Consider the following 57671-nt stretch of genomic DNA (forward strand, 5'->3'; position numbering starts at 1 on the left):
ACACAGGAGCAGCTGATGGAAATACTGCGATCCGAAGAGTAAGTGCATTGGAAGATGTACAGTTCGGAAAGGGAGTTATTGATAACGGACCTGGAGTAGTATACTTAGAAGACCCAAGAGGAGGATATAACATCGTAAGGATTGATATCCAACCACAATAAGAAACAATATTTGTTTTGTTCTGTTCTATTTGAATAAATAGAATTAGTTGAAAGTGAGAAAAGCCGGAGGTATTCTCCGGCTTTTTGAAAAAATAATCTTCCACAAAATAATATTCAGAACTCGCTATCCGAAAATATAGAGCAGAAAGTTTTATGAAAAGGAATTAATTATTCTTTTTAAACGAAGGCCGGAACTTATTTTAGTTTCGGCTTTTTTTGTTATTTGCTGAATCTGTGAAGCGTAAAAGTCATTGCGCTTAAAAGGAAGAAGGCACCAACCTGATGGGCAACTCCCAGCCAAACCGGAACTGCGTAAATAATAGTAAGGACTCCCAGTACAAATTGTACAAAAACAAGAGCCAGCAGATAGTTTATTCCCTTCTTCTGAGTGCCGTTTACTTCCATTTTTCTGGACCTGTACCAAATTAACCCTATAAGAAGGACCACAAAATAAGCGAGATAGCGATGTATAAACTGAACCCCGCTCTTTCCTTCAACAAAATTCCTCCAAAGAGGGTTTTGCTCAATAAAAACAGATTCGTGAATGAGCTCACCATCACTCATAAGAGGCCAGTGATTGTGTATAAAACCGGCATCAAGCCCGGCAACAAAAGCTCCCCAGATAATCTGGACAAGAAGAATGATAAGGGCAAAGCGAATAAGGTTCCGCATTGCTTTGTGAACACTTTTTCTTTCTATATAGATCAGATCAAGTGCTACCCAAAGGGTATAGGCAAAGGTTATAAAGGCGGTGGTAAGGTGCATGGCTAATCTGTAATGACTTACATCGGGCCTGTCCACTAATCCGCTTTTGACCATGTACCAGCCTAAAAAGCCCTGAAAACCACCAAGGAATAACAGGATTACCGCTTTTTTTATGGTAGGTCTGCTCAATTGCTTCCTTAAGAGGAAAAACAAAAAAGGAATAATAAAAATAACTCCGATCAAACGACCTATCAAGCGGTGAAGCCATTCCCAGAAATAAATACTTTTAAAATCCTCCAGGGTAAAATCGTAATTGATCTTCTGATACTCCGGATATTGCTTGTAAAGCTCAAAAGCTTCCTGCCATTCTTCCTCTCCGATAGGAGGGATGGTTCCCGTTATCAGTTTGTAATCGGAAATAGATAAACCCGAATGGGTAAGGCGGGTTATTCCCCCGACAACAACCATTACGAATATCAGAAAACACCCGGCAAAAAGCCAGGAAATGACCCATTTATTATCTTTTTTCATCAGACCTGTTTTTTACGGCTTTCAAGCCCATTTTTTCGGCTTTCTTCATCATATATTCTACGGCAGCATCGTATTCATTAGGTATTTCACCCTCCAAAATGGCCTCTTTAATTGCTTCTTTAATAACTCCTATTTCTCTTGAAGGCTTTAGTCCGAAGGTCTCCATGATCTCCTCTCCACTTACAGGAGGCTGGAAATTCCGGATCTGATCCCGGGCTTCCACTTCAACGATCTTCTGCCTTACTATTTGAAAATTATGATGGTAGCGTTTAAATTTTGAAGGGTTCTTGGTAGTGATGTCTGCTTCGCATAAGGTCATAAGATCCTCAACATGTTCCTTTGCATCAAAAACGAGCCTTCTGACCGCAGAATCTGTTACTTCCTCATTAACCAGGGCAATCGGCCGGGAACTCATCAATACCATTTTCTGAACAAACTTCATCTTTTCATTAAGGGGCATCCTCAACCTTTTAAAAAGCTTGTATACCATTTTAGAACCGACGAATTCATGCCCGTGAAAGGTCCACCCGACTTTTTTGCTGAATTTTTTGGTTGGAGCTTTTCCTATATCGTGCAGGAGAGCAGCCCACCTTAACCAGAGATCCTCTGTATTTTTAGAAATATTGTCAACAACTTCCAGGGTGTGATAAAAATTATCCTTATGCTTTTGACCTTCAACTTCTTCAATTCCCTGAAGATCTGTCAATTCGGGCATAATGATATCCAGTAAGCCCGTTTTATAAAGTAGTTTGAAGCCTACCGAGGGTTTTTTACTTAGTAAGATCTTATGAAGTTCATCAACAACCCGTTCGTTAGAAATAATTTCGATACGGTCCTTGTTTTCGGAGATAGCTCTCAAAGAATCGGGTTCGATCTTAAAACCGAGCTGGGTAGCAAAACGAATGGCCCGCATCATTCTAAGCGGATCATCCGAATAAGTAATATCGGCATCCAGGGGTGTGCGTATAACCTTTTTCTCCAGATCACTTACTCCGTTAAACGGATCGAGAAGATCTCCGTATGTGTCTTCAGACAAGGATAAAGCCAGTGCATTGATCGTAAAATCCCTTCTGTTCTGATCGTCTTCCAGGCTTCCGTTCTCTACTACAGGTTTTCTGCTGTCGAAGTGATAGCTTTCTTTTCTGGCCCCGACAAATTCCACTTCAAAATCTTCAGTCCTGATCATTGCGGTACCGTAGTTTTTAAATATCTGTACTTTGGGGTGTCCGGAAAGCTTCTGGGCTACTGCTTTAGCCAGGGAAATACCGCTTCCAACGGCAACAATATCGATATCTTTAGGAGTTTTACGACCTAAAAGGAAGTCTCTAACAAATCCACCGATCACATAACTTTCTACCTGAAGTTCTTTGGCGGCAAGGGAAATGATTTCAAAAATAGGATGTTGTATGGCCTCTTTGTAGTTTTTTTGCATTATTTCACTTACGAATCACTTTAACCACTCCATCATTTGTCAGTTTAATAATAGAAGATGGGTTGCTGTTTTTTTTATCGCGATGCAAATTTACTACATAGTCGACACCTTTTAAAATTTCAGAACTTATTTCTTTAAAATGTGAAGGAGTAGGTTCTCCGCTTATATTAGCCGAGGTCGATACGATTGGCCGTTTAAATTTCCGGATGAGTTTTTGACAGAATTCATCCGATGCGACACGGATAGCAAGCGAATCATCTTCGGCTACCAGGTTGGGTGCTACATTTAAGGGTTTATCGTAGATTATGGTTGTCGGGCGTGTGGCCAGTTCAATAATATCATAAGCAACATCGGGAAGCTCGTAAATGTGTTTTTCCAGCATTCTGATATCCGAAACCAGGCAGATCAGTGCCTTGCTGTCTGCTCTTCTTTTAAGATCGTATACTTTCCGTATAGCATCCGGATTAGTGGCATCGCAACCAATACCCCAAACCGTATCGGTCGGATAGAGTATTAGCCCTCCTTGTTGCAGTGCCTGAAGAGCATTCTCTATTTCATTACCTATCATTTCCAAGCTACTCATTAAAATTAAACGATCTTTTCCGGCAATTGAAGATAATTTCCGATGGTTGTATTGTATTCATCCGGATAAAATTCTTCAATACCATCTCCGGGATAAAAAGTCATCTCCCCGAATATAATTTTTTCTCCGATCGCATAAAAATCAACTCTAACAAAAGGGAAATCTTCAGCCAGGCGTTTTACCAGGTCGAACATCTCATCAAACTTTTCCGGTTTTTCTACCTCTCCCTGATAATGTTTGTACTTTGTCATGGAGAAAGGTAGTTTTTTCCAGTCAATATCATAAAAACACCTGGAATGATCGGTGTGACGGTCAATGTCTATCTGGATAAATTTCGGCACTCCGTTAAAACAGAAGAATTTATAATCATTTATGGATTCCTTCCCGATCTCATTGAGGAATTTTTCGCAAATGATCCTGGGAGTAACATTTTTATAAGCCCATTCCAGTCCTCCGCTGTAATAGTAATTACGCCCCATCCATTTATGCATTTTCCATCTGGCCGTTAGCCTGTTGAGCTTCTTTTTGTCTTTTACGATTATGTTGTAGTTGCTGCCGTGAACAGCTTTCAAAACAAATTTTTCGGGGAGCTCATTAAAGTTCACATCCGATGCCCTCTCGTATACCTTGATAAGATCGTTCAGATACTGATCGCCTATTTTATCTTTAATATATTCCCGCACCGAGTATTTATCCACCAGGATACTCAGAATGGGTTTTTGATAATAGATCTTCATCCATTGGATCTTCTGATTAAACTCGGTAGGATTTTCGAGGTCCAGCTTCTTATCCGTATAATATTGATAGTATATTTTCAGATAGTATTCGGGATTCAAAAATTTGAATTTCTTAACGATACCGTAAGAAAGTTTTTTTAGAGGATGCATTCAGCGTACAGGTAATTAATTGAATAGTTGGTTACAAATAAATTGAAAAGCAAAGATATGTAAATAAACCTTCATATTTTTGCCCGGAGATTGTGAAATAAGTTTTGACAGATTATGGAAAATGTACAGATATCGGTTATAATAAGTACGTATAATGCGGAAGAATGGCTGGAAAAGGTTTTATGGGGATATCACAAACAAGAATTTAAAAACTTTGAAGTGGTCATTGCCGATGACGGATCCGGTCCTAAAACAAAACAACTGATAGATGGGATGAAAAACGAATTATCTTATCCCTTAGTCCATGTCTGGCAGGAGGATGATGGTTTTCAGAAATCCAGAATACTCAACAAAGCTATTGTGGCTTGCAGAGGAGAATACATTGTTATGAGTGATGGCGATTGTATTCCGCGCCCCGACTTTTTATCAGTTCACGATACTTACAGGGAAGAAGGGTATTTTTTATCAGGGGGGTATTTTATGCTTCCTATGGATATATCAAAATTAATCTCGAAAGAAGATATTTTAACCGGCAAGTGCTTTGATATAGACTGGTTAAAGAAAAATGGCCTGAAGTCTACTTTTAAAAATAATAAACTCACCTCCACAGGCAGTAAATCGAAATTTCTCAATTTTATTACACCTACCAATGCAAGTTGGAACGGGCATAATGCTTCCGGCTGGAAAAAGGACATTGTTGCAGTAAACGGAATGGATGAGAGAATGCAGTACGGAGGACAGGACCGGGAGTTGGGAGAGCGCCTGTTCAATTACGGCATAAAATCAAAACAGATACGGTACAGTGCCGTATGCGTGCACCTCGATCATAAAAGAGGATATAAAACTCCTGAATCTATTGCAAAGAACCAGGCAATCCGAAAAAATACACGCGATAATAAAGCAGCGTGGACCGAACACGGCATTGTTAAAGAGAAAAAATAGAGAAATTCGTTTAGTTCAGGTTTCTACGGAGTAACCATATTTTTACATAGCGGATAAAAATGGAATAGGACCGGAGGTAAGCTATAACAAAGCCCGGAAGACCATCCCGAAAACCACTTTGAAGAAAATAGTGTTTAAAAAAGCGCCAGAAAGGCTTGATCACAAAATGATAAGGCGTGAGCTTTCCTGTTTTCTTTTCACATTCTTCAGCCTGCCAGGAAGCATATCTGTTGAGTTTTAAAATATGCCTGTCCAGATTTACATAGGTGTTATGGTAAAGAGGACTGTTTAAAAACCCTACCTGACCATCTGCCTTAATCTCGGCATGGACCATCTTATCTTCATAAATACATTTACTCTTCCTGAAAAGACGGATCACTTTATCGTTTTGCCATCCGCTATAACGGATCCTTTTGCCCATAAAATGATTATTCCGGCCAATCCAGTAAGCCACATTAGGGTCTTCATCCTTTTCGAGAGTGGCAAGAATCTCATTTTTTAGCTCTTCAGAAACTCTTTCATCAGCATCAACAAGAAAGATCCACTCATTATTGGCCTGTGGGATAGCCCAGTTCTTTTGTGAAGCAGAATACCCATACTCTCTCTGTACAATAAAATCTGTGTATTCCCTGGCAATTTGGAGAGTGTTATCGGTACTAAAAGAATCCACTACCATTATTTCATCTGCGAAAGAAATACTTTCAAGAACCTCCCGAATGTTGTGTTCTTCATTCTGAACAGGAACAATGGCTGTAAGTTTTTTTCTAGTGATCAAGTTGTAAAATTTTTGCCAAAGATAGCATGATTTACCATTAATGAAAAGTAAAACGCGTCTTTGGCAAAAAAATTATACCGCAACATCGTACTCTCTGAGAGCATTGTTAAGCGAAGTCTTTTTGTCAGTACTTTCTTTACGTTTTCCGATGATCAACGCACAGGGAACCTGATATTCTCCTGCTGAGAATTTCTTGGTATAACTTCCCGGAATAACCACGGAACGCGCAGGTACATAACCTTTCATTTCTACAGGTTCATCACCTGTTACATCTATAATTTTGGTAGACGCGGTAAGCACCACATTGGCACCCAACACAGCTTCTTTTTCTACTCTAACCCCTTCAACAACGATACATCTGGAACCGATAAAGGCATTGTCTTCAATGATCACCGGAGCTGCCTGTAGTGGCTCTAAAACCCCTCCGATCCCAACACCACCACTAAGGTGAACGTTTTTACCGATCTGTGCACAACTTCCAACGGTTGCCCAGGTATCTACCATAGTACCTTCATCTACATATGCTCCGATATTTACATAACTCGGCATCATGATCACACCAGAGGATACATAAGCTCCATGTCTGGCAACAGCGTGAGGAACTACTCTGATCCCTTTTTCTGCATAATTTCTCTTTAGAGGGATCTTATCGTGAAACTCCAGCGGGCCTGCTTCAATGGTTTCCATTTTCTGAATAGGGAAATACAATACCACTGCTTTCTTTACCCACTCGTTTACCTGCCAGCCATTTTCGGTCGGCTCGGCAACTCTCAATTCACCGCTATCCAGCAGATCGACTACTTTTCTGATTGCATTTATGGTTTCTTCATTCCTCAGGAGTTCTCTGTTATCCCAGGCTTCTTCTATGATTGATTGTATCTGAGTCATCTCTGTTTTTTTGGCAAAGATATGCGCTTCATTTCAATTAAACTTCCCATTTTACAGTTATAACAATTTAAAGCTTATTTTTGCAAAAAAATAAAAGATGGGTCGCATTCTAGCGCTTGATTATGGAGAGAAAAGAACAGGGGTTGCAGTAACCGATGAATTGCAGATAATTGCTTCCGGACTTACCACTGTTCCCACAGCAGATCTGATACCATTTCTGGAAAATTATGTACAGACAGAAACCGTATCATTAATTGTAGTTGGAGAGCCCAAACAAATGAATAATGAGTTTTCGGAAAGCGAAAAATACATCAGGATATTTTTAGAAAAGCTTGCCGAAAAGCTCCCTCAGGTACCCGTAGAGAGGGTGGATGAGCGCTTTACTTCCAAAATGGCTTTCCAGGCCATGATAGACGGAGGTTTAAGTAAAGGAAAAAGAAAAAATAAAGAACTGGTCGATCAAATCAGTGCGACCATTATTTTACAGACATATTTAGAAAACAAACAAAATTAAAAAATGATATTACCCATTATCGCTTACGGAGACCCCGTTTTAAGAAAAGTGGCTAAGGATATAAATAAAGATTATCCGGATCTTAATGTATTGCTGGATAATATGTTCGATACGATGTATAATGCTTCAGGTGTGGGGCTTGCTGCACCTCAGATAGGACTTCCCGTCCGGTTGTTCATTGTCGACGCAACCCCTTTTGCAGGAGATGAAGAACTGACCGAAGAAGAGAGAGAGAAACTCGACGGCCTTAAAAAGGTTTTTATCAATGCGAAGATCCTGAATGAAGAAGGTGATGAATGGGCTTTTAACGAAGGATGTCTTAGTATTCCGGATGTGAGGGAAGATGTGTTTAGAAAAGAATTCATCGAGATAGAGTATTACGATGAGCATTTTAAGAAACACACCGAAAAATTCGATGGCCTGGCTGCCAGGGTTATTCAGCATGAATACGATCATATAGAAGGAATTTTATTCACGGATAAACTGTCCTCCCTGAAGAAGAGACTGATTAAAAGCCGGTTAAACAATATTTCAAAAGGGAATATTAAAGTGGATTACAGAATGCGTTTTCCATCAGCAAAAAAAACGCGTTAATATTCTTGTAAATAACTGAGAAAGGTTCAATCTTTGCTTTCGAAAAACACAAACTATGAGTTTAGATAAAATACTTGCTATATCCGGGAAACCCGGGCTTTACGAATTAAAGACACAAACGAGGAGCGGTTTTGTTGTAGAGTCTCTTTTAAATGGTAAAAAAATTACTATTGGAATGAGAAATAATGTAAGCATGCTCTCTGAAATAGCTATTTACACATTGTCTGAAGAAATTCCTTTAGGTGATGTTTTGGATAAGATCAAGGAAAAGGAAAGCGGAAATAACACCAGTATTAATCATAAGGACAGCAAAGATAAACTGGAAGAGTATTTTTTCGAGGTCCTTCCCGACTACGATGAAGACAGGGTATATGCAAGTGATATTAAAAAAGTGATCCAGTGGTACAATTTGTTGATATCTAAAGGGATTACCGATTTTAAGCAGGAAGAAGAAAGCGAAGAAGCTGAAAAATAAGATATAGCCTATATATTTCATATAAAATGCCTCCTTATTCAGGGAGGCTTTTTTAATTGATCGTAAAACTTAAAAACGATTTTCACTGCTTTCTGAGTAGTTAACAGAAAAAAATACTTCTTTATAATTTGTTTAGAATGTGTATTTTTAACAAAATTTAGAGAAAATAAACGATATTTTGTTATTTGATTAACAACTGTAAAATGTAAGGTTGAGTTAAATAATCGACTTTAAACAAGTATAAATATCAAACCTCATAATTCACTATTAGATGCTAAAACAGGCCACCTATCAAAATTTAGATTATCTCAGAAATGCTTTAGGACAATTATCCGATGAACAATTCTCAAGACCTCTTGAAGTGCTAAGTCAATCTACATTGGGAATGCATGTCAGACATATTTTAGAATTCTATACATGTTTGATCAATGCTGTAGATAAAAAAGAGGTAGACTACGATTCAAGGGTTAGAGACACTTCTCTGGAAGTGAGTACCGATAATTGCCTGAATGAAATAAACAGGATTTCCGGATTTCTGGAAGATGTGGATGGCGATGTTGAAATGAAACTAAAAGTTAATTATGCATTAAACCCTGATGAGGATTGTGAAACGATGACCATCAATACTTCATTATACAGGGAATTACAATACAATATTGAGCATGCCGTACATCATCTGGCTATCATCAAAATAGGGATCAAAGCATTAGAGGATTCCTTCAATCTGGATGATAATTTTGGTATTGCAGCTTCTACGATCAGAAATAAGAATGTATGTGCACAGTAAGTTATATTTCTCATAATAATGGATTTACCCTGACTTCCAACAGGGATGAAGATCCTTTGAGAAAAACACTGGCTCCGCAAAAGCTTACAAATATAGAAGGACAGACCGTTGTAGCTCCCATAGATGAGGAGAATAACGGTACCTGGATCGCGGCATCAGATGGGAGAGTAGCATGCCTCCTGAACGGTGCTTTCGTGAAGCACCAGCGAAACCTGCCTTACAGAAAGAGCCGTGGGCTGATAGTACTGGAAGCATTTGAGCACAGTTCCTTTTCCGATTTTGTCGAGGAAGTGGATCTTCACAATATAGAACCCTTTACACTTGTACTTGCCGAAAAAGGTAAATTACAGGTGTTGATATGGGATGAAACGACTAAACATCATGAGGTTCTCGATCATACAAAATCCCATTTATGGTCGTCCAGTACCCTTTATACAAGGGATGCCCATAAGATAAAATTGAATTTTTTTAATAACTTTATAAGTGAAGGAAATTTAGGATCCGAAAAGATCCTGGATTTACATGGCCTTAATGATGATAATCTGTTTATTCTAAACCGACCTAAAGTGCGGACTGTAAGTATAACTCAGTTTGTTTCGGATTCGGAAGAAATAAACCTGGATTATAATCTGAAAAGAGAAAGCGTTAGCGCCTGATAAGTTCTGAGTACCCAACCTGATTTTAATTGAAAAGATCTTAATGAAAAACGTGTTACATAAAATAAGGCAGCACCCGTTTTATATTAAGTGTTCCAGTTGGGAATACTGGCCTATGCAGTTTTTGTATTTGCCGGTATATATTCAGCACCTATGGCTGAGCCTGAAGGCCCGCCATCCCTTCTTTTTCCTGGTAACCAATCCCGCAATAGACGAAGGTTTTATTCTGAGTGATTCCAAATACAGGACCCTGCAATTGGTTCCAGACCCTCACAGGCCCAAGTCATTTTTGGTCAATAAGAACAGCTCAGGAAAAGAAGTGCTGGCTCAAATGGAAGAATCCGGAATATCTTTCCCGATCATCCTGAAACCAGATATCGGATACAGAGGCCTTTTGGTTCATAAACTGGATGACGTATCAGAACTGGAAGATGTGATCACAACAATTACTGTAGATCATATTGTTCAGGAATACATCGACTTCCCGGTAGAGATCGGAGTGTTTTATTACAGATTACCGAATGAATCCAGAGGGATCATCCCCTCCATAACCATCAAGGAATTCCTTAAGGTAAAAGGAGACGGAAAGCATACACTGGAAGAACTGGTACATCAGAATCCGAGGGCTATACTTCAATTGGAAAAACTCAGAAGGAATTTTAAAGATCAGTGGAATACTGTTCTCCTAAATGGAGAAGAGTTGATCCTGGAACATATAGGGAACCACAACAGAGGAACCAAATTTGTCAATGCCAATGACCTGTACGATGAGGACCTTCAACAGGTTTTTGACGAATTGAACGGCAAGATGAAAGGCTTTTATTTTGGCAGATTTGATATTCGTACTAAATCTATAGAAGATCTCAAAGCGGGACAAAACTTTAAAATACTTGAAGTAAACGGAGTAGGGGCAGAACCTACCCATGTTTACGACCCTAACTACAAGCTGATCCCGGCCTGGAAAGAAATGCTTCATCTGTGGAGGGTGATCTTCAAGATTGCTATTCAGAACAAAAAATCCGGGATAGAATACCCCTCACTGTCTGAAGGAAAGCATCGATGGGATGATTACAGGGATTACAAAAAGGTCTTCCAGTAAAACCTTCACATTTTTTTAACAGTTTTATTAGTATCTTGTTTAGCAATTAAATAACCACAAGATATTCCAAATGAAAATACCTTTACCTTTAAGGCACGGGCTAACCGTCTGCCTTCTCCTTTCTTTTTCCTTAGTATTTGCTCAAGAGGATGAAAAAAAGAAGGATTCCACCAAAAAAGCAACAAAAGAATTACCCTTAGAACCTGAGAGAAAAGTGAGTTTTACCACAAATCAGGGAACCTGGCTGTCATTGGATGTCAGCCCTGATGGGAAAACTGTAATTTTCGATATGATGGGAGATATTTACAGTATTCCGATCACAGGAGGGAAAGCAAAAAAGATCACTGAAGGAATTGCCTATGATGTTCATCCGAAGTACAGCCCGGATGGAAAATCCATTGTTTTTATTTCCGATAAAAGCGGTTCTGATAATATCTGGACAATGGAGCTGGATTCGAAGGAAAAAAAGCAGATCACCAAAGACAATAACCAAAACTATTTCTCTGCAGACTGGAGCCCGGATGGCGATTATATTGTCGGGGCAAGAGGAAGAAGGAATATAAAGCTACACCTTTATCACAAAGATGGCGGTAAGGGCGCGCAGCTGGTAAAGACCCCGGCTAATTTAAAAATGATCGATCCTGCTTTCAGTGCAGACGGAGATCTGATCTATTTCTCGAGAAGAACAGGTGCCTGGAATTATAATGCACAGCTTCCGCAGTATCAGATAGGGACTTATGACCGGGAAGACGGAGATATGGCTGTTGTTACTTCCAGATACGGTTCGGCATTTACGCCAACACTTTCTCCCGACGGGAACTGGATGGTGTACGGTAGCAGATTTGAGACCAAAACAGGTTTGGTACTCCGAAATCTGAAAACAGGAGATGAGAGATGGCTCGCATATCCGGTACAGAGAGATGAGCAGGAATCTATTGCTCCTCTGGGTGTTTTACCGGCTATGTCCTTTACACCCGACAGTAAAAACCTTATTGCTTCCTACGGAGGGAAAATATACTCTATTTCCGTGGCGAATAACCAGGCTAAGGAAATTCCGTTCACAGTTGATGTGACGCTGGAAATGGGGCCGCAACTTTCTTTTAAATACCCCATAGATGATAAAGAAGAAGGTTTTGTTACCCAGATAAGAGGAGGCGTACCTTCTCCTGACGGATCAAAACTGGCATTTACCGCCTTAAACCGTTTGTATGTAATGGATCTTCCGAACGGGAAGCCAAAGAGATTGACCAAACACGATTTTACCGAGGCACAACCTGCCTGGTCTCCCGACGGGAAGTCTATTGTGTTTACCAGCTGGCAACCTACCGGAGGACATTTATATAAAGTGAATGTAAGCGGAAGGGCAAATGTAGAACAACTTACTACCGAACCCGGAATATATACAAGCCCGGCCTGGTCTTATAAATCCAACAGGATAGTTTTTATAAAAGGAGCTTCACAGGCATATAAAAATGCCATAGGACCTTTTGCTGCCGGAGCACAGGAAGACCTGGTCTGGATACCGGCTTCCGGAGGTAAAATAACGCTTATTGATAAATCTAAAGGAAGAGCAGTTCCGCATTTTACAAAGATCAATGACAGGATATACCTGAATCATCCTCAGAAGGGATTGATATCCCTGCGCTGGGATGGAACCGATGAAAAGGAACACCTTAAACTTACGGGAATAACCACCTACGGTTCTTCTTCGGGTATCATAGACAGTCATGACGATCACACGGCTTCTTTATTGCCTTCGAACGAAGAAGCGTGGAGAGAGAATAACAGAGCTTCCAGGCCTTCGGAAATCAGGATCTCACCTGACGGAAAGAGCGCCCTGGCTAAAATTAATAATGATATTTATACGGTAACTATCCCTAAACTGGGACAGACTCCGCAGATATCACTAGCCAAAGCCGAGAATGCAGCATTTCCAGCAAAGAAATTAACCATCCTAGGAGGGGAGTTTCCTTTCTGGGCAGCAGACAGCAAAAAAGTACACTGGTCATTGGGAGCAAGTCATTTTATATATGACCTTGATAAATCCAAAGCATATAGCGACAGCTTAAAACTAGCTGCAAAAAAGGAAAAAGAATTAAAAGAAAAGGAAAAGAAGAAGGACAGTACGGATACAAAAGACAAGTCCAAAAAGGATGAGAAGAAAAAGCCTTCCAAGTTTAAAGCCGAAGAATTAAAGATCAAGGTAGCTTACAAGAGAGCAATACCCAAAGGAAGAGTTTTACTTAAGGGTGGCCGTATCATTACCATGAAAGGGAATGAAGTTATCGAAAATGGCGATATTCTTATTGAGAATAACCGTATTAAAGCTATAGGAGCGTCCGGAAACCTTAATGTTCCGGGAGGAACCACAACGATCGATGTGAGCGGAAAAACCATTACTCCCGGCTTTGTGGATACCCATGCCCATATGTGGCCCAACTGGGGTGTTCATAAAAACCAGGTGTGGATCTATTCGGCTAACCTGGCCTATGGCGTAACGACCACCAGAGACCCTCAAACGGCAACAACAGATGTATTGACCTATGCCGATATGGTGGATGCGGGAATGATTCACGGTCCAAGAGTGTACAGTACAGGTCCCGGAGTTGGTTTCTGGGCGTATAAGGTTACTGATCTTGATCACGCCAAGGATATCTTAAAACAATACAGCGAATACTACAATACCAAAACCATAAAGATGTACCTGGTAGGGAATCGCCAGCAAAGACAATGGATCATTATGGCGGCTAAAGAACTTAAATTAATGCCTACCACAGAGGGAGGGCTGGACTTTAAGCTTAATATGACACAATTGCTGGATGGATATCCGGGACACGAACATTCTTTACCGATCTACCCGATATATAAAGATGTGATTCAGAGTGTTGCACAGTCTAAGATGGCAGTAACTTCTACCTTGCTGGTTTCCTACGGGGGCCCCTGGGCGGAAGAGTATTTTTATGCAACTGAAGAACCTTATAAGGATAAAAAACTGCAGTATTTCACTCCTTACAGAGAACTGGCAGGAAAGTCCAGACGAAGAGGAGCATGGTTTATGGAAGAAGAACATGTATTCCCGAGGCATGCTGAATTTACGAAGGACCTTGTGGAAGCAGGAGGAATGGCAGGTATCGGTAGTCACGGACAATTGCAGGGGCTTGGTTATCACTGGGAGCTGTGGGCAAATGCCAGCGGAGGTATTTCTACCCATGATGCCCTTAGAGTAGCAACTATCATAGGAGCGGAAGCGATCGGTCTTGACGGAGATCTGGGATCCCTGGAGGCCGGAAAACTTGCGGATATACTTATTATGGAGAAAAATCCACTGGATAATATCCGTAACACCAATACGCTAACGCATGTTATTAAGGAAGGTGTTATTTATGATGCGAATACCCTGGATGAGATCCATCCGGTTAAGAAAAAAGCCGATAAGTTTTACTGGCAGACGGTAAAACCTGAGGGCCTTCCCGGAATAAAGGAATAATAAATACAAAAAATAAACCCCGGTCATATGACCGGGGTTTTTATTTTAAACTGTAAAAAGATCAGGCTTTTAATTCTTCGAGCAGCTTTCTGCTTACAACGGTATCGTAAATAATAGTTAACTTCTCTATCTTATTCAGATCGTTAAAGCAGATAATATCAACTACCTTAAAGCGTACTTTTTTGTTGTTTTTTAAGGTCCATTCATAATCAAATAGTAATGATATCCTCCTGGAACCTTCTTCTGTAAAGACCCCATCTAACTTCAGGCTGGAATTTGTGGTGTCGTTATTCAGGTCCCGGTAGAACTCCGATGCAGGCCTTAGCCCGTACAGGGGAGATTCCACTATTCCGTTTTCGGAAAAGAGACTGATCACTCCATCTACATTACCTTCTTCCAGATATGTGAGGTATTTTTCGGCTATCTCATTGTATTTCATGTGCAAAAGTTAGGTTCTAAAAATACGGCTATATGTGAAATTAAAGAAAAATATTTGTTGCTCCCCTCACAGGAAGATCGCATTTATTTATTCTCCCAAAAAATAATTTTTCAAAATAGTCCTGTTCGTTATCTTTGAGGAAAAGTTAAAAGCAATGCAACCCTACGTGATATTTGATATGGATGGTGTTCTGGTAGACAGCGAACCTTTTCACAAACAGGTTCTGGCCAGAGCGCTTAGAGAATTAGGAGTGGAACTCACATCCGAATATCACAACAGCCTGATCGGAATGGCCGGAATGCCTATCTACAAAAAAATGATCAGCGATTTTGAGTTGAGTATTCATCCTCAGGAGCTGATGAGTTTTCATAAAGGCCTTTTTTACAAAGAACTGGAGAACTGTGAAGTTCCTGCTGTTGATGATGTATTGAACTTGCTTGAAACGCTTAAGCGAGAAAATTTTTCACTTTCCCTTGGATCTTCATCACCTAAAAAACTCATCGATATATTTGTAAACAGACTGGAAATAGGAGATTATTTTGATCATCTGGTGAGCAGTGAGGACGTGGAAAGAGGAAAACCATCTCCGGATATCTTCCTTGAAATAGCCAGAAAGTACGATAAGAATGCAGAAGAATTTGTGGTGATCGAGGATAGCAGGAATGGTGTAATTGCTGCCAAGACGGCCCGGATGAAGTGTATTGGTTTTAAAAACCCGAATTCGGGAAATCAGGACCTTTCCAGGGCCGATTTAATTATTGAAAGTTTCTCGGACTTATCCGGACAAAGAATAAAAGATTTATAAGGTATTGGAAAAAGTTAAACTTATAGAATGTCCAAGAGATGCCATGCAAGGCATTAAGGATTTTATTCCCACTGAAAAAAAAGTACAATATATTCAGTCTTTACTTAGAGTAGGATTTGATACCATCGATTTCGGAAGTTTTGTTTCACCAAAAGCAATTCCTCAGATGGTAGATACCGCTGAGGTGCTTTCTCAACTAGACCTGTCTCAGACCGATAGTAAATTACTGGCCATTATAGCCAATGTAAGAGGTGCACAGGATGCAAGTACACATCCCGAGATCGATTACTTGGGATATCCTTTCTCTATTTCTGAGAACTTTCAGATGCGTAATACGCATAAGACCATTGCACAAAGTATAGAGATCCTTAAGGAGATCCTGGATATTGCAGATAGATCAAACAAAGAAGTGGTAGCCTATTTGTCTATGGGCTTCGGAAATCCTTATGGAGACCCGTGGAATGTTGAGATCGTGGGAGAGTGGACGGAAAAACTTTCCAATATGGGCGTGAGTATCCTGTCTTTATCCGATACCATAGGAAGTTCCACCCCGGAGATCATTGATTATTTATTCTCTAACCTGATCCCGAAATATCCGGATATTGAATTCGGGGCTCACCTGCATACCACTCCTACCAGTTGGCATGAAAAAGTAGATTCGGCTTACAAGGCAGGGTGCAGGCGTTTTGACGGGGCAATTCAAGGCTTTGGAGGATGCCCGATGGCCAAGGATGAACTCACTGGAAATATGCCTACCGAGAAAATGTTCTCTTATTTTACAGCAGCCAAGGCTCAGACCAATGTAAATGCAATGAGTTTTGAAAGTTCGTATAATGAAGCGAGCAAGATCTTTACGGCCTACCATTAAAAAATACCCGGAATAAGACGGGAAGTTCTCTTTTTATAATTCCCGAACTGCTCCCCGAACTTTTGTGAAAGAAAATGCTCTTCTCTGTATATTTTTAACAGTAAGATTATTATCAGGCTTATATAAAGTCCCCATTTTATCAGCTGAGGTTGACTTATTACTGTTGGTATATAAAAAAGAAGGATGCCCAGGTACATGGGATTCCTGATCCATTTGTAAATTCCTCTTTCAACAAGGAAGTCCGATTTAACTTCAGGCTGGATATTATAGTTGCCATTTCCCATACTGGCAGCGCCCCATAACATGATCCCTATTCCCAATAGCTGAAATACCATCCATAGATTGATGAAAATAACAGGGCCTCTTGATAACAGAAGCGCCATAGAGAGAAACTGCAAGGTTACGAGAATGAGTGACTTAGCTGACATAAGGTAAAAATACCGAAAACAAAGGGAGTTTGCCAGATAAATTTTATTTATCGAAGCCTAAATAGTCATAGCAAAATATTATTTAAAATTAATCTAAATAAAGTTTGTGTATTTATAAATGCGGTCTATATTTGCCCCCGTAATAAATACTAATTAATAATCAGTCTAAATAAAAGTAATGAAAAAATCACTATTCTTTTTGATAGGATTAGCCAGCACAATAAGTGTGGCACAAACAGTTCAGGATTCCATCACCTTCGACCCGCAGAAGCAGCAGAACGCGGCTCAGAGGATACTTTCGGGGAACTATGGTAAATCTGTAGTAGTCGGGGCCTATGGAGAGGTAACTTACAATCAGCCTGAAGGAGATAACGGAGAACTGGATGTACAGAGATTGGTATTACTTTTCGGTTATAAATTCAATGAGAAGACCCAGTTTGTTACGGAGGTTGAGTTCGAGCACGTAAATGAAGTTTTTATCGAGCAGGCCTTTGTAAATTATAATGTAGCTCCAAATGTGAGTTTAAGAGGAGGACTTATGCTGGTACCTATGGGAATTATTAACGAATACCATGAACCTACAACCTTTAACGGTACTGAAAGACCCGCAGTAGATAATGTTATTGTACCTACAACCTGGAGAGAGATCGGTGTTGGGGTAACAGGTAGATTTAACAATCTTTCTTTGGGATACCAGGCCTATATCTTTAACGGTTTCAGATCTACCGAATTAAACGGTGAAGGCGGAGTTAATGGTTTCCTTAGAGGATCTAACGGATTAAGAGGTGGTCGTCAGCGTGCTATCCAATCTACGATAGACAGCCCAACTTTTTCTGCTAAACTGGATTACTACGGATTGCCTGGATTACGTCTTGGATTATCAGGATATTTTGGAGATACTCAGGCCGAGGATGATGTAGAAGATCAGGATGGTGCCAATATCGGGATCGCTATGGTAGGTTTGGATGCTCGTTATGCATACCAGAGATTTACAGCCAGAGGACAATTTATCTACGCTTCTCTGTCAGGTACCGAAGACTATAACAACCTTACCGGAAGAGATCTTGGAAGTGCGTTATTAGGATGGTATGCAGAAGCTGCTTTCAATCTTTTACCTCAGACAAATCAACAGAAATTATTTGCTTTTGCAAGATATGAGCAATACGATACCCATGCGGATACTGCCGGAGACCTGGTAAGAAATGACGCTTATAACAGAAACGATCTTACTATGGGATTAAGCTACCATATTTCGCCTGGTGTTGTATTTAAAGGAGATTATCAGTTCAGGGATAATGCACTCTCTGGATCTGATGTAAATAACAGATTAAACTTTGGTTTAGGAGTTTGGTTTTAGAAGAAACAAGTTATCAATTGTACACAGTTTGAAAGTGTTAACTAGCTGGGCCTCAAAAGGGCTCAGCTATTTGACTTTTGTTTAACTAAATAATACCTTTGCGGCATGAAAACAAATATCATTCTTATCCTTTTTGTTTTTGTATTATCGGCTTCTTTCGGTTTACCGAAGGGAATTCAGAAAAGAGTTGATAAGGAACTGAAGAACGTTTTTGAAGTTGAAACCTTTGAAATGAAGGCGATGCAGGTAGATGCAACCATTGAGGAGCAATTACCGCTTAAAATTGGAGAGAACAAACTCTTCAGGGTCAGTAAAGGAGAAAAACTCCTGGGTTATGCATTTGTAGACAGAGCTCCCAGTAAAACAGCTGAGTTCGATTATTTGGTGATCTTCGATGAGAACCTGATCATAAAAAGGGCAAAGGTACTTATCTATCGTGAGGAGTATGGAGGTGAGATAGGGAGTAAACGATGGTTGAAGCAGTTCATCGGGAAATCCCAAACAGACACTCTCGAATATCAGAAAAATGTTTCAGCAATTTCAGGAGCCACCATATCCGTAAGATCAATGACCAATGCAGTTAATAATGTACTGAAATCTATTGGTATATTGCATGAAAATAATGTCCTTTAATGAAATATAACGGCCTGTTACAAACATTTCCCAAAGAACTAAAGCTTTTTATAGGCGCATTTGTCATTGTACTTTCTATTGGGTATTACACAGGCTTGTCTTTTGTGAGGAATACCGAGTCTCATCACCCTCAGGGAATCGAAGAAAATTATCTGGGTAATGAAGAGGAGGCAGAAGCTTTGGTGATGAAGTTTAAAAAAGGGAAAAGGGAAATGCTTACCATTATCCATACCCATATCCTTTCCATGTCTTTTATTTTCTTCCTTCTGGGAGGGATCCTGTACTTTACCAGGCTGAACAGAAGCCTGAAACTTTTCCTGATGATAGAACCTTTTATCTCTCTCCTGCTGACTTTCGGGGGGATCTACCTTTTGTGGACAGGGATCCTTTGGTTTAAATATATTGTCATGATCTCGGGTATACTTATGACCCTTTCCTTTAGCCTTGCCAGCTTAATTATTTTGTTTCAGTTATTTGGCAGGAAAGCCGAAGTTAAATAAACCTTAGAATCTCTTTCCATTCATTAAAAATGTAGTATATTTGCATGCAATTAAATTTTAATTGCGATGAAAGCACACGATGCTAAATTTGTTGGCGAAGGCCTGACATACGATGACGTACTTCTCGTTCCGAATTATTCGGAAGTTCTTCCCAGGGAGGTAGATATCAAAACAAAATTTACCAGAAATATTACGATAAACGTTCCTATCGTTTCCGCTGCTATGGATACGGTTACGGAGAGTCGTATGGCTATTGCCATTGCCCGTGAAGGAGGGATTGGCGTTCTTCATAAGAACATGACCATCGAGGAGCAGGCACTTAAGGTACGTAAAGTAAAAAGGGCGGAAAGCGGAATGATCATAGATCCCGTTACGCTTCCTTTAACTGCCAAGGTACTGGATGCCAAGAACAATATGAGAGAACATAGTATCGGTGGGATCCCCATTGTGGATGACAGCGGATTTCTAAAAGGGATCGTTACCAACCGAGACCTTCGTTTTGAAAAGAACAACAGTCGCCCGATCGTAGAGGTTATGACCAATGAAAATCTCGTTACTACAGGAGAGGGAACTTCTCTGATGGATGCCGAGGAGATCTTACAGGAGAACAAGATCGAAAAACTCCCGGTTGTAGACAAGGATAATAAACTGGTTGGTTTGATCACCTTTAGAGATATTACCAAATTATCTCAAAAACCCATCGCAAATAAAGATAAATACGGAAGATTAAGAGTAGCGGCAGCCATTGGAGTTACCGGAGATGCTGTGGACAGGGCTGAAGCCCTGGTTAATGCCGGTGTGGACGCTGTGGTGATTGATACGGCTCACGGACATACCCGTGGGGTGGTAACCATACTTAAAGAAGTTAAAAAAGCATTCCCCGAACTGGATGTTGTTGTCGGAAATATTGCAACTCCGGAGGCAGCCAAATACCTTGTAGAGAATGGAGCTGATGCCGTAAAAGTAGGTATAGGCCCGGGATCTATCTGTACTACCCGTGTGGTAGCCGGTGTAGGTTTCCCTCAGTTCTCAGCGGTTCTGGAAGTGGCAGCAGCGATCAAAGGAAGCGGAGTTCCGGTAATTGCAGACGGAGGAATACGTTATACGGGAGATATCCCTAAAGCCATTGCAGCAGGAGCCGATTCTGTTATGCTTGGATCTTTGCTGGCAGGTACCAAAGAATCTCCGGGAGAGACCATCATCTACGAAGGAAGAAAGTTCAAGAGTTACCGTGGAATGGGAAGTGTTGAGGCCATGAAAAAGGGAAGTAAGGACAGGTATTTCCAGGATGTGGAAGATGATATCAAAAAGCTGGTTCCGGAAGGAATTGTAGGCCGTGTTCCCTATAAAGGAGAACTTTATGAAAGTATGCACCAGTTTATCGGCGGATTAAGAGCCGGAATGGGATACTCCGGTGCAAAAGATATAGAAAGCCTGAAAGAGAATGGGAAATTTGTAAGGATCACACATTCGGGAATAAACGAAAGTCACCCTCACGATGTGACCATAACCAAAGAAGCTCCTAACTATTCAAGATAAAAAGATTAAATGCCGGTACTGCCGGCATTTATTTTTCATATAACTCTCCTCTGTGAGGTTTTAAAGCATCCCTTACCTTGATCATCTCCTTTTCGGGGATAACCAGATAGGCAATACTGTGCATATCTGAGAAAGACTCAAAGCCTGTATCTATACAATCTACTTTCTCACTCGCAATATACTCTTTGAGGTGTATCTCGTGATGTTCTGCTGTCTTTTGTGCTGCCGGGCCTCTGAAATCCCAGATCATTTTAATATTACGCATCGGCTACTGAAGTTCCATTTTCTGCAAAGTTCTTAAAATCTACCATAAATTTATAGCTCTGCTTCTTAAATGATCCCGGCATCAGGAAAGCCATTGTTTTCATCATAAAGGTACTGAAACGGAATTCTGTTTTGGAAACCCATTTGGTGGTGTTCTCATCTACAACCTCAAAAAAGTTTTCCTGTTTGTTATAGACCCCCTGGGTTTCGAAAGTGCCATGGAATTCCTCGGGAGCCTGGAGTTTCAGGATGGATTCTGTCATTTCTATTTCCCTTTTTCCCATCTTATAACGAAGTTTACTTTTTGCTCCCTCTTTTCCGGGATCGCCGCTTATATGTTCTAACCCCATAAAGCCCTTCTGCCAGTGCTTCATATTGTCCTGATTATTGAACTTTTGAAATACTTCTTCTCTGGGCAGTTTGATTAGGATCTCATTTTGATACTTCATGATCGGTGATATTTAGTTTTACCAATTTACAAAAAAGCAATTGTTTTTGTATAAGGGGATTAAGCTCACCGGAAATTTGCGCGCTGTTCTCTAATTGTTATTTTTGCCAGTAAACGCAATTTCAATGAAATATTTGTGCTTGTCTATTATTATGTTCTGCCTGTTTTTTGGAGTCAGAGCACAATCAGCCGGTGAGGTATTACTCACCATAGACGGCGCACCCTATTATGCGGATGAGTTCCTGTGGTTCTATAATAAGAACGGACAGCAGACACAGGATCAAAAAGATACCGATATAGACGAACAGATCCGGAATTATATCGATTTTAAACTAAAGGTCCTTGAAGCAAAGGAGATCGGGCTGGATAAAAAGGAAAGTTATATCAGGGAGTTTCAGAAATTCAGAAAGCAACTTTCTAAAAATTACCTGACAGATACGATAGTTACCAACCGGCTTTTACAGCAGGCATATGATCGTTCCAGAAAAGAAATAAATGCAAGCCATATTCTTATCAGATTAGATCAGAAGGCTACACCCGAAGATACTTTAAGGGTATTTAACCGCTTAAAGGAATTGAGGAAAGAAGCCCTGGAAAACGACTTTGATTCGGTTCGTAAGAAGGTACATGACGGCCAAAGTGTTTTCGGGGAAGAACTGGGATACTTTTCTGTTTTCAGAATGGTGTACCCTTTCGAAGAAATGGCTTACGGTACTGAGGTGGGGGATATTTCAGAACCTTTCCGTACCAGGTTCGGATATCATATCCTCAGGGTGAATGATGTTCGGGATCACCGAGGAGAAGTAGAAGTAAGGCAGATCATGGCCAAATATTCGGAAGAGGAAGACAGTATATATCCGGCGGGTAAACGAATACAGGATATCTACCGTAAGATCCAGGACGGAGTGGATTTTGAATTACTTGCCAGGCAGTATTCGGACGACAGGGAGAGCGCTGCCTTAGGTGGGAGGTTACCCGCTTTTAAATCCGGGAAAAACAATTTGAAAAATTTTGAGGATGTATCATTCTCCCTGGAAGAAGGAGAGGTGTCCAAACCCTTTCAGACCAGGTACGGCTGGCATATCGTTAAGGTGATCCGGAAAACTCCGATAGGAAGTTATGAAGAAGAAAAACCAGGACTGGAAACAAGATTGAGAAGAGATCAACGGTCGCAGAAGATTACCGAAGGATTTCTGGACGGGCTTAAAAAGCGTTTTGGTTTTAAGGAATACGAAGATGTAAAAGAAGAAGTGCTGGCATCTGTAAATGAGGAATTCTTAAACAGGAACTGGTTTAAAAAATATTTGGGTGCTTCTTTGCTGAATAAAACGCTCTACACGATAGAGGATACGGAAATTAAAGCAGATCATTTTGCCGAGCACCTCTACAGGGCACAGTTCCGCATTAATTCTAAGGACCTTAAAAAGGTACTTTCAGAACTTTATGAGCGATACCTGAACGATCAGTTGCTGCAGTATTACGAAGAGCACCTGGAGGAGATCAACAGAGAGTTTGCCCATATAGTTGGAGAGTACAGAGATGGTCTATTGCTGTTTGAGATCCTTCAGAGGGAGATCCTTCAGAAATCCGAAACGGAAAGCAAGGAAAGAAGGGATTTTTATGAAGAGAACAAGGAGAATTATTTATGGGACAGGAGGATAAAGGTTGTAATAGCCTCCACCAGAAATACGGAGCTGGCCTCTAAAATTGAAGGCCTCTTCGGGCAGAATAAAACAATAGAAGAAATTAACACTTTGCTGAATAATAAAGAAAAGTCAATTTTGTTATTTAATGAAGGGGTTTTCGAAATTTCAGATAAGCGTTTACCGGCTTCCTATGATCCTGTTAAAGGGATTTCAAATACTAAGGAAAAAGATCACTATTATGTGATCCGGACCCTGGAAGTAATGGAGCCGGGACCCAAAGCCTACGAAGAAGTAAGAGGCCGGGTTATAAACGATTATCAGGAAAAACTTCAGAAAGAATGGCTTTTGGAGCTGAGAAAAAAGCATTCGGTTGAGATCGATAAAAAAGTACTAAAACGAGTAAAGAAAGAACTGACTAAATAATGGTGAAGAAATTTTTTTGTGTGGCCCTTGCTGGGATCTTTTTTTCTTGCACGATTTTTGAGAAGAAAAGTGATGAAAATGCGGTTGCACGGGTTGGAGAGAATTATTTATATGAAGATGAGATCAATACCCTGTTAGGTGAGCGTCTTAACAAGGATGACAGTGCAATGGTCGTTCAGAACTATATTAATGGCTGGGCCAAAAAACAATTGCTTGTAGAGAGGGCCAAAATAAACCTCGATAAGGACAAGATGGCCGAATTTGAAAGATTGATCGAAGAATACAGGATAGATCTTTTAACGGCGGCTTATAAGGAAGCACTTGTGAATCAGGGGATGGATACGATTATTTCTGAGGACGAACTGACCCGGTATTATGAAGACCACAAAGAGAATTTTAAACTGAATGAAGAACTCTTAAAGCTGAGATATGTACAGATAGACCAGAGTTTTTCAGATGTAGAAAGTGTAAAAGAACGATTGACCCGTTTTAACGAGGAAGATAAATTAGAGCTGGAAGCTATTGCATTACAGTTCAAATCTTTCTCCTTAAACGACTCGATATGGATAAAAGCAGTGCAGTTTATTCAGAAAGTACCATTGATAAATGCCAATAACAGAAGCAGATACTTAAAAAAATCACAATTTTTTGAGCTAACAGATTCTTTAGAAGTATATTTGGTGCATGTGAATGACATTTTAAAGCGTAATGAAACTGCTCCTTTAGAATATGTCAAACCAACCATTCAGCAGATTATCTTAAACAAAAGAAAGCTGGAGTTTATTAGGAATTTAGAAAAAGATTTAATTGATGATGCTATTCAAAAAAAACAATTTGAAGTTTATGAAAAGAATTAGTTATGTAGCAGGCCTTTTTTCATTTTTGGCTGTACAGGTTCTGACAGCACAGGAAGTGGCCTCAGGAATAGTTAATGAAGAAGCGAGCAAGAATGTTGTAAAAACAGCAGATACAACCCAAGTAACTACGAGAATTAAAGTAGACGGAGTGGCTGCGGTGATCGGAGACTATGTGATATTGGAATCTGATGTGGATAAGATCCTGATAGACATCAGATCGCAGGGAGGAAAAGCAGAAGACGTTACCAAATGTCAGTTGCTCGGAAAGCTGATGGAAGACAAATTGTATGCACACCATGCTGTTCAGGATAGTATTGAGGTATCCGATACCGAGATACAGAATGTGGTTTCCTATAAGATCGAGCAATTTGTTGCGCAGGTTGGTTCTATGGAAAAGTTACTGCAGTTTTACAATAAGGACAGTGAAGAAAGTTTCAGGGAAGAGCTTTTCGAAATAGAAAAAGGAAGGGAATTATCAGACAGGATGAGATCCAAGATCCTGGAAGAGATAGAGATCACTCCCGAAGAAGTTCGTCAGTGGTTTAATAAGATCCCAAAAGATGAGCTTCCTGTTTTCGGTGCGGAAATGGAATTGGCTCAGATCGTAAAGCTGCCAAAAGCTTCCAAGGAAGAGATAGACCGTGTGGTAAATCGTTTAAAGGAAATGAAGCGCGACGTTGAGGAAAACGGAGCCAGTTTTGCAACCAAGGCTATTCTGAATTCCAAGGATGAAGGTTCGAGAGCTAAAGGAGGTTTTTATTCGATCAACAAAAAGACAAACTTTGTAAAAGAGTTTAAAGACGTTGCCTATTCTCTGGAAGAAGGACAGGTTTCAGATCCTTTCGAAACTGACTTCGGATGGCATATACTTATGGTAGAAAAGATAAGAGGGCAGGAGCTGGATGTACGCCACATCCTGTTAAAGCCTGAAGTATCCGATAAAGCCATGGATGAGGCGAAAGAAGAACTCAACCTGATCCGTAAGAGGATAATGGATAAAGAGATGACCTTCGAAGAGGCAGCAAAAGAATTTTCAGATCAGAAAGAAACCAAGTTCGACGGAGGGGTGTTGAGAAACCCAACGAATTTTGACACGCGTTTTGAACTTAACAAAATCGATCCGATCCTTTACAATCAGGTGAGAGACCTGAAAGGAAACGAAATATCACTTCCGGTTATTCAGGAAGGAGATACCGGAAATATTGCCGGATATAAAATATTAAGAGTAACAGACAGACACGACGAACATCCCGCCGACTTTTCAAAGGATTATCTTAAGATCCAGGAATTGGCACTAAGAGATAAGCAACGCAAAGTTATAGAAGAATGGACAGTAAAAAAGATCAAGGATACATACATCAATGTAAGTCCTGATAACAGAAGCTGTAACTTTGCCCTTAACTGGCTTAAAAAATAATTATATGTCAGACGTAGCTGCCGTTAACAGCCTGGTAGAAAAACACCAGGTACTTAAAAAAGAAATTGCAAAAGTAATTGTAGGTCAGGAAAAAGTAATAGATGAGATCTTATTATCTATTTACGCCGGAGGACATGCCTTGTTGATAGGAGTTCCCGGACTGGCCAAAACCCTCATGGTAAATACCATTGCCCAAACCCTTGGGCTTGAATTCAAGCGTATTCAGTTTACCCCGGACCTTATGCCGAGTGATATTCTCGGAAGTGAGATCCTGGATCAGAACCGTGAGTTTAAATTTGTTAAGGGCCCCGTTTTTGCCAATATAATCCTGGCAGATGAGATTAACAGGACTCCTCCCAAAACCCAGGCGGCCCTGCTGGAAGCTATGCAGGAAAGAGCAGTAACTGTAGCAGGACATCACTACAAGCTGGACTTACCCTATTTTGTTCTTGCAACCCAGAACCCGATAGAGCAGGAAGGGACATATCCCTTGCCCGAAGCTCAGCTGGACCGTTTTATGTTTGCCATAGAACTGAATTACCCGTCCTATGCGGAAGAAGTTGAGGTGGTTAAATCGACTACTTCTCAGTTAAGTCAGGAAGTCAATCCTCTGTTTACTGCAAAGGAGATCGTGGAGATCCAGCATCTTATCCGTAAAGTTCCCGTTGCAGATAACGTTATCGAATACGCGGTAAAACTGGTAGGTAAGACCAGACCGGGTGGCGAATACGCTCCGGAACTTGTAAATCAGTATGTAGACTGGGGAGCAGGTCCGAGAGCATCTCAAAACCTTATTCTTGCGGCTAAAGCCAACGCAGTGGTAAACGGAAAATACTCTCCGGATATAGAAGATGTAAAGTCGGTTGCACCTGGAATTTTAAGGCACAGGGTCATCAAAAACTACAAAGCAGAGGCCGAAGGTCTTACGATCGATAAAATTATATCTGAACTTCTGTAATTTATAACCATTCTAAAATTGTAGACTACATAAAAAAAGAGGGGTATAATTGTGTATTCCTCAATTTTTTAAAGATTTAATTATTTTTTAAAAGTAATCCGGATTTTCTTCGACTAATTGACCAATTACGCAGAATTTCACGGATAGGATTTATTGATTCCGGGCTTTAAAAGCTTAACCTATTTTCGTAAATTCGCAGGACTTTCAAACTAAAAACTAATACATTTATGGCTTTTGATATTGAAATGATTAAAGGAGTGTACGAAGGGATAGCAGAACGTGTTGACAAAGCACGCGAAGTTGTCGGAAGACCTTTAACACTCTCAGAAAAAATATTGTATGCTCACCTTTGGGATGGGAACCCTGAAAACGCATTTGTAAGAGGAAAAGATTATGTAGATTTCGCACCCGACAGGATTGCCTGTCAGGATGCTACGGCACAAATGGCGTTATTACAGTTTATGCAGGCAGGAAAGGCTAAGGTAGCCGTACCTACTACAGTACACTGTGATCACCTTATCCAGGCAAAAATGGGGGCGGCAATCGATCTTAAAACCGCAAATGCAACCAGTAGTGAGGTTTTTGATTTCCTCGCTTCTGTATCAAATAAATACGGAATAGGTTTCTGGAAACCGGGAGCAGGGATTATCCACCAGGTAGTACTGGAAAATTATGCTTTCCCCGGAGGAATGATGATCGGAACAGATTCTCACACTGTTAATGCAGGAGGATTGGGAATGCTGGCTATCGGAGTTGGTGGAGCTGATGCTGTTGATGTGATGGCAGGAATGCCATGGGAGCTTAAATTCCCTAAACTTATCGGTGTAAAACTAACCGGAAAACTTTCCGGATGGACTGCACCTAAAGATGTGATCCTTAAAGTAGCAGGTATCCTGACCGTAAAAGGAGGAACCGGAGCTATTATTGAATATTTTGGCGAAGGTGCCAAAGCTATGTCTTGTACAGGTAAAGGTACTATTTGTAATATGGGTGCTGAAGTTGGAGCTACTACCTCTACCTTCGGTTATGACGATTCTATGGAGCGCTATTTAAGGGCTACCGGAAGAGCAGATGTTGCGGATGCAGCCAATGAAGTAAAAGAATACCTTACTGCAGATGAAGAAGTGTATGCAGATCCTGAGCAGTATTTTGATGAACTGATCGAGATCAACCTGTCTGAGTTAAGACCTCACCTGAACGGACCTTTTACTCCGGACCTTGCCACTCCTGTTGGAGAACTTGGCGATAAGGCCAGAGAGAACGATTGGCCGATCAAGGTAGACTGGGGATTGATAGGATCCTGTACGAACTCTTCTTATGAAGATCTTACCAGAGCAGCTTCTATTGCAAAGCAGGCTGTAGATAAAAATATTAAGGCAAAATCAGACTTCGGTATCAACCCTGGATCCGAGCAGATCAGATATACGGCAGAACGAGACGGATTGCTTAAGATCTTCGAAGACCTGGATGCTACCATCTTTACAAATGCCTGTGGTCCGTGTATCGGGCAATGGGACAGAAGTGACCTTAAAGGAGAAGAAAAGAATACCATTGTACATTCCTTTAACAGGAACTTCTCAAAAAGAGCCGATGGTAACCCGAATACACACGCTTTTGTAGGTTCGCCGGAAATGGTTGCAGCTATTGCGATCTCCGGGCGTCTTGACTTTGACCCTGTAAACGATTCTCTGATCAATGAGAACGGAGAAGAAGTAAAACTTGACGAACCACAAGGGATCGAGCTTCCACCAAGAGGTTTTGATGTGGAAGATGCAGGATATGTAGAACCTGTTGCAGATGGTTCCGGTGTTGAGGTGAGCGTAAGCCCAACCTCTGAGCGTCTGGAGATACTTACTCCGTTTGCGCCATGGGACGGACAGAATATTACAGGAGCTAAATTGCTGATCAAAGCATTCGGAAAATGTACAACAGACCATATCTCTATGGCAGGGCCATGGTTACGCTTCAGAGGACACCTCGACAATATTTCGAATAACTGTCTTATCGGAGCGGTGAATGCTTATAACAAGAAAACAAATTTTGTAAAGAACCAGTTAACCGGTGAATACGGTGGGGTACCTGATACACAGCGTGAATATAAAGCTCAGGGAATACCAACAGTAGTGGTTGGAGATCACAACTACGGAGAAGGATCTTCCAGAGAGCACGCTGCCATGGAGCCACGTCACCTTGGAGTGAAGGTAGTATTGGTGAAATCTTTCGCAAGGATTCACGAGACCAATCTTAAAAAGCAGGGAATGCTGGGAATTACTTTCGCTAATGAGAGTGATTATGATAAAATCCAGGAAGACGATACTTTCAATTTTATCGATCTGACCGATTTTGCTCCCGGAAAACAGTTAACCATTGAAGTGGTTCACGCTGACGGAACAAAAGATGTGATCAAAGCGAATCACTCGTATAACGATTCTCAAATTGAATGGTTTAAAGAAGGATCTGCACTAAATCTTATAAAGAAGCAGAACGCCTGATCCTGAATTATGATAAAAGAAAAAACCCTGACGGAGACGTCAGGGTTTTTTTGTTGGGTAATAAAACTTGTTTAATAAAAAATTAAACCATTTTAATAGGGGTAATAAAAAATCAAGTAACAATTATTAATACAAATGATATGTATCGAATATACACTAAATCAAATAGTATATAATTTTGATAGGACAAATATGGGATAAATGTTAAAAAGAAACTGTTAGCTAGCTAACTTAACTATAGAAATGTAGTTAAAGATTTACTAAAAATAAATTTTTTTAATAAATTTCATAATGCTAGACTATTGAGACATAAATTTTAGTGATAGGAATTGTGTTAATAAATCGATTTTCCAACGACCTTAGAAATAGCTAATTAAATAACAATGAAATCACTCTGGTTTTTAGACGATGTAGACTTATTTAAGATCTTTTGCCCTCATAAGTATAAAGGTTTTAAAGAGAAGCACAGTTTCGACTTCTACAAGAAGGGAGACTATATTTATATGCAGGAAGATCGTGCCAATAAGGTATATCTTATTAATGAAGGAAAAATAAAAATAGGATATTATACCGATGATGGGGAGGAAGTGGTCACTGCTATTTTGTCTAAAGGAGATATCTTCGGGGAAAAAGCGATCCTGGGAGAAGAGAAGAGAGATGAATTTGCACGGTCCTTCAGCAGGCGAACATCTATCTGCGTTCTTACTTCCGATGTGATGCAGGATATGATGCGGGAAAACCAGTCGTTTAGCCTTAAAATACACAAGATCCTGGGCTTTAGGATCAAAAAGCTGGAAAGAAGACTTCAGTTATTACTTTTTAAAGACTCCAAGACCCGATTATTAGAGTTCCTTCTGGAACTTTATGAAGAGTACGGGCACTGCTGTCCGGAAACGGGAGATAAGGTCATTGAGCACCCCTATACGCAAAAAGATATTGCCGGTTTAATAGGTACTTCACGCTCTACCCTTAATATCATCCTGAATGAACTCAGAGATGCCAGAATCGTTAATTTCAGCAGAAAGGAAATAAGGATCATTAACGATGTTGCTTAAGAGCTAATATCAACTTAATAAAATATTAAAGCTGTCCTTTCTCTCTTTTAAAATTAGTAGTTTTGTCCAGAACTCAAATGGATTTCAAATTGCATTATAAGATGTTTTTAAAAGCACTTATGGAGCACTGCTATATTAAAAGAATCTGTCAAAATAAATTTCCATGAAGAATAAGAAGCGACTACTCATCAATATATTAATTATTGCAGTTGTTTTAGCATTTTTTATCACCCCGCTGGGGCATGAGAGTAAGATCCTTTTAAACCGTATCATGGCTTTCAGCCCGGAGACCATTAAGGTTGAGGATCGTCAGAAAATTTCTGATTTCGACTGGAAACTCAAAGATGAGAACTGGGATTTCTTTAATTTTAAAGATTCTAAAGGAGAAGTGATCTTTGTACATTTCTGGGCTTCCTGGAGGATCCCTTCTATAGCAGAAGCAAAAAGTATTCAGAAATTGTACAACGACTATAAAGGCAAGGTTCGTTTTTACCTGATCACCAATGAAACCAGGGAACCGGTAGAAGAACTGATGGCGAAAAGGGGATATGATTTTCCGGTAACCTACCTTATTATTGATGAGAAAATGCCTTTTGATGCCGATAAGATCCCTTCTACTTACGTAATAGACAGAGACGGGTATATTGCCCTGGAAAGGTTCGGGATCGCTAACTGGAACAGCAAAGGAGTACGAAAGCTACTGGATGAGCTTATTGAGGATTAGGTACTGCATTAAAAATGTCAGAATCAAAACAAATCCCCGACTATAAAGAATATAAATGAAGTTATGAAATTATCTAAAAATCAACTTTCCAACCTCGGTCTTCTGATCTTTATTGTTGTTTTTCTTTTTACTCCGGTAGGGAAGACCTTAAAGATATGGACCAATCGCTTACTGGCGTTTAGTCCGTCGGTGGTTTCCGTAGAGGACAGGTCATCCCTGTCTACCTATGAATGGAACTTAAATCAGATCAGCGGGGACAGGACAGGAAGTTTTGATTTTAGGGATGCCGAAGGCAAAGTGGTTTTGGTTAATTTATGGGCTACGTGGTGCCCTCCCTGTATTGCCGAGATGCCAAGCTTGCAGGAATTATACAATGATTATAAGGAAGAGGTGGTTTTTCTTTTTGTTACGCATGAAGAACAGGAAAGAGTACTAAGCTTTTTAAATAAGAACGGATACAACATTCCTGTATTCCAACCCCTGACTACCATCCCGGAAGAAATTAATTCCAATAGTATTCCCGCTACTTTCCTGATAGATAAGAACGGTAAGATTGCCATTAAAAAGAAAGGTGCTGCAGACTGGAACAGCAATACGGTGAGAAACCAGATAGATCAGTTGGTAGGGCAGTAATTTACTTTTTAAAATACTTAAACGGAACGATCAGCATTCCAAAACATTCCCCATCCTCTTTTCCCAGATGTTTATGATGCATTTTATGTGCTCTCCTGATACCCCTGGCGTACCAGTTATTTGCATTTCTGAAAAGCTTAAAACGCTGATGAATAAAGATGTCGTGTACCATAAAATAGGCAAAACCATAGGCTACAATCCCCAAACCGATCGGCCATCCGTACCAGAATGAGGTGTAATTCCCGATAAAAATAAAACTCATACTAACCACTGCATAGAAAAGAAAGAAAGCATCGTTTCTCTCAAACCAGGAATCGTGATCCTTTTTGTGATGATCTTTATGAAGACTCCACAAAAAACCATGCATGATGTATTTATGCGTAAACCACGCCATAAATTCCATTACCGAGAACGAAAGAATAAAAATACCTATCCAGATCAGAGTGTTCATCAGTTTGTTTTTAGTTATATCAAATTTAGCCTATAATTCAGATATGAGGAAGCCAATAACCCGAATTTTTGATAATTGGGAACCCTGATACGGGTGTTCTTTATTTCGAGCGGAGGCGTCTTCTTCAGTTTGGTCAACAGCTTTGTATAATATTTATAAGCGGTATACACCCCGAATTTGGCTTCTACGGGCAATTTTAAAATACCTTCATAACCCAGAGCAAAATCATTTTCTATCTCATCGATGATCCGTTGTTTGGAGGCTTCATCCAGGCTGTTGAGGTCTGTATTCGGAAAATAAGTGCGATTTAATCCTTCAAAATCGGCTTTCAGATCTCTGAGGAAATTCACTTTTTGAAAAGCAGAACCCAGGGCCATAGCCGAAGATTTGAGTTGCTCGAATTTTTCGATACCCCCATTCACAAATACCTTTAAACACATCAGTCCAACCACATCGGCAGAACCGTAAATATATTCCTCATACTCCTCCTGTGTTTCATAAACACTTTTAACCAGATCCAGCCTCATACTCTTCATAAAAGCCCGGATCAGTTCATCTTCTATCTGGTATTTATGAACGGTATGTTGAAAAGAATTCAGAATGGGGTTAAGGCTTATTTTTTGAGTTAAAGCATCATCCAGGGCCTTCTCAAAATCGTTGAAAAGCTGTTCTTTTTCATAATCGTGAAAACTATCGACGATCTCATCCGCAAAGCGAACAAAACCATATATGTTGTATATGTCCTGCCTGATTTCAGGCGCCAGCATCTTAACAGCCATAGAAAAAGAGGTGCTGTAGGATCCTGTAACAATACGGCTGCATTTATTGGAAACATGGTCAAAGATAGCTTTCATATCGAATCAGTTTTGATTTTGTATTAGTTCTGCGGCCAGTTTGCCTGAAATAAGCGAAGGAGGAACTCCGGGGCCGGGAACGGTTAATTGCCCGGTAAAATATAAGTTCTTCACTTTTTTGCTTTTCAGCTTAGGCCTTAAAAAGGCGGTTTGCATAAGGGTATTTGCCAAACCATATGCATTTCCTTTATAAGAATTGTACTCTTTAACAAAATCGTTGACACAGAACGACTCTTTAAAGATAACATTATTTTTAACCTGCTGATCTGTAATGTTTTCGAATCTTCCAACAATAAGATCAAAGTATTTATCCCGTAATTGAGGGGTGTCTTCTATGCCCGGAGCAAGGGGAATAAGAAAGATACCGGCCTCACAACCTTCGGGTGCCGAATTTTTGTCGGTTTTGGAAGGGAAACTGGCATAGAAAAGGGGATTTGCCGGCCATCGCGGGTCGTCATAGATAGCATCTGCATGAATATCAAAATCAACATCAAAGAATAAGGTATGATGTTCTACATTATCTAATTTTTTATCAAAACCTACATAGAAGAGCAGGGAAGAGGGAGCAAAAGTCCTTTTACTCCAGTACTTTTCGGAATAAGCCCTGTACTCAGGAGCTAAAAGCGATTCGGTATGATGATAGTCCGCGCCACTTAAGACAATATCAGCCTCAACTTTCTTTCCATTGCTTATCAGTCCCTTTGCTTCTCCGTTTTCTACCAGTATCTTTTCTACATTTTGCCCGGTTTTAAAATCTACCCCCAATTCGATTGCCAGTGCGGAGATACCTTCAATTACACTGTACATTCCGTTTAGCGGATGCCACGTTCCGAGCCCGAAATCGGCATAGTTCATAAAGTTGTAAAAGGAAGGTGTATCTCCGGGTTTTGCACCCAGAAATAATACGGGAAATTCAAGGATCTGAACCAGTCGTTTGTTCTTAAACTCTTTCCGTACCTGTTTTTTAATAGTACTGAAGAACAATCCTATCTTTCTGATAGTTTGCGGGCTAATGAGCTCCAGGGGAGACAAACCGGGACGGTAAACGAGGTCTTTAATGGCTACCTCATAGTTGTTTTCTGCCTGGGATATAAACTTCCTCAGTTTTGCTGCACTTCCTTTTTCTTCTTTTTCAAAAGCATCACAAATCTTGTCGAGAGTATCGGCGATGGTGATCGCGTCGTTCTTTCCGAAATATACACTGTAGGCAGGATTGAGTTTTTGAAGGGTATAGTAGTCAGAAGGTTTTTTACCGAAGTCATTAAAAAAACGTTCAAAGACATCAGGCATCCAATACCAGGTAGGGCCAATATCGAAAACAAAGCCATCTTTTTTAAGTTGCCTTGCCCTTCCGCCCAGGCTTTTATTTTTCTCCAAAACAGTTACATTATGCCCTGCTTTAGCCAGGTAGCAAGAGGCAGCTAGAGAAGAAAATCCGGAACCTATGATCAGTATGTTTGATTTCATTGTTTAACAAATATAGTAAAATCGTTAAACAAAAAAATAAAAACTTCGAATTTTACAATTCTTTAACGACCTCTTCTATAGATTCATATATACGAATAGTTGAGGGGAGCGGTTTTAAATTTAAGTATTTAACCTGTTGCCCGAGGATCCATAATTCGCTCGAGGAATCGGAGTTGATCTGAGTACGGAAGTCCTCAATATATTTATCTATTCCTTTGGGATTGGGAGCTACCGTAAAATAGGAAACAAAAGTGAGTGTGGAAAAATACTTCTGAAGATCGGACAGGCTTTCCATCGGAACCGTTTGCCCCAGGTAAATAGATTTGTAACCTCTTAGTGTGATCTCGTAATTCAGATAAAGTAACCCGATTTCGTGTATCTCGTTTTCCGGAAGGTAAAGGGCAAAGGTCTTATTTTTATTGGTAGGCTCGATAGCCTGAAGTTTCTCTGTATTTACCAGTATCTTTTGTTTAATAAGCCCGGTAATAAAATGTTCATGGGCCGGACTGATCGTATCTGTCTGCCATAAAAGGCCCAGTTCGTTAAGCAGGGGAATAAAAACCTCATAAAATATCTCCCGAAAGGTCTTTTCCCCTAACAGGGCGTTGTAAGTGTTAAAAAACAGCGATTGATCAAAGTTGATCATAGCCAGTTTAAAGGCGTTGATGGAATGACTTTTTACACTGCTCTCGGAAACGATCTCCCTTACCAGGATTGGTATTTTTTCTTCGGGGATCCGGGCAATCTTAGAGATCTTATAACCGTTGCTGTACAAAAGTGTAATATTGAGTAGCTTTTGAAGGTTCCTGATGGAGTAGTAACGAATATTGGTATCGGTCCGACACGGACTTAAAAGATCGTATCTCTTCTCCCATATTCTGATCGTATGTGCTTTGATTCCGGAAAGATTTTCAAGGTCTTTGATACTGAAATACTTCTTTACATTGTTCATCTTTTGAGCTGATCTTTTAAACAAATGTAAGCATTATTTTGATACAGACTGTATTTGTTGTTCCCGGAGATTTCGTAAATACGGATACAGGCTTATGTTAGGAGCATTAGATAGAGAAGCATTAATTCTATCAAAAATAGAGTTGATCGTGTTTGACAGGATATAAAATGCAGACAGGAAATTCCATAAAAAAAGGCCTCTTTTGTAAAGAGACCTGAGTGCCCACGACTGGATTCGAACCAGCACGTCCTTACGAACACTACCCCCTCAAGATAGCGTGTCTACCAATTCCACCACGTGGGCGTATCTAAAGGAATTTAGAGGCTGCAAAAATAAAATAGTTTAGCTGATAATAAAATTAATTTGAAGATTTAATTTAAGAAAATCTCACATGACAAATGCATTTACCTGATCAGAACTTAAAAGTAAGCCCTATTTCGTGAGTACCGTCTTCAAATGTATTGATATCGGAATTGAATCTTTTATTTTGAAGAAGAAACTAGTATTCCAATCTTATTTTAAACACAAAAGTCTCTTTAAAAAAAGAGACCTTCTCATCTTTCGATTTACTTATATGAATTAGCTAAAAAGAATAATTGTATTAAATCAGAACTTAAAAGTAAGTCCTATTTCGTGAGTACCGTCTTCAAATGTATTGATATCCGAAGTATTGGTCTCGTATGCATATCCTAATTCCAGCCAGTTTTGAATACTGAGGTAAGCCAGGCCTCCAAAAGCTCTGTCTGCCCTGTAATTGGCACCTATTTCAAAGCGATCCAGAAACTTAAAAGTAGCAGTGATATCTACAATGGTTTCTTCACTGGAAAAACGAACCAGGGTTGAAGGGGTAAAAACGATCTCATCGCTTAAGTTAAAATGATACCCCCCGCTTAGGTGGATCTGTAATTCATTATTGGCCGTGGTAACAATACCACTCTCATCATCAATACGATCGGTCCTTAATAATCTCGGAGAAGAAAGCGAAGCAAAATAACCTTCGTTCTTCAGGTAAAATCCAATCCCCAGATTAGGATTGAAATCATTGGCATTTTGTGAAAACAAAGGATCTAAAGGGAGTTCAAGACGATTAAAATCAATACTCACAAAAGTCCCTCCGGCCTGTATCCCGAAATAAAGATCGGTAGCATAACCAATTTGTAGTTTGTAACTAAAACTGGCAAAAAGAGAGGTAGCCTGTTCAATAAAAACATTGTCAACAATGGTCGTCAGCCCTATACCTACCTTTTCGTTGAGCGGAAGGCTTAAATAAAAACTTTGTGTTTCCGGAGCGTCATCGATCCCGACAAACTGGCTTCTGAAGTTAGATTTAAAAGTAATCTGGTCATCTGCACCCAAAGCAGCCGGGTTAAAGAAACCCGTATTGTATCTGTAAAGTGTATAAACGGGTTCCTGTTGTGCCTGTAATGCCGTTGAACATCCGATTAATAGTATCCCAAGAATTAGAGATTTGTATATTTTCATTCTGATATTTTCCTTGATCTGTTAATAATTGATATAGATCCATCCTTTTGTGAGGGTAGCTCCTCCTTCGAATACCGAAATATTGTAGTAATAGGCTCCTACCGGAAGGAGACTACCGCTTCTTCCTCTGGTACCTCCCCAGTCGTTCTGATAACCTCTGGCCTGAAATACTTCGCGGCCATTCCTGTCGAAAACCTGGATAAATGCTTCGGGGGATTCGGTAATATTTTCTATGACCCATTGATCGTTGATCCCGTCATTGTTAGGCGAGAAACCTCTGGCGGGTCTGAGGTTGGAGCTGATTGTATCTTCATTTTCACATGCATCCGCAACCCCATTTCCATCACTATCGGGTGCTGTAATGGTGATCGTAGCGGTTTCGGAAGTACTGTTCCCATTAATATCAGTCACTGTCAGGGTTACAACAGATGGCCCCAACGGAGGGCAACTGAAGGAAGAAATATCAAGAGACCGCTCGGCAATACCACAATTGTCGGTGCTGCCATTATCAATGTCCACAACAGCAACGGAAGCATTTCCATTCTCATCCAACTGCAGTGTAATATCCCTCGTGTTTACAATCGGACTTAAATTGTCTTCCACATTAACAGTGGCAGTTCCGCTACTGCTGTTTCCATTGATGTCAGTGATGGTTAGTGTCACTGTGTTTGCGCCTATATCGTTACAATCGAATACGGAAATATCTAAAGAGCGTTCCGCAATTCCACAATTATCGGTGCTTCCGTTATCGATATCATCAATACTAATTGAAGCATTCCCGTTTTCGTCCAGTTGAACGCTAATATCCTGTGTTAAAATAACCGGTCCTGAACCGTCTGTTACGTTTACTATGGCAGTACCCGTACTACTGTTTCCACTGGCATCTGTTACGGTGAGTACTACCGTATTGGCACCAATATCATTGCAGTTAAAGGAAGAGACATTCAGAGACCGGTTTGCTATATTACAATTATCACTACTCCCATTATCGATCATAGCGGGAGTAATGATTACTTCTCCGTTTGCATCCAGCTCAACGGAAACATTTTGAGTAACAATTATGGGTGCTATGCGATCTTCTACGGTTACCTGAGCGGTGGCCGTATTAGTATTATTATTGGTGTCTGTTATGGTTAAGGTTACCGTATTGGTTCCCAGCATACTGCAATCAAAGGAGGAAATGTCGAGAGAGCGTTCTGCAATTCCGCAATTGTCGGTACTTCCATTATCAATATCAGCTGCGGTAATGGAGGCATTTCCATCGACATCCAATTGTACGGTAATATCCCTGCTGATTGCTACCGGAGCAATATTGTCTTCTACGGTAACAGTAGCGGTACAGCTATCCGTGTTTCCCGCAGCATCTGTTACGGTCAGGGTTACGGTAATCGGAGTCGCCGTATCGTCACAGAAAAATATATCCCTGTCTATGCTAAAGGAGGTAATTCCTTTGTTATCTGTGGATCCTCCATCAATATCTTCGGCATTAATGACTATGAAACCTGTTGCATCTAACTCAACGGTAATATCCTGACATACGGCTACCGGCGGAATATCATCAATAACAACAATAGAACAACCTGCCTGGACTGCAGGATCAAATATCGGTCGGTCATTACTGCTGATCCAGTTAGAGCGATCGTGAAGAATGGCTCGTAATTCTGCTGGCGTTCCCGAAATAGGGCCGCCTATACTATTGCAATCGAATTGCCAGTTATCCTGTTCAAGATTACCGGAAGTTACCAAGCGCAGAGCGGAATCTCCGTTTTCCAGGGCATCGGGCAGCGCCGAAGTTGAATTGGAAAAACTGTCCCCGTCCCAGTTTGTATCGGTTCCGTTGGTGTGATTAAATTGTAAACCTGCAATAAAAACGGGGGTGTCAATACTTCCCTGAATAGCAAAAAGCTGATCCCCGATAATACTATAGGCGGAATTCTGTGGAGCTAATGCCCCGAAATTAAGATTAATGATATCTCCGGCAGATCTGTCTGCCCCGGAGGTCCAGATAAATTGACCGTCCCCATCCCCATCGGTTCTGAATCCGTCCGTATCGGACCATCCCCTGTCCGTGAAAATAATGGTGGTAGCCGCATCGATATCTTTTAAGAGGACAAACGCAAAACTGTCTTCAGAAGATACGATACCATCTGCATTACTTCCCAGGAAGGCGATATCTCCCGCAGTTAATGAGGTCTGGGCATATGTATAAAAGCTTACAAAAAGCAAGCATAATCCAAGGGTGATTTTTTTCATAGTTCTTTTTGATAGTTTTTTGGGAACTTCCATTAGTATGGTTAAACCCGGTATTGTTTGGATAAACTACCTGTTCGGAAATATACCGTCAATAGCAATCAGGAAACGCACCGTCAGGAAGGGCTGCATTATATTAAAACTTTGCCCTCCCCCCGTATTTTCAACGGTAGCGGAATTCATGGTTACCTGTGGTGAAACGGAACCGTCCGGAGCAAAACTATTGGCACCTGAAGAGGCTATAAACGCGTTTGACGGATCATCGGTAGTCCCTTCTTCCCGGGCGTTAATGGCGTGTCCGTGAGATGGGATCTCCGTTATGCTGAGGGTGTGGGTTTCACTACCTCCCCGGCTACCCTGCGGCCTGTTGGTAAGCCCGGCTCCCTGCCCCGTGTGGATGGGAACACGACCTCTCAGATCCGGAAGTCCAAACTGAGTTCTGCCGTCTCCTCCGTAGGTAGTCCCTAAAAGGGAAAACAAGGCATCATTGCCTGAAATAGGAATTAACTGACCATCGCAATCGGCCCAGCTTGCAGGATTGAAGTTCCCGCCAAACATAGTAATTTCTCCAAGAGTAGGATCGGAAATTGACATAGTATATTTTAGATTAAAAGGTTATACAGATAAATTGAATCTTATGTGGCTATGATTGAGAAAACGTCTCTGAACCGGGAATAAACGTTCTTCCAGTGCACGGTGCTCCTTCCAGTGTTCTGCTGTGATATGTGCCCCGGATCTGTTGATCAACAATTCGGTAAAAGAAGTTTTGTCTTTACAGGAGATCCTGAAAAATATCCTGGCATTTTTACCCGCTTCCTTCTGTGGAAAATCGCTTATAAAACGATAATAACCTCTTTCATCGGTCACAAGTTTTCCGTGATGCCTGTATGTTCCCGTATCGGGAGATAAATGCCATACTTCAAGACTTACACCCGAAACCGGATGGCCGCTTTCCCTGTCAAATATTTTGCCGTAGATACTAACAGACTTTGAACCCGGCAATCCTCTTCTCATATCGTTTTTAAATGCAGCATGGGGATTGTAGCCCTTAAAAGGACTCTCCTCCGATGCAAAAGCATCTGCCGTATGTGAAGGGAAAAGTGTAATGGCTGTTGTTACCGCTAAAGAATTGCGCAAAAACGAGCGTCTGGGGAGTCTGTTTTTCATAGCTTTTTCGTAATTATTACTCGTTTATCATTTTTTGCATCAGAATGATCGACGAGATATTTCTTTTTCGGAAGTAAATGTACGCACTGGAAAAATTGAATCGTATACGTGTTTATACGTATTTTCAAGTACGTATGTTTTGTTAGCTTTGCAATTCGATACAATTCTAGGATCGAAAAAAAAATATTGCTATGGAAATCAGTGCTTTACATCAGAAACTCGATGTTGTTACGGCTGTTATTTTGGGTCCGGAGGATGATTTTTCGTCCCTGGAACAGGCAGTTATGGACCTTAAAGAGCTGTTTATGGAGGCGTCAAGGTTAAATCCGGAGGCTCAAATAAACAAGGAGAACCTCCTTCTTAATACAGGAGTAGCCATAGGTCCCAAATGGGCTGGGATGTGTGTAGATGATGTAAAAAGGACAAAGCGCTTTATTTCCGGATTGGACAAAGCCATTCAGGAAGTAAGGTCGTCTAAAACAAAGGGGCCGGTTCATATTATGTACACAGGAACAGGTCCGTTTGCCACGCTGGTATGGCCCCTGTTGTCAAAATATACTCCCGAAGAATTACAACTGGTACTCCTGGAGGTAAATACGGTAAGTATTTCGAGCCTGAAACACCTTATCAAGGCGTTTAATGCCTACGATTATATAAAAGAGATCTATCATTGTGATGCTTCTAATTTCGAATATACCAGCTTTAATGAAGATATAGATATAGTTTTGATCGAATGCCTGCAGCATGCGCTGATGAGAGAGCCTCAGGTAGCGATAACATATAATCTTCTCCCGCAGCTTAGAAAAGATGTGATCCTGATCCCGGAAGAGATATCACTGAACGTCTCCCTGATAGACATGGATAAGAAAGGTGAATATGAGGAAACGGGTAATGAAGAGTATTCGGATTTCCTGGAAGAAGTTGATTGTGTTTTCAGACTTGATAAGCAAACAGTAGCAGGGAGATCTGCCTTGAACAGGCAGGAGGTTTTTAATTTTGATAGGAGGGAAGTGGTATTGGAAGAAGATAAACTGGACAGGAATGATCTGCTGGCAATTACTACCGATATAAAGATCTTTAAAGATGAACAACTTCATACATACGATAGCGGCCTGACCGCTCCTCTTATCCTAGCCGATCTGAATAATGCTCAAAAAATGAAAGGAGTGCAAACACAGTACATTGTGAGTAATCAACCCGGTATAGTAAGCTCCATTATTCGTTGATGTTTGGTTGTTACACCTTCACTGAAGTTTCGGTGTACGTTGGTAGTTAATGGTTGTTAGCATTGTCATCTCGAGCGCAGTCGAGAGATGGAATTTGCAGTTTAGTTGTTTGTTGATGGTTGTTGGTTTTCAGTTGTTTGTTGATGGTTGTTAGGTTCTAACAATTGATCATTGCTAATTGTTCATTGATCATTATCCACTCTTTTTGAAGGACAATTCAAAGAAAAATATAGCGCAAATAGTGCCAGCAATGTAATATCAAGTGGTGGGATCAAAACTGGAGGAAAAGCTGGTTACTCAACCAAAAGCATAGTTAACTCAATACAACTTTTCTTAATCGGAATAGAAAAATACATTTGAATAACTAAAATCCAATCAATAAATCGACTGACAGCATCAAAATTGAAAACAACAAAAAAATATCAGACTTATTAATTGCAATTTCCAAAGTTAAGTTTTAAACCACGAAACTACTCGTAGCCGAGACTATTAGCAACAATATAAATATCAACATGATGAGATTTTTTTTATTTCTAATTTTAATCGTTTGCATAATCTCTTGCAAAAATGAAAATACAACTGTCGAATTGGGAAAACCAATACCAAACTATAAGTTTAGTAATATTCTCAATAGTGAAAAGAGTGAAGTTTCATTAGATGCTTTAAAGGGAAAACCAGTTATATTGGAATTTTGGGCAACCTGGTGTGGACCTTGTATTCCAGCTATGAAGAAATTAGATAGTTTACAAAAAAACTTTGGGGATAAAATTGAAATAATTACAATTTCATCAGAGAGGAAAGAACGATTAGAGAAGTTTATCAAAACTTCTAAAACATCACTACCGATTGTATCTGATACAACGCATTATGATTATTTTAAGTATAAGGTTATTCCACATTCAATTCTAATAGATAAAAATGGTATTGTTAGAGCGATAACAGGTCCTGAAAATATCAATGAAAATGTCATTGAAAGCATGCTAGCTAAAAATGAGATCGAATTAGAACCGAAAGATGACTTTCAATCATCTCCAACAAAAGAATCAACTATAATAAATTCTATTTCCAATAGGGATTATACAATTGAATTAAGATCATATGAACCCCAAAAACGTGGGATACTATATGTAAAAGATATAGATGGGAAAAACAATGGAATTAAAATGTGGAATCGAACCTTAGATATAATGTATAAAACACTATTTGATATTCCTTCTTTTAACAGAATAATCTATAAGGATAGTTTAAGTGAGAAAGATTTTCCATTTGAAGAAGCATATCGTTATTCGTTATTGATCGAAACTTCGGAGAAATTTAAGAATAACTGGAAACAGTTGGGTATTGATGTGTTAAACAAAAGTTTTGATATAAATGCCAGGAAAAGTATTGACTTGTTAAATTGCTATATCTTGAAAAATATTGATAATACGATAAAAGAATCAATAGCTACTGAGTCTGAATACAAGTTTATGGGGTCTATCCTCAAAATGAAGAAAACAGGTATTTCAACCCTTGTAAACTACTTAGAAAAATTTACTGATCACCCGGTCGTGGATAGTACTGATTTGGTTGGAAAATATGATATTGAACTGGATTGGTTTGAAGACGACCCGAAAACATTATTTTCTGAATTAAAAAAATACGGACTGAAACTCGAGAAATATGATAAAAGACTTCCTGTTGAAGTAATGGAAATTTATAGAAAAAAATAAAAAGCCTATTATTATTGAATAACAGATTTTATGATTGGATATGGAGTTAGATTTTAGTGGCCTGCCGGGGCTTACCTCGACTTAACCCGGTATAAATTTCCCCTCTCATTTTTACGGCATAAAAAAAGCTGTCTTTTTCAGACAGCTTTCCTATTTACTTCGTGACTTGGCTGGGGCTCGAACCCAGGACCCTCTCCTTAAAAGGGAGATGCTCTACCAACTGAGCTACCAAGTCCTGCATCTTTAAAATGCAATTCAATCTGTGACCTGGCTGGGGCTTACTTCGTCTAGGCTCTGCATAAACTTCTCGCCCAACCTGCTTTCGCGTTAAGATCTTCGATCTTAGGCTCACTTCGTGACCTGGCTGGGGCTCGAACCCAGGACCCTCTCCTTAAAAGGGAGATGCTCTACCAACTGAGCTACCAGGTCTCATTCATATTTCCTGAATGCGGGTGCAAATATAAGATCAATAATTTATTTTTCAAGTCTATTTTCATATAAATTTGTGTTTTTTTTAAAGCAGTGTATAAAAGCACTTAAATAGTATTATGATATGATAGTTTTAATAGGATATATGGGAAGCGGTAAATCTGCTGTGGGAGAGATAGTTTCTAAAGAAAACGGGAAAGTTTTCGTAGATCTGGACCAATATATAGAGCAGCAGGAAAAAATGAGCATCCCCGAAATTTTTGAGAATAAAGGTGAGATCTATTTCAGGAAAAAAGAATATTTCTACCTCAAAGAAGTACTCGAAACTCAGAAAGACATAGTGTTATCTGTCGGAGGAGGAACCCCTTGCTATGGAGAAAATATGAAGCTTATTACAGAAGCCACCCCTCATGTTTTTTATTTAAAGGCAACTATAGAGACCCTTCTGGAGCGATTGTTAAAAGAGAAAGACCATCGCCCTATGATAAGTCACCTGGAAGATTCGGAACTGGCAGAGTTTATACGAAAGCATCTTTTTGAACGTAACTTTTATTATCTGCAATCCAGACATAAAATAAATGTAGATGATCTGTCGGCGGCGGAGGTTGCCGAAAAACTAAGAGAACTACTGTAGATAAACGGCATCTTCCGTACCCTCAAAAACTACATTTACATGTTCCCTGAGAGAGGTGGAAAGGGATATTCCCTTAAAGTCGGCTTTTACCGGAAAACGCTTGTGATTCCTGTCTACCAGTACCGCTGTTTTAAACTTCTTGAGGGGTACATTCAAAAAGTGTTTAACGGCATAGATCAGGGTAGAACCGGAATTTAAGACATCATCCACAAGTACAACGGCCTTATCCCTGTACATATCTTCTTCCAGGGAAGTTTTGATCGGAAGGTGAGGATTCTTTTTATCCATTTCAACCTCACAGAGTACGATCTTGATATCCGATACTTTTCTGAGCACATCACAAATTTTAATGGCAAATTTCACCCCTTCGGAAGCAATTCCCGCAATGATGATCTCTTCTTCATCAACAAAGGTCTCATAGATCTGATAGGCGATCCTGTCTATTTTATGTTTGATTTCCTGATGGGTGAGTATTTTATTCTGAGATGTGGTCATAATGCTTTTTTTCAAAGATATAAAAGTGTTCGGTTTATTTTAAGGCCATTCGTCTCCTTCTTCCTGTTGGTCGGAATCATCCACATAATCACTGATATCCCTCCTGTCTTTTTTGGTGGGACGTCCGCTTCCTTTTTTACGATAATAATCCTTAGCGTATTTTAGAAGTTCACTGTGTTCAAAAGCCTCCTGTGGCGTGGTATCTTTTCGGTATATATCTACCAGCTTGGCCCCAACGCGGCTCGGGGGGATATCGAGAACCGTAAACTGATAGTCGATCTGATTCTTCCTGAGCACAATGCGATCTCCCGGGTAAACCTCTCTGGAAGGCTTTACCACCTGATCATTGATCCTGACCAGACCTTTTTTACAGGCTTCCGTACCCATGTTCCGGGTTTTAAAATAACGGGTGCACCAAAGGTATTTATCGATACGCATAATAGTTTATCTAAAATCTTCGTTAATCACATCAGCAAAAATAAGAGAAAATTGTATCTTGCGTGCTTTAATTTAAGAATGATGAGAATAAATAAATTAAGTTATTTACTGATTCCGGTTCTGTTATTGTGGATTTCATGTAACAATAATGATGATGATGGCGGAAGCGGACAAGAACTAAGAGATGTGGCTGAGGTAGCTGTGGAAAACGAGACCGATATCCAGGCTTTCCTTCGTACACATTTTTACAATTACGAGGAATTTCAGAACCCGCCTGCAGGTTTTGATTTTGAGATCGTAATTGATACTATAGAAGGTGTAAATGCAGACAAAACTCCTCTGATAGATCAGGTAACTTCCAGGACTATTGTACTTACAGGGAGTAATGATGAAGATGTTCCGCATACCCTTTATTATCTTGAAGCCAGAGAAGGAGTGGGAGGGCAGCCTACTATTGCCGATTCTACCTTCGTAGAATATACAGGTACTCTTTTAGACGGTACAATATTCGATTCAAGAAGTACACCAATTTGGTTTGACCTGGCGATCTTTAACCCTTCTACCAATGGTTTAGGGATCTCTCGTGGTTTTGCAGAAGGGATTACCGAATTTAGAGCAGCAGACGGATTTACTGAAAATCCTGACGGAACGATCACTTCTAACGGCTTTGGTTCAGGTCTTATTATTATGCCATCCGGTTTAGGTTTCTTCGGAGCATTTGTTCCGCGTATCCCTGCTTATTCACCGCTTATTTTTAATGTGAGGCTGATAGCTGTCAATGATGCGGATCATGATGGCGACGGGATACTTTCTGTAATGGAAGACCTTGATAACGACCGTATCGTGGCAAATGATGATACCGACGGAGACGGACTCCCGAACTATCTGGATATAGATGATGACGGAGACGGAACCCTGACACGAAATGAATTTGATGAGAACAATGACGGTATTCCGGATGACACAGACGGAGACGGGATACCCGATTATCTTGATAACAACTAGAAATAAAAAACCCTGACAAGCGTCAGGGTTTTTTTATGGAAATCTTATTTTGATTTACAGCTTCACCGACAAACTAAAGATGATCTGAGAAGGTCTCGAATCAACTCTTCCTGCCAGGCCGTCACTGATATTCCTTCCGATAAAGGCTGCTTCGTTTTCACTAAAACCTCTTTCATAACGTACATCCAATCCTATATTTCCTAATTGAACGGCTGCACCGATATTGAGTCCCAGTGAAATTTCGTTTTCAACATCTCCTAAATCGATATCTTCAATGTCCAGATCGTTATCCAGGATGTACTGGAAAGAAGGTCCCGCAAAGATACTTAGCGGCCCTATGATCCTGTATCCTAATAAAACAGGCAGATCCAGTTTCTTGATATCGTAATCAACATCTTCATACTGACTGGTGGTTTTGGTATAGACCAATTCAGGCCTCAGATAAAAATTGGACAGATGTATTTTTCCATAGAATCCGATATGGTATCCTACCTTGGACTCAGATCCTTCAATAATATCCTGCCCTGCATTAACGGCTTCTGTGAAAAGGTCTCCGTTGGAACTGTAATTCAGTCCCCCTTTAATACCAATTGCATTTTTACTTTGAGCATACATCAATGTTGATCCCAGAATACATAATACTAACAAAAACTTTCTCATGGTTTTAATGTTTAATAATGTTGTTTTCTTAAGAAACGTCTTTCAAATGAAATTATTTTCTCTTAACAACCTTTTCTGCCGCCTTAACAATAGCTGCAGCATTAAGACCATACTTCTCCATTAACTGGGCGGGAGTACCACTTTCTCCGAAAGTATCGTTTGTAGCAACGAATTCCTGAGGAACCGGATTGTTTTTTACCAATACCCTGGAAACACTTTCTCCAAGTCCTCCGAGATAATTGTGTTCTTCTGCAGTTACCACACATCCTGTTTTTGCAACGGATCGCAGTATAGCTTCATCATCAAGAGGTTTGATCGTATGAATATTGATCACTTCTGCAGATATCCCCTGATTTTCCAGTTCTTCAGCTGCCTGGAGAGCTTCCCAGACAAGATGACCGGTAGCTACGATAGTAACATCGCTTCCTTCATTCAGCAGGATAGCTTTTCCGATCTCGAATTTCTGATCTTCAGGTGTAAAGTTGGCAACACCGGGCCTTCCGAAACGAAGGTATACTGGCCCCTGATGCTCTGCTATGGCAATAGTGGCTGCCTTGGTCTGATTGTAATCACAAGGATTGATAACAACCATTCCGGGAAGCATTTTCATAAGACCTATATCTTCCAGGATCTGGTGAGTAGCACCATCTTCTCCCAGGGTAAGGCCGGCATGAGATGCACATATCTTTACATTTTTCCCCGAATAGGCAATAGACTGACGGATCTGATCGTATACTCTTCCGGTAGAGAAATTAGCGAAAGTTCCCGTAAACGGAATTTTCCCTCCCACGGTAAGTCCGGCAGCAATTCCCATCATATTGGCTTCTGCAATCCCTACTTGAAAGAAACGATCAGGATTCTCATCAATAAAGGTGTTCATTTTTAGAGAGCCTACAAGGTCCGCACAAAGGGCAACAACATCCGGGTTTGTTCTTCCAAGCTCTGCTAATCCGGCTCCGAAACCACTACGGGTATCTTTTTTACCGGTATCTATATATTTTTTCATTGTTTTCATTTTAATTCATGCTTTGAAAACCGGGTTTTCAAAGACTTTTTAGGGGTTTAATAATCGCCTAGAGTTTCAGGGTTTTGAGTAAGGGCTACTTCTAATTGCTCATCATTAGGGGCCTTACCGTGCCATGCATGCGTGTGCATCATAAAATCAACACCATTCCCCATTTCGGTATGAAGTAATACACATACAGGCTTTCCTTTACCCGTTCTTTCCTTGGCAGTTTTCATCCCGTCTAAAATGGCAGGAAGGCTGTTTCCTTCCGTAATTTCAAGAACATCCCAACCAAATGCTTCAAATTTGGATTTAAGATCTCCCAGAGGTAAAACATCATCCGTAGCTCCGTCTATCTGTTTTTTGTTGTAATCTACAGTAGCGATCAGGTTGTCTACTTTGTTTCCGGCAGCATACATAATTGCTTCCCAGTTCTGCCCCTCCTGCAATTCTCCGTCTCCGTGAAGACTGTAAACAATATGAGCATCCTTGTTGAGTTTTTTGGCAAGTGCCGCACCAATTGCAACAGACATTCCCTGTCCCAGTGATCCTGAAGCGATTCTCACTCCCGGAAGACCTTCATGAGTAGTAGGGTGTCCCTGTAAACGCGAATCGATCAGCCTGAAAGTGTTGAGTTCCTCAACCGGGAAATACCCCCTGCGGGCCAGTACGCTGTAATAAACCGGCGAGATATGACCGTTAGAAAGGAAGAAAAGATCTTCTCCCACTCCGTCCATGTCAAAACCTTCGTTTAATTCCATGATCTCGTTATACATAGCAACAAAAAACTCTGTACAACCTAAAGAACCTCCGGGGTGACCGGAGTTTACTTTATGCACCATTCGAAGGATGTCTCTTCGAACCTGAATTACTAAGTCATTTAGCTGTTGTGTGTTAGCCATTTTTAATAGTTAAAATTATTTGGCCCAAAAGTAAGTTATTCTTGGGGGGTGGCAAAACCACTTTTGCATCATTTTTTAACGAAAAAGACGAAGTAATGAACAATTTAGTTTTTTATTAGCAGCCTAATCTGCAACAGTTATTATCTTTGCCGATTGTTGAATGTATCTGAATGAAATTTGAATTAAAAGAAAAGGACTTACAATCCAAGGCCAGAGCAGGTCTGATCACGACCGATCACGGCCAGATAGAAACCCCTATTTTTATGCCGGTGGGAACGGTTGCATCCGTAAAAGGAGTGCATCAGCGGGAGCTTAAAAACGATATCAATCCGGATATTATCCTCGGAAATACCTATCATCTTTACCTCCGGCCGCAAACACCGATCCTGGAAAAAGCAGGCGGACTTCATAAGTTTATGGGTTGGGACCGGAATATCCTGACCGATAGCGGAGGTTATCAGGTGTATTCGCTTTCGGCAAACCGTAAGATCAAGGAAGAAGGGGTTAAATTCAAATCGCATATAGACGGTTCCTACCATGTATTCACTCCGGAAAACGTTATGGAGATCCAGAGGAGTATAGGAGCAGATATTATTATGGCATTTGACGAGTGTACTCCCTATCCCTGCGATTACCAATATGCGAAAAGATCGATGCATATGACACACAGGTGGCTGGACAGATGTCTTACCCATCTGGATAAAACACCTTTTAAATATGATTATTCGCAGGCATTTTTCCCAATAGTCCAGGGGTCAACTTATAAGGATCTGCGTTTACAATCTGCAGAATATATTGCGAGTAAAGGAGCCGAAGGAAATGCAATAGGCGGATTATCGGTGGGAGAACCTGCAGAGGAAATGTATGCAATGACAGAAGTGGTTTGCGGGGTGCTTCCGGAAGATAAACCCAGATACCTTATGGGGGTGGGAACTCCTATAAATATCCTGGAGAACATTGCTTTGGGGATAGATATGTTCGATTGTGTAATGCCTACACGTAATGCCAGGAACGGAATGTTGTTTACGGCTCACGGAACTATTAATATCAAAAATAAAAAGTGGGAAGACGACTTTTCACCAATAGATGAAATGGGGATCACTTTCGTAGATCTCGAGTATTCAAAAGCTTACTTACGCCATTTATTTACCGTAAATGAATTGCTGGGGAAACAGATAGCCACTATTCACAACCTCGGATTTTATTTATGGTTGGTTCGTGAGGCCAGAAAACATATCTTAGCTGGGGATTTTGCAGAATGGAAAAATAAAATGGTGAAACAAATGGATAACCGGTTATAAGGTGACAATAATAGATAAATACATATTAAAAAGATACTTGCTTACTTTCTTTGTAATGCTCTTGCTCTTTATCCCGATCGGGATCATGATAGACGTGTCTGAGAAGGTAGATAAGATGATAGAAAAAGAAGCGCCGTTTAAGGAAATCGCGATCTATTATCTGGACTTTACTTTTTATTTTGCCAATTTCCTTTTTCCTATTTTTCTGTTCCTTTCGGTGATCTGGTTTACGTCTAAACTTGCCAATAACACAGAGATCGTTGCGATCCTGAGTTCGGGTGTTTCCTTTTCGAGATTTTTGAGACCTTATCTTATTGGAGCCACTATTGTGGCCATCATTACTTTTTTCATGGGAATGTTTATTGTTCCGGAAGCCAGTAAGGGATATAATGAATTCAGGTTTAAATACCTTAAAAAGAAACAGGACAGGACCACAACTAATCTTTTTAATCAGCTCAACGACAACGATTATATATATGTGAGCAGTTTTAATCCGGGAACCAAAATAGGGCGTAATTTTTCCCTGGAGCATTTTGAGAACAACGAATTGAAATATAAAATATCGGCAAACAATATCCGGTGGATAGAAAAAGACAGTATTTACAGGCTTTCGGGCTATGCCATGAGGTATATTGGAGAAACAGATGATGTCCTTATAACCGAAAACAGAAAGGATACGCTCTTTACTTTTAATCTGGACGACTTGACCCCGGTTTCCTATATTGCCGAAACCAAAAACCTTTTTGAACTTAACGAGTTTATTGAAAAAGAACGAAAAAAAGGATCTTCTAATGTCAAGACCTATCTGCTGGTTAAATACAGAAGATGGAGCTTGATGGTATCTGCCTTTATCCTGACCATTATTGCGGTTGCCGTTTCATCTATGAAAAGGAGGGGTGGAATGGGGATCAACCTGGCCTTCGGGATCCTTATTGCTTTTGTTTTTATATTTTTTGACAAAGTTTTCGGAACCCTGGCGGAGCGTTCCGGCTTTTCGGCGCTTTGGGCAGTAGCTCTTCCTAATATTATTTTCGGAGCCCTTGCGATATACCTCCTGCGAAATGCGAAACGATAAGCTTAAAAATTACCTTCATTTACATTTTATCATTTTTATATGGGGTTTTACCGCTGTACTTGGTGCGCTCATTAGTATAGAGGCTATTCCACTGGTATGGTATCGCATGCTTATTGCTTCCGTTTTTGTACTGGGCTTTATTTTCCTGCAAAAGATATCTTTAAAAGTACCCCGCAAAACCCTGTTCACTTTTATCCTGACCGGAGGGCTTATTGCCTTGCACTGGCTTACGTTTTTCGGGGCCATAAAGGTTTCCAATGTTTCCATTACCCTGGCCATGATGTCGACCGGGGCATTTTTTACAGCCATCCTGGAACCTATATGGTATAAACGCAGGATCATCTGGTATGAAATAGTATTCGGTCTTATTATTATTCTGGGCTTATATATCATTTTTAAAGTAGAGGCCGGTTATATAGAAGGGATCCTCCTGGCACTCTTCTCAGCCTTGATGGCTTCTTTGTTTTCCCTGCTGAACGGGAAGCTTGTTCAGGAATACAAACCTTCGGTAATTTCTTTTTACGAGCTTTTGGCCGGTGCGGTATTTATAAGTATTTATCTTTTTGCCCAGGGAGGTTTCGATGCGGAGTTTTTCAGCCTAAGCAATTCGGATTGGTTTTATATCCTGGTACTGGCTGTTATATGTACGGCCTATGCATTTATAGCCTCCGTTAAGGTAATGCGCTTTATTAGCCCGTATACGGTGATGCTGAGTATTAATCTGGAGCCGGTATACGGTATTATCCTGGCATTTTTGATCCTGGGAGATGCCGAAAAAATGAGCTTCGAATTTTATATAGGTGCCGTAATCATTCTCTTTACGGTCATTGCGAACGGAATCCTAAAACATCGCAAAAAAGAAAGCAACTATCGTATTAGCGAAAACATATAATGTTTTATATTTGTAGGCTAATAAAACTAACTACAATTACTAGATGGAATATTTAGATTTTGAATTGCCCATTAAAGAACTGGAAGAGCAGTTGGATAAATGTATGGTTATAGGTGAGGAAAGCGATATTGATGTTACCGATACCTGTAAGCAGATCGAAAAGAAACTGGTTCAAACCAAGAAAGATATTTATAAAAATCTGACCGCCTGGCAGAGGGTTCAATTGTCAAGACATCCCTCCAGGCCCTATACCCTCGATTATATTAATGCTTTAACTGAAGGAACTTTCCTGGAGTTACACGGAGACAGAAGTGTAAAGGACGATAAGGCGATGATCGGAGGACTGGGAAAAATAGGTGATCAGAGTTTTATGTTTGTCGGTCAGCAAAAGGGATATAATACCAAGACAAGACAGTACAGGAATTTTGGAATGGCGAATCCGGAAGGATACAGAAAGGCTTTACGTCTGATGAAATCTGCCGAAAAATTCGGAATTCCCGTAGTGAGTTTTGTAGATACTCCCGGAGCTTATCCCGGAATTGAAGCTGAAGAAAGAGGACAGGGAGAAGCTATTGCAAGGAATATCATGGAAATGACAAGGCTTAAAGTGCCTATCATTGTTATTATAGTTGGAGAAGGTGCATCCGGAGGAGCACTCGGAATAGGTGTGGGAGATAAGGTTCTTATGCTTGAGAACACATGGTACTCCGTAATATCACCGGAATCCTGTTCTTCTATCCTTTGGAGAAGCTGGGAATACAAGGAGCAGGCTGCAGAAGCACTTAAACTTACAGCTCCCGATATGAAGAAACTCCATTTAATAGACAGCATTATTAAGGAGCCTCTTGGAGGAGCACATTCCGACAGAGAAAAAACTTTTGCCACAGTCAGAGATTCGATCCTTACCCATTTTGAAGAATTGAAAAAGTTATCACCAAAAGATTTGGTGAATCAGCGTATGGATAAATATTCCAATATGGGTGTTTATAAAGATTGATATGCAGGCAATGAACAGATAGGAGAAAACCGAAGTATACCGCTTCGGTTTTTTTTACGTTATAAACAATATAGAGTATTTATTAACAACTAAAATGTTGATGACCGGTGAAGAGAAGAATATCATCAAAACCGGATTTTAGCTTATAATTTTTCTACATTCGTATTTATGGAGAACACCAAACCGATAGTTAAGCTTTCAGCAGACAGAAGTGATATAATTAATTTGGAAAGGGGTAAGATACCGCCACAAGCAATTGATTTAGAGGAAGTTGTGCTTGGAGCGATGATGATCGACAAGAAAGGGGTCGATACGGTTATCGATATTCTGCACCCCGATGTTTTCTATAAAGAGGCGCATAAATACATTTATGAAGCCATTGTAAAATTATTTGAGAGTTCGGAACCTATCGATTTATTAACCGTTTCTTCCCAGTTGCGTAAGGACGGGAAGCTGGAATTGATAGGAAATGATTTTTACCTGATCCAACTCACTCAAAAAGTATCCTCTTCAGCCCATATTGAGTTTCATGCGAGGATCATACTTCAGAAATTCATTCAGCGAAGTCTGATCAAAATTTCAAGTGAGATCATTGAAGATGCTTATGACGAGACCACCGACGTTTTTGATCTCCTGGATAATGCCGAAGCAAAATTGTATGAGGTTACCCAGGGAAATATCAAAAAGTCTTCGGAAACTGCACAAAGCCTCGTTATGCAGGCAAAGAAAAAGATTGAAGAGATATCCAATAAGGAAGGCCTTAGTGGGATCCCTTCCGGATTCGATAAACTGGATAAATTGACTTCGGGATGGCAGCCCAGTGACCTGATCATCGTTGCAGCCCGTCCGGGTATGGGAAAAACAGCCCTTACCCTGTCTATGGCAAGGAATATTGCGGTAAACTCCAATATTCCGGTGGCCTTCTTCTCTCTGGAGATGTCGTCGGTACAGTTGATTACCCGTCTGATCTCTTCAGAAACGGGATTGTCCTCAGAAAAACTGAGAACAGGAAAACTGGAGAAACACGAGTGGGAACAATTAAATGTAAAGGTTAAGGGGCTGGAAAAAGCACCGCTTTTTATAGATGATACTCCTTCACTTTCTATTTTCGACCTGAGGGCCAAGGCACGCCGACTGGCATCTCAGCATGGTATCAGGCTTATTGTTATTGATTACCTGCAGTTAATGACCGCAGGAGGAACACAGAAAGGCGGGAACCGTGAACAGGAGATATCTACTATTTCCAGGAACCTGAAAGCACTGGCAAAAGAACTGGATGTCCCCGTAATAGCACTTTCTCAGCTTTCAAGGGCTGTAGAGACCAGGGGAGGAAGTAAAAGACCACTGCTTTCCGACCTTCGTGAATCGGGAGCGATTGAGCAGGATGCCGATATTGTATCCTTTATTTACCGCCCGGAATACTATAAGATCGAGGAGTGGGATGATGAGGAAAGATCGCCTACACAAGGGCAGGCAGAGTTTATTGTAGCGAAGCACCGTAACGGTGGATTAGATAATATTAGGTTAAAATTCATTGGACAACTAGGTAAATTTGATAACTTAGATGACTTTGATTCTCCATTTGAGTTTCAATCCAAGATGAATGAAGGGGATGATAACCCTTTCACTACCAAGAACCTCCCGAGTGCAGATGATGCCTTCGGAAGTTCGATGAATCAAGAATTTAATCCTGATGACGATAACGACGTACCATTTTAAAAAATATTCCGGTTTTACAAATCCTGTAAGACTGATCGGCATTTTTTTAGTGTTGCTCCTCTTTACTTCGAGCAGCTATGCATCTTATATTCTTTTACCCATGGATGCGGAAACACAAAAAAATCACCTGAAGGCATATGGAATTACCTATTGGACACTGAATAAGCAGCTTAAGGTTAGGTGGCTCCTTAATTACAGGGGAGGGGCATTCCTCCTTCCGGATTCTGAAGAAATAAGAAAAGAGTGTAAAATTAGAGGTGTCTCTTTTGAGGTGTTATCCGATGCCAAAACGCAGAGTATCCTCGAAGATATTAGCAGTCCTTCCAAAAATCAGGAAGCTGTTATCCTGGAAAAGGCACCAAAAATAGCGGTATATTCCCCCAAGGGCAATCAGCCCTGGGATGATGCGGTAACCCTGGTGCTTACCTATGCAGAGATCCCTTATGAAACCGTTTATGACGAAGAAGTGCTTAATGACGGACTTCTTCTTTACGATTGGTTACACCTGCACCATGAAGATTTTACCGGGCAATACGGGAAGTTTTACGGGGCTTACAGAGCTGCACCCTGGTATATACAGGAAAAGAAAAAAGCAGAGGCTCTGGCACAAAGTCTGGGCTATTCGAAAGTTTCGGAAGAAAAAAGAGCGGTAGCACTTAAAATAAGAGATTATGTAGTTGGAGGTGGATTTATGTTCGCCATGTGCTCTGCCACCGATAGTTTTGATATTGCGCTGGCTGCCGAAAATGTGGATATATGTGAAGCTATGTTCGACGGAGACCCTGCAGAACCTAACTATCAATCCAAAATAGATTTCGACAAGACCTTTGCCTTTACCAACTTCACTCTGGAACGAAGCCCGGTACGCTACGAATTCTCTTCTATAGATATGACCGATAAGCGTTTTATTCCGAAAGAGACCGATTATTTTACGCTGATGGATTTTTCCGCTAAATGGGATCCTATCCCAACCATGTTATGTCAGAACCATACTGCACTGGTAAAAGGTTTTATGGGACAGACCACCAGTTTCGACAGTAAGGAGATCAAAGCAAATGTCCTGGTCCTCGGTGAGAATAAAACCAATGGCGAAGCCCGCTATATTCATGGAATAAAAGGACAGGGTTTCTTTACTTTTTACGGAGGTCATGACCCTGAAGATTACAGACACAGGGTGGGAGATCCCAAGACGGAGCTTGAATTACACCCTACTTCTCCGGGTTACAGGCTCATTCTCAATAATGTACTGTTTCCGGCTGCTAAAAAGAAGAAGCAGAAGACCTGATTTAATAGTTGAAAAGCTTATATTTACCGACGTATCTCTATTAAAGAGTTAAAATTGAAAAGATATCTTTTTTGCCCGGGCAAAATGTAATTTCTTTGTGACTCTTTTTATATCTTTAGGTAAGCTAACTATTAATTGATGACTATAAAAAAACAAAAAGTGCAGCGTTTTGGAAAGAAAACAGCGCTGACGCTTAATGTATCATATACATGCTCCATCATGGCATTTGCTTTTGCCATGTTCTGTTTTTTCTATCTGGACATCAAAGGTGCTATTTTTCAGATCCTGCTTATCTTTTCTGTCCTTAATTCAATTAATACGCTTTTATTTTTCCGACATAGAAGATTGGAACTCATGTATAACATCATGTCGGTTCTGGCTTTTGTGACCAATTTGGCGCTTTGTATGTACAGCGGAGGAATAAACAGTCCTTTTACTTCCTTCCTGGTAATTATCATTTTTGCCGGTTATGCTACCAACGGATTCTACGGGAATCTATGGCTTGGTATCGTTTCTGTTACCGCAGTTTTACTCTATTATATCAGCAGATCGGGTATTATGTTTACGGATGAAGTATCGGAAGGAGTTATAGATGAGTTTAACTTCTTCTTTTTGTTGTTCCTGATCGTTCTGCTGGGAGGTGTTTTCGGTAGGTTGCTGAATAAGAATAATGAGAAAATGTACAAGGCTAAAAAGGAGCTTATACAAAGAGATGAGGAGAAAGCCGTTATGTTAAAGGAGATCCATCACAGGGTTAAGAATAATCTGCATGTGGTTAACAGCTTACTTCGTATCCAATCCAGGAATATTGAAGATCATGAAGTAAAGATGATGTTCAAGGTGGCGCAAAGCAGGATCGTGGCTATGGCAAGACTCCATGAAAAGATCTACAATACCAATAATCTGAAGCATATAGATGTTAATGATTACTTTAAATTGCTGATCAACGATCTCATCAACAGTTATAATATAGAGACCAAGATCGTTCTGGATCTGAGTATAGATGAGGCCAAGATCTCTATCGATTCCTTACTACCGCTCAGCCTCATTATTAACGAACTGATATCTAATTCCCTGAAACATGCATTTAATGAGATGGATACGGGAAGAATAGAAGTGAAACTCAGGAACGAAGGCAACAAGAACTACGAATTGATAGTGGGGGATAACGGAAAAGGGGTGGCCAGTAACCTTTTTTCAACGACACTGAGCTCTACGGGAACAAAACTCATCAATACCTTTATAAAACAGTTAAGCGGAAGTATAGATC

At 40.3% G+C, this 57671-nt stretch carries 56 protein-coding genes and 3 tRNA genes (1 of these 59 running past the window's edge); 33 read left to right on the forward strand and 26 right to left on the reverse strand.

Annotated elements, in window-relative coordinates; genetic code table 11:
• Window positions 1-380 precede the first annotated feature (380 nt).
• Genes GWK08_RS18800 through GWK08_RS18815 form a run of 4 tightly spaced genes read right to left on the reverse strand, consistent with a single transcriptional unit; the run spans window position 381 to window position 4299 of the window.
• Window positions 381-1397, reverse strand: coding sequence for a COX15/CtaA family protein (locus GWK08_RS18800; RefSeq protein WP_163608809.1), 1017 nt, complete (start codon window positions 1395-1397; stop codon window positions 381-383).
• Window positions 1384-2829, reverse strand: a complete 1446-nt coding sequence (locus tag GWK08_RS18805) for a CCA tRNA nucleotidyltransferase (protein ID WP_163608810.1) — start codon at window positions 2827-2829, stop codon at window positions 1384-1386. Before GWK08_RS18805 ends, GWK08_RS18800 begins: the two co-directional genes overlap by 14 nt.
• Window positions 2830-2833: 4 nt before the next feature.
• Window positions 2834-3412, reverse strand: coding sequence for an L-threonylcarbamoyladenylate synthase (locus tag GWK08_RS18810; RefSeq protein ID WP_239524961.1), 579 nt, complete (start codon window positions 3410-3412; stop codon window positions 2834-2836).
• A 5-nt stretch (window positions 3413-3417) separates the two neighbouring features.
• Entirely contained in the window at window positions 3418-4299 is an 882-nt protein-coding gene (locus GWK08_RS18815; RefSeq protein WP_163608811.1) for an ATP-grasp fold amidoligase family protein, read from the reverse strand.
• A 114-nt stretch (window positions 4300-4413) separates the two neighbouring features.
• Here GWK08_RS18815 and GWK08_RS18820 point away from each other — a divergent pair, with 114 nt between their 5' ends.
• Complete coding sequence (locus GWK08_RS18820; RefSeq protein WP_163608812.1) at window positions 4414-5241, forward strand: glycosyltransferase family 2 protein; 828 nt, start codon at window positions 4414-4416, stop codon at window positions 5239-5241.
• A 10-nt stretch (window positions 5242-5251) separates the two neighbouring features.
• Here GWK08_RS18820 and GWK08_RS18825 read toward each other — a convergent pair whose 3' ends face one another.
• The gene (locus GWK08_RS18825) at window positions 5252-6016 is read right to left on the reverse strand and encodes a glycosyltransferase family 2 protein (RefSeq protein WP_204336108.1); all 765 of its coding nucleotides are present in this window, start codon (window positions 6014-6016) and stop codon (window positions 5252-5254) included.
• A gap of 72 nt (window positions 6017-6088) precedes the next feature.
• Complete coding sequence (locus GWK08_RS18830) at window positions 6089-6904, reverse strand: 2,3,4,5-tetrahydropyridine-2,6-dicarboxylate N-succinyltransferase (RefSeq protein ID WP_163608813.1); 816 nt, start codon at window positions 6902-6904, stop codon at window positions 6089-6091.
• A 97-nt stretch (window positions 6905-7001) separates the two neighbouring features.
• Here GWK08_RS18830 and ruvX point away from each other — a divergent pair, with 97 nt between their 5' ends.
• From ruvX to GWK08_RS18865, 7 genes are all read left to right on the forward strand, one after another.
• Window positions 7002-7418: a Holliday junction resolvase RuvX gene (gene ruvX, locus GWK08_RS18835; RefSeq protein WP_163608814.1), complete on the forward strand. Its 417-nt coding sequence runs from the start codon at window positions 7002-7004 to the stop codon at window positions 7416-7418.
• 3 nt (window positions 7419-7421) lie between these two features.
• Window positions 7422-8012, forward strand: coding sequence for a peptide deformylase (def, locus tag GWK08_RS18840; RefSeq protein ID WP_163608815.1), 591 nt, complete (start codon window positions 7422-7424; stop codon window positions 8010-8012).
• 55 nt (window positions 8013-8067) lie between these two features.
• Window positions 8068-8487 (forward strand): DUF5606 family protein, encoded by a 420-nt coding sequence (locus GWK08_RS18845; protein WP_163608816.1) that lies wholly within the window; start codon window positions 8068-8070, stop codon window positions 8485-8487.
• A gap of 271 nt (window positions 8488-8758) precedes the next feature.
• Entirely contained in the window at window positions 8759-9274 is a 516-nt protein-coding gene (locus GWK08_RS18850; protein WP_163608817.1) for a hypothetical protein, read from the forward strand.
• A complete protein-coding gene (locus GWK08_RS18855) occupies window positions 9262-9930 on the forward strand; it encodes an NRDE family protein (protein WP_163608818.1) in 669 nt (222 codons plus the stop codon). The genes GWK08_RS18850 and GWK08_RS18855 overlap by 13 nt, the downstream gene beginning before the upstream one ends.
• A gap of 43 nt (window positions 9931-9973) precedes the next feature.
• Entirely contained in the window at window positions 9974-11029 is a 1056-nt protein-coding gene (locus GWK08_RS18860) for an ATP-grasp domain-containing protein (protein WP_163608819.1), read from the forward strand.
• A 70-nt stretch (window positions 11030-11099) separates the two neighbouring features.
• A complete protein-coding gene (locus GWK08_RS18865) occupies window positions 11100-14516 on the forward strand; it encodes an amidohydrolase family protein (RefSeq protein ID WP_163608820.1) in 3417 nt (1138 codons plus the stop codon).
• A 61-nt stretch (window positions 14517-14577) separates the two neighbouring features.
• On the opposite strand, the gene GWK08_RS18870 is transcribed toward GWK08_RS18865, so the two are convergent.
• Window positions 14578-14955 (reverse strand): nuclear transport factor 2 family protein, encoded by a 378-nt coding sequence (locus GWK08_RS18870; RefSeq protein ID WP_163608821.1) that lies wholly within the window; start codon window positions 14953-14955, stop codon window positions 14578-14580.
• Window positions 14956-15109: 154 nt separating this feature from the next.
• Here GWK08_RS18870 and GWK08_RS18875 point away from each other — a divergent pair, with 154 nt between their 5' ends.
• Together GWK08_RS18875 and GWK08_RS18880 are read left to right on the forward strand one after the other, a co-directional pair.
• The gene (locus GWK08_RS18875) at window positions 15110-15760 is read left to right on the forward strand and encodes an HAD family hydrolase (RefSeq protein ID WP_163608822.1); all 651 of its coding nucleotides are present in this window, start codon (window positions 15110-15112) and stop codon (window positions 15758-15760) included.
• A gap of 4 nt (window positions 15761-15764) precedes the next feature.
• Window positions 15765-16628 (forward strand): hydroxymethylglutaryl-CoA lyase, encoded by an 864-nt coding sequence (locus tag GWK08_RS18880; protein ID WP_163608823.1) that lies wholly within the window; start codon window positions 15765-15767, stop codon window positions 16626-16628.
• Here GWK08_RS18880 and GWK08_RS18885 read toward each other — a convergent pair.
• The gene (locus GWK08_RS18885; RefSeq protein WP_204336109.1) at window positions 16625-17056 is read right to left on the reverse strand and encodes a methyltransferase family protein; all 432 of its coding nucleotides are present in this window, start codon (window positions 17054-17056) and stop codon (window positions 16625-16627) included. The genes GWK08_RS18880 and GWK08_RS18885 overlap by 4 nt on opposite strands.
• 178 nt (window positions 17057-17234) lie before the next feature.
• On the opposite strand from GWK08_RS18885, the gene GWK08_RS18890 reads away from it, so the two are divergent.
• The 4 genes from GWK08_RS18890 (at window position 17235) to guaB (ending at window position 21085) form a co-directional block, all read left to right on the forward strand.
• Entirely contained in the window at window positions 17235-18413 is a 1179-nt protein-coding gene (locus tag GWK08_RS18890) for a porin (protein WP_163608825.1), read from the forward strand.
• Window positions 18414-18518: 105 nt separating this feature from the next.
• Window positions 18519-19046, forward strand: a complete 528-nt coding sequence (locus GWK08_RS18895; protein ID WP_163608826.1) for an FMN-binding protein — start codon at window positions 18519-18521, stop codon at window positions 19044-19046.
• Window positions 19046-19546, forward strand: coding sequence for a hypothetical protein (locus tag GWK08_RS18900; protein ID WP_163608827.1), 501 nt, complete (start codon window positions 19046-19048; stop codon window positions 19544-19546). The genes GWK08_RS18895 and GWK08_RS18900 overlap by 1 nt, the downstream gene beginning before the upstream one ends.
• A 66-nt stretch (window positions 19547-19612) precedes the next feature.
• Entirely contained in the window at window positions 19613-21085 is a 1473-nt protein-coding gene (gene guaB / locus GWK08_RS18905) for an IMP dehydrogenase (protein ID WP_163608828.1), read from the forward strand.
• Between the two features lie 28 nt (window positions 21086-21113).
• Here guaB and GWK08_RS18910 read toward each other — a convergent pair whose 3' ends face one another.
• Complete coding sequence (locus GWK08_RS18910) at window positions 21114-21350, reverse strand: hypothetical protein (RefSeq protein WP_163608829.1); 237 nt, start codon at window positions 21348-21350, stop codon at window positions 21114-21116.
• On the reverse strand, window positions 21343-21798 hold the full coding sequence (locus GWK08_RS18915) for an SRPBCC family protein (RefSeq protein WP_163608830.1): 456 nt from the start codon (window positions 21796-21798) through the stop codon (window positions 21343-21345). The genes GWK08_RS18910 and GWK08_RS18915 overlap by 8 nt, the downstream gene beginning before the upstream one ends.
• Window positions 21799-21922: 124 nt before the next feature.
• On the opposite strand from GWK08_RS18915, the gene GWK08_RS18920 reads away from it, so the two are divergent.
• The 8 genes from GWK08_RS18920 to GWK08_RS18955 all read left to right on the forward strand — a co-directional run bounded on the left by GWK08_RS18920 (window position 21923) and on the right by GWK08_RS18955 (window position 32002).
• Window positions 21923-23866: a peptidylprolyl isomerase gene (locus GWK08_RS18920; protein ID WP_163608831.1), complete on the forward strand. Its 1944-nt coding sequence runs from the start codon at window positions 21923-21925 to the stop codon at window positions 23864-23866.
• Window positions 23866-24723, forward strand: coding sequence for a peptidylprolyl isomerase (locus tag GWK08_RS18925; protein ID WP_163608832.1), 858 nt, complete (start codon window positions 23866-23868; stop codon window positions 24721-24723). The genes GWK08_RS18920 and GWK08_RS18925 overlap by 1 nt, the downstream gene beginning before the upstream one ends.
• The gene (locus GWK08_RS18930; RefSeq protein WP_239524962.1) at window positions 24710-26140 is read left to right on the forward strand and encodes a peptidylprolyl isomerase; all 1431 of its coding nucleotides are present in this window, start codon (window positions 24710-24712) and stop codon (window positions 26138-26140) included. The genes GWK08_RS18925 and GWK08_RS18930 overlap by 14 nt, the downstream gene beginning before the upstream one ends.
• 4 nt (window positions 26141-26144) lie before the next feature.
• Complete coding sequence (locus GWK08_RS18935; RefSeq protein WP_163608833.1) at window positions 26145-27098, forward strand: AAA family ATPase; 954 nt, start codon at window positions 26145-26147, stop codon at window positions 27096-27098.
• A 227-nt stretch (window positions 27099-27325) separates the two neighbouring features.
• Entirely contained in the window at window positions 27326-29590 is a 2265-nt protein-coding gene (locus tag GWK08_RS18940; RefSeq protein WP_163608834.1) for an aconitate hydratase, read from the forward strand.
• Window positions 29591-29973: 383 nt separating this feature from the next.
• Window positions 29974-30645 carry a Crp/Fnr family transcriptional regulator gene (locus tag GWK08_RS18945; protein ID WP_163608835.1) on the forward strand — a complete coding sequence of 224 codons (672 nt, stop codon included), beginning with the start codon at window positions 29974-29976 and terminating at the stop codon, window positions 30643-30645.
• Window positions 30646-30808: 163 nt separating this feature from the next.
• Complete coding sequence (locus GWK08_RS18950; protein WP_163608836.1) at window positions 30809-31369, forward strand: TlpA family protein disulfide reductase; 561 nt, start codon at window positions 30809-30811, stop codon at window positions 31367-31369.
• A gap of 63 nt (window positions 31370-31432) precedes the next feature.
• A complete protein-coding gene (locus GWK08_RS18955) occupies window positions 31433-32002 on the forward strand; it encodes a TlpA family protein disulfide reductase (protein WP_163608837.1) in 570 nt (189 codons plus the stop codon).
• Between the two features lies 1 nt (window position 32003).
• On the opposite strand, the gene GWK08_RS18960 is transcribed toward GWK08_RS18955, so the two are convergent.
• From GWK08_RS18960 to GWK08_RS19000, 9 genes are all read right to left on the reverse strand, one after another.
• Window positions 32004-32453: a sterol desaturase family protein gene (locus tag GWK08_RS18960; protein ID WP_163608838.1), complete on the reverse strand. Its 450-nt coding sequence runs from the start codon at window positions 32451-32453 to the stop codon at window positions 32004-32006.
• A gap of 14 nt (window positions 32454-32467) precedes the next feature.
• Window positions 32468-33307 carry a phytoene/squalene synthase family protein gene (locus GWK08_RS18965; protein ID WP_163608839.1) on the reverse strand — a complete coding sequence of 280 codons (840 nt, stop codon included), beginning with the start codon at window positions 33305-33307 and terminating at the stop codon, window positions 32468-32470.
• A 6-nt stretch (window positions 33308-33313) separates the two neighbouring features.
• On the reverse strand, window positions 33314-34774 hold the full coding sequence (locus GWK08_RS18970) for a phytoene desaturase family protein (RefSeq protein ID WP_163608840.1): 1461 nt from the start codon (window positions 34772-34774) through the stop codon (window positions 33314-33316).
• Between the two features lie 52 nt (window positions 34775-34826).
• The gene (locus tag GWK08_RS18975; protein ID WP_163608841.1) at window positions 34827-35726 is read right to left on the reverse strand and encodes a MerR family transcriptional regulator; all 900 of its coding nucleotides are present in this window, start codon (window positions 35724-35726) and stop codon (window positions 34827-34829) included.
• A 219-nt stretch (window positions 35727-35945) separates the two neighbouring features.
• Window positions 35946-36029: transfer RNA gene (locus tag GWK08_RS18980), tRNA-Leu, on the reverse strand.
• Between the two features lie 303 nt (window positions 36030-36332).
• Window positions 36333-37208: a PorP/SprF family type IX secretion system membrane protein gene (locus GWK08_RS18985; protein WP_163608842.1), complete on the reverse strand. Its 876-nt coding sequence runs from the start codon at window positions 37206-37208 to the stop codon at window positions 36333-36335.
• Window positions 37209-37229: 21 nt separating this feature from the next.
• The gene (locus GWK08_RS18990; protein ID WP_163608843.1) at window positions 37230-39461 is read right to left on the reverse strand and encodes a T9SS type B sorting domain-containing protein; all 2232 of its coding nucleotides are present in this window, start codon (window positions 39459-39461) and stop codon (window positions 37230-37232) included.
• Window positions 39462-39527: 66 nt separating this feature from the next.
• Entirely contained in the window at window positions 39528-40052 is a 525-nt protein-coding gene (locus GWK08_RS18995) for a phage tail protein (protein ID WP_163608844.1), read from the reverse strand.
• Window positions 40053-40073: 21 nt separating this feature from the next.
• Window positions 40074-40625, reverse strand: coding sequence for a hypothetical protein (locus GWK08_RS19000; protein WP_163608845.1), 552 nt, complete (start codon window positions 40623-40625; stop codon window positions 40074-40076).
• A gap of 191 nt (window positions 40626-40816) precedes the next feature.
• Here GWK08_RS19000 and GWK08_RS19005 point away from each other — a divergent pair, with 191 nt between their 5' ends.
• Both GWK08_RS19005 and GWK08_RS19010 read left to right on the forward strand, forming a co-directional pair.
• On the forward strand, window positions 40817-41851 hold the full coding sequence (locus tag GWK08_RS19005) for an SAM-dependent methyltransferase (RefSeq protein ID WP_163608846.1): 1035 nt from the start codon (window positions 40817-40819) through the stop codon (window positions 41849-41851).
• Between the two features lie 587 nt (window positions 41852-42438).
• Complete coding sequence (locus GWK08_RS19010) at window positions 42439-43563, forward strand: redoxin domain-containing protein (RefSeq protein WP_163608847.1); 1125 nt, start codon at window positions 42439-42441, stop codon at window positions 43561-43563.
• Window positions 43564-43725: 162 nt separating this feature from the next.
• Here the strand turns inward: GWK08_RS19010 and GWK08_RS19015 are convergent.
• A tRNA-Lys gene (locus tag GWK08_RS19015) sits at window positions 43726-43798 on the reverse strand.
• 121 nt (window positions 43799-43919) lie between these two features.
• Window positions 43920-43992, reverse strand: a tRNA-Lys gene (locus GWK08_RS19020).
• 124 nt (window positions 43993-44116) lie between these two features.
• Between GWK08_RS19020 and GWK08_RS19025 the strand changes: the two genes are divergently transcribed.
• On the forward strand, window positions 44117-44626 hold the full coding sequence (locus tag GWK08_RS19025) for a shikimate kinase (RefSeq protein WP_163608848.1): 510 nt from the start codon (window positions 44117-44119) through the stop codon (window positions 44624-44626).
• On the opposite strand, the gene GWK08_RS19030 is transcribed toward GWK08_RS19025, so the two are convergent.
• Both GWK08_RS19030 and GWK08_RS19035 read right to left on the reverse strand, forming a co-directional pair.
• On the reverse strand, window positions 44618-45121 hold the full coding sequence (locus tag GWK08_RS19030; RefSeq protein ID WP_163608849.1) for a phosphoribosyltransferase domain-containing protein: 504 nt from the start codon (window positions 45119-45121) through the stop codon (window positions 44618-44620). The genes GWK08_RS19025 and GWK08_RS19030 overlap by 9 nt on opposite strands.
• A gap of 39 nt (window positions 45122-45160) precedes the next feature.
• Window positions 45161-45559 carry an RNA-binding S4 domain-containing protein gene (locus GWK08_RS19035; protein ID WP_163608850.1) on the reverse strand — a complete coding sequence of 133 codons (399 nt, stop codon included), beginning with the start codon at window positions 45557-45559 and terminating at the stop codon, window positions 45161-45163.
• 78 nt (window positions 45560-45637) lie between these two features.
• Between GWK08_RS19035 and GWK08_RS19040 the strand changes: the two genes are divergently transcribed.
• Window positions 45638-46564 carry an FKBP-type peptidyl-prolyl cis-trans isomerase gene (locus tag GWK08_RS19040; RefSeq protein ID WP_239524963.1) on the forward strand — a complete coding sequence of 309 codons (927 nt, stop codon included), beginning with the start codon at window positions 45638-45640 and terminating at the stop codon, window positions 46562-46564.
• 54 nt (window positions 46565-46618) lie between these two features.
• Here the strand turns inward: GWK08_RS19040 and GWK08_RS19045 are convergent, their stop codons facing one another.
• Genes GWK08_RS19045 through GWK08_RS19055 form a run of 3 tightly spaced genes read right to left on the reverse strand, consistent with a single transcriptional unit; the run spans window position 46619 to window position 49132 of the window.
• Window positions 46619-47224 carry a porin family protein gene (locus GWK08_RS19045; protein ID WP_163608851.1) on the reverse strand — a complete coding sequence of 202 codons (606 nt, stop codon included), beginning with the start codon at window positions 47222-47224 and terminating at the stop codon, window positions 46619-46621.
• Window positions 47225-47276: 52 nt separating this feature from the next.
• Window positions 47277-48230 (reverse strand): transketolase family protein, encoded by a 954-nt coding sequence (locus GWK08_RS19050; protein WP_163608852.1) that lies wholly within the window; start codon window positions 48228-48230, stop codon window positions 47277-47279.
• A 56-nt stretch (window positions 48231-48286) separates the two neighbouring features.
• Window positions 48287-49132, reverse strand: a complete 846-nt coding sequence (locus tag GWK08_RS19055) for a transketolase (protein WP_163608853.1) — start codon at window positions 49130-49132, stop codon at window positions 48287-48289.
• A gap of 170 nt (window positions 49133-49302) precedes the next feature.
• Here GWK08_RS19055 and tgt point away from each other — a divergent pair, with 170 nt between their 5' ends.
• From tgt to GWK08_RS19090, 7 genes are all read left to right on the forward strand, one after another.
• Window positions 49303-50433 (forward strand): tRNA guanosine(34) transglycosylase Tgt, encoded by a 1131-nt coding sequence (gene tgt / locus GWK08_RS19060; protein ID WP_163608854.1) that lies wholly within the window; start codon window positions 49303-49305, stop codon window positions 50431-50433.
• A 1-nt stretch (window position 50434) separates the two neighbouring features.
• Window positions 50435-51508 (forward strand): LptF/LptG family permease, encoded by a 1074-nt coding sequence (locus GWK08_RS19065; protein WP_163608855.1) that lies wholly within the window; start codon window positions 50435-50437, stop codon window positions 51506-51508.
• Window positions 51495-52400 (forward strand): DMT family transporter, encoded by a 906-nt coding sequence (locus GWK08_RS19070; protein WP_163608856.1) that lies wholly within the window; start codon window positions 51495-51497, stop codon window positions 52398-52400. The genes GWK08_RS19065 and GWK08_RS19070 overlap by 14 nt, the downstream gene beginning before the upstream one ends.
• 43 nt (window positions 52401-52443) lie before the next feature.
• The gene (locus GWK08_RS19075) at window positions 52444-53397 is read left to right on the forward strand and encodes an acetyl-CoA carboxylase carboxyltransferase subunit alpha (protein ID WP_163608857.1); all 954 of its coding nucleotides are present in this window, start codon (window positions 52444-52446) and stop codon (window positions 53395-53397) included.
• Window positions 53398-53565: 168 nt separating this feature from the next.
• Window positions 53566-55116 (forward strand): replicative DNA helicase, encoded by a 1551-nt coding sequence (dnaB, locus tag GWK08_RS19080; RefSeq protein ID WP_163608858.1) that lies wholly within the window; start codon window positions 53566-53568, stop codon window positions 55114-55116.
• Between the two features lie 100 nt (window positions 55117-55216).
• Window positions 55217-56401, forward strand: a complete 1185-nt coding sequence (locus tag GWK08_RS19085) for an asparagine synthetase B (protein WP_394352008.1) — start codon at window positions 55217-55219, stop codon at window positions 56399-56401.
• Window positions 56402-56539: 138 nt separating this feature from the next.
• On the forward strand, window positions 56540-57671 hold the 5' portion of the coding sequence (locus tag GWK08_RS19090; protein WP_163608860.1) for a sensor histidine kinase. Its footprint extends 59 nt past the window's final position; 1132 of the gene's 1191 nt are visible here — the first part of the coding sequence; the start codon lies at window positions 56540-56542; its stop codon lies beyond the right edge, outside the window.

It is taken from the genome of Leptobacterium flavescens (assembly GCF_010671605.1).
GTDB classification, from domain to species: domain Bacteria; phylum Bacteroidota; class Bacteroidia; order Flavobacteriales; family Flavobacteriaceae; genus Leptobacterium; species Leptobacterium flavescens.

Excerpts from the sequence above, each read along its gene's own strand:
- GWK08_RS18855 (WP_163608818.1), top strand. The coding sequence starts at position 9,262 with ATGTGCACAGTAAGTTATATTTCTCATAATAATGGATTTACCCTGACT.
- GWK08_RS18800 (WP_163608809.1), bottom strand. The coding sequence starts at position 1,397 with ATGAAAAAAGATAATAAATGGGTCATTTCCTGGCTTTTTGCCGGGTGT.
- GWK08_RS19000 (WP_163608845.1), bottom strand. The coding sequence starts at position 40,625 with ATGAAAAACAGACTCCCCAGACGCTCGTTTTTGCGCAATTCTTTAGCG.
- GWK08_RS18960 (WP_163608838.1), bottom strand. The coding sequence starts at position 32,453 with ATGAACACTCTGATCTGGATAGGTATTTTTATTCTTTCGTTCTCGGTA.
- GWK08_RS18945 (WP_163608835.1), top strand. The coding sequence starts at position 29,974 with ATGAAATCACTCTGGTTTTTAGACGATGTAGACTTATTTAAGATCTTT.
- GWK08_RS19035 (WP_163608850.1), bottom strand. The coding sequence starts at position 45,559 with ATGCGTATCGATAAATACCTTTGGTGCACCCGTTATTTTAAAACCCGG.
- GWK08_RS19055 (WP_163608853.1), bottom strand. The coding sequence starts at position 49,132 with ATGGCTAACACACAACAGCTAAATGACTTAGTAATTCAGGTTCGAAGA.
- GWK08_RS18990 (WP_163608843.1), bottom strand. The coding sequence starts at position 39,461 with ATGAAAAAAATCACCCTTGGATTATGCTTGCTTTTTGTAAGCTTTTAT.
- GWK08_RS18985 (WP_163608842.1), bottom strand. The coding sequence starts at position 37,208 with ATGAAAATATACAAATCTCTAATTCTTGGGATACTATTAATCGGATGT.
- GWK08_RS18940 (WP_163608834.1), top strand. The coding sequence starts at position 27,326 with ATGGCTTTTGATATTGAAATGATTAAAGGAGTGTACGAAGGGATAGCA.
- GWK08_RS18875 (WP_163608822.1), top strand. The coding sequence starts at position 15,110 with ATGCAACCCTACGTGATATTTGATATGGATGGTGTTCTGGTAGACAGC.
- GWK08_RS18970 (WP_163608840.1), bottom strand. The coding sequence starts at position 34,774 with ATGAAATCAAACATACTGATCATAGGTTCCGGATTTTCTTCTCTAGCT.
- guaB (WP_163608828.1), top strand. The coding sequence starts at position 19,613 with ATGAAAGCACACGATGCTAAATTTGTTGGCGAAGGCCTGACATACGAT.
- GWK08_RS18950 (WP_163608836.1), top strand. The coding sequence starts at position 30,809 with ATGAAGAATAAGAAGCGACTACTCATCAATATATTAATTATTGCAGTT.
- GWK08_RS18930 (WP_239524962.1), top strand. The coding sequence starts at position 24,710 with ATGAAAAGAATTAGTTATGTAGCAGGCCTTTTTTCATTTTTGGCTGTA.
- GWK08_RS18870 (WP_163608821.1), bottom strand. The coding sequence starts at position 14,955 with ATGAAATACAATGAGATAGCCGAAAAATACCTCACATATCTGGAAGAA.
- GWK08_RS18845 (WP_163608816.1), top strand. The coding sequence starts at position 8,068 with ATGAGTTTAGATAAAATACTTGCTATATCCGGGAAACCCGGGCTTTAC.
- GWK08_RS18920 (WP_163608831.1), top strand. The coding sequence starts at position 21,923 with ATGAAATATTTGTGCTTGTCTATTATTATGTTCTGCCTGTTTTTTGGA.
- GWK08_RS18935 (WP_163608833.1), top strand. The coding sequence starts at position 26,145 with ATGTCAGACGTAGCTGCCGTTAACAGCCTGGTAGAAAAACACCAGGTA.
- GWK08_RS19070 (WP_163608856.1), top strand. The coding sequence starts at position 51,495 with ATGCGAAACGATAAGCTTAAAAATTACCTTCATTTACATTTTATCATT.
- GWK08_RS18865 (WP_163608820.1), top strand. The coding sequence starts at position 11,100 with ATGAAAATACCTTTACCTTTAAGGCACGGGCTAACCGTCTGCCTTCTC.
- GWK08_RS18885 (WP_204336109.1), bottom strand. The coding sequence starts at position 17,056 with ATGTCAGCTAAGTCACTCATTCTCGTAACCTTGCAGTTTCTCTCTATG.
- GWK08_RS18965 (WP_163608839.1), bottom strand. The coding sequence starts at position 33,307 with ATGAAAGCTATCTTTGACCATGTTTCCAATAAATGCAGCCGTATTGTT.
- GWK08_RS18820 (WP_163608812.1), top strand. The coding sequence starts at position 4,414 with ATGGAAAATGTACAGATATCGGTTATAATAAGTACGTATAATGCGGAA.
- ruvX (WP_163608814.1), top strand. The coding sequence starts at position 7,002 with ATGGGTCGCATTCTAGCGCTTGATTATGGAGAGAAAAGAACAGGGGTT.
- GWK08_RS19045 (WP_163608851.1), bottom strand. The coding sequence starts at position 47,224 with ATGAGAAAGTTTTTGTTAGTATTATGTATTCTGGGATCAACATTGATG.
- GWK08_RS19025 (WP_163608848.1), top strand. The coding sequence starts at position 44,117 with ATGATAGTTTTAATAGGATATATGGGAAGCGGTAAATCTGCTGTGGGA.
- GWK08_RS18805 (WP_163608810.1), bottom strand. The coding sequence starts at position 2,829 with ATGCAAAAAAACTACAAAGAGGCCATACAACATCCTATTTTTGAAATC.
- tgt (WP_163608854.1), top strand. The coding sequence starts at position 49,303 with ATGAAATTTGAATTAAAAGAAAAGGACTTACAATCCAAGGCCAGAGCA.
- GWK08_RS18995 (WP_163608844.1), bottom strand. The coding sequence starts at position 40,052 with ATGTCAATTTCCGATCCTACTCTTGGAGAAATTACTATGTTTGGCGGG.
- def (WP_163608815.1), top strand. The coding sequence starts at position 7,422 with ATGATATTACCCATTATCGCTTACGGAGACCCCGTTTTAAGAAAAGTG.
- GWK08_RS18910 (WP_163608829.1), bottom strand. The coding sequence starts at position 21,350 with ATGCGTAATATTAAAATGATCTGGGATTTCAGAGGCCCGGCAGCACAA.
- GWK08_RS19075 (WP_163608857.1), top strand. The coding sequence starts at position 52,444 with ATGGAATATTTAGATTTTGAATTGCCCATTAAAGAACTGGAAGAGCAG.
- dnaB (WP_163608858.1), top strand. The coding sequence starts at position 53,566 with ATGGAGAACACCAAACCGATAGTTAAGCTTTCAGCAGACAGAAGTGAT.
- GWK08_RS18975 (WP_163608841.1), bottom strand. The coding sequence starts at position 35,726 with ATGAACAATGTAAAGAAGTATTTCAGTATCAAAGACCTTGAAAATCTT.
- GWK08_RS18890 (WP_163608825.1), top strand. The coding sequence starts at position 17,235 with ATGAAAAAATCACTATTCTTTTTGATAGGATTAGCCAGCACAATAAGT.
- GWK08_RS19005 (WP_163608846.1), top strand. The coding sequence starts at position 40,817 with ATGGAAATCAGTGCTTTACATCAGAAACTCGATGTTGTTACGGCTGTT.
- GWK08_RS19085 (WP_394352008.1), top strand. The coding sequence starts at position 55,217 with ATGGATGCGGAAACACAAAAAAATCACCTGAAGGCATATGGAATTACC.
- GWK08_RS18830 (WP_163608813.1), bottom strand. The coding sequence starts at position 6,904 with ATGACTCAGATACAATCAATCATAGAAGAAGCCTGGGATAACAGAGAA.
- GWK08_RS18850 (WP_163608817.1), top strand. The coding sequence starts at position 8,759 with ATGCTAAAACAGGCCACCTATCAAAATTTAGATTATCTCAGAAATGCT.
- GWK08_RS18815 (WP_163608811.1), bottom strand. The coding sequence starts at position 4,299 with ATGCATCCTCTAAAAAAACTTTCTTACGGTATCGTTAAGAAATTCAAA.
- GWK08_RS18810 (WP_239524961.1), bottom strand. The coding sequence starts at position 3,412 with ATGAGTAGCTTGGAAATGATAGGTAATGAAATAGAGAATGCTCTTCAG.
- GWK08_RS19040 (WP_239524963.1), top strand. The coding sequence starts at position 45,638 with ATGATGAGAATAAATAAATTAAGTTATTTACTGATTCCGGTTCTGTTA.
- GWK08_RS18860 (WP_163608819.1), top strand. The coding sequence starts at position 9,974 with ATGAAAAACGTGTTACATAAAATAAGGCAGCACCCGTTTTATATTAAG.
- GWK08_RS18900 (WP_163608827.1), top strand. The coding sequence starts at position 19,046 with ATGAAATATAACGGCCTGTTACAAACATTTCCCAAAGAACTAAAGCTT.
- GWK08_RS18925 (WP_163608832.1), top strand. The coding sequence starts at position 23,866 with ATGGTGAAGAAATTTTTTTGTGTGGCCCTTGCTGGGATCTTTTTTTCT.
- GWK08_RS19030 (WP_163608849.1), bottom strand. The coding sequence starts at position 45,121 with ATGACCACATCTCAGAATAAAATACTCACCCATCAGGAAATCAAACAT.
- GWK08_RS18955 (WP_163608837.1), top strand. The coding sequence starts at position 31,433 with ATGAAATTATCTAAAAATCAACTTTCCAACCTCGGTCTTCTGATCTTT.
- GWK08_RS19050 (WP_163608852.1), bottom strand. The coding sequence starts at position 48,230 with ATGAAAAAATATATAGATACCGGTAAAAAAGATACCCGTAGTGGTTTC.
- GWK08_RS18915 (WP_163608830.1), bottom strand. The coding sequence starts at position 21,798 with ATGAAGTATCAAAATGAGATCCTAATCAAACTGCCCAGAGAAGAAGTA.
- GWK08_RS18895 (WP_163608826.1), top strand. The coding sequence starts at position 18,519 with ATGAAAACAAATATCATTCTTATCCTTTTTGTTTTTGTATTATCGGCT.